The sequence below is a fragment of the Micromonospora sp. LOL_014 genome, assembly GCF_048060245.1.
In the GTDB taxonomy this organism is placed as follows: domain Bacteria; phylum Actinomycetota; class Actinomycetes; order Mycobacteriales; family Micromonosporaceae; genus Micromonospora_E.
Window position 1 is genome coordinate 1 of sequence record NZ_JBHMIP010000001.1, and the last position, 57517, is coordinate 57517.

At 70.2% G+C, this 57517-nt stretch carries 51 protein-coding genes (1 of these 51 cut by a window edge); 28 read left to right on the plus strand and 23 right to left on the minus strand.

Annotation, left to right across the window (positions count from 1 at the left end):
- On the plus strand, positions 1 to 947 hold a 947-nt coding region (locus tag ACFHW1_RS00005; RefSeq protein WP_416614586.1), incomplete at its 5' end, for a polymorphic toxin-type HINT domain-containing protein.
- A gap of 1662 nt (positions 948 to 2609) precedes the next feature.
- A complete protein-coding gene (locus ACFHW1_RS00010; protein ID WP_416589933.1) occupies positions 2610 to 4478 on the plus strand; it encodes a LamG-like jellyroll fold domain-containing protein in 1869 nt (622 codons plus the stop codon).
- A 53-nt stretch (positions 4479 to 4531) separates the two neighbouring features.
- Here the strand turns inward: ACFHW1_RS00010 and ACFHW1_RS00015 are convergent, their stop codons facing one another.
- Positions 4532 to 5017: a MarR family winged helix-turn-helix transcriptional regulator gene (locus ACFHW1_RS00015; RefSeq protein ID WP_416551112.1), complete on the minus strand. Its 486-nt coding sequence runs from the start codon at positions 5015 to 5017 to the stop codon at positions 4532 to 4534.
- A gap of 117 nt (positions 5018 to 5134) precedes the next feature.
- Between ACFHW1_RS00015 and ACFHW1_RS00020 the strand changes: the two genes are divergently transcribed.
- On the plus strand, positions 5135 to 5509 hold the full coding sequence (locus ACFHW1_RS00020) for a DoxX family protein (RefSeq protein WP_416567860.1): 375 nt from the start codon (positions 5135 to 5137) through the stop codon (positions 5507 to 5509).
- A gap of 48 nt (positions 5510 to 5557) precedes the next feature.
- Positions 5558 to 6655: an alkene reductase gene (locus ACFHW1_RS00025; RefSeq protein WP_416614588.1), complete on the plus strand. Its 1098-nt coding sequence runs from the start codon at positions 5558 to 5560 to the stop codon at positions 6653 to 6655.
- Between the two features lie 43 nt (positions 6656 to 6698).
- Here the strand turns inward: ACFHW1_RS00025 and ACFHW1_RS00030 are convergent, their stop codons facing one another.
- From ACFHW1_RS00030 to ACFHW1_RS00060, 7 genes are all read right to left on the minus strand, one after another.
- A complete protein-coding gene (locus tag ACFHW1_RS00030) occupies positions 6699 to 7859 on the minus strand; it encodes a cellulose binding domain-containing protein (protein ID WP_416614590.1) in 1161 nt (386 codons plus the stop codon).
- Between the two features lie 513 nt (positions 7860 to 8372).
- Positions 8373 to 8810, minus strand: coding sequence for a hypothetical protein (locus tag ACFHW1_RS00035; RefSeq protein ID WP_416614591.1), 438 nt, complete (start codon positions 8808 to 8810; stop codon positions 8373 to 8375).
- Between the two features lie 28 nt (positions 8811 to 8838).
- Positions 8839 to 9282, minus strand: coding sequence for a hypothetical protein (locus ACFHW1_RS00040; protein ID WP_416589931.1), 444 nt, complete (start codon positions 9280 to 9282; stop codon positions 8839 to 8841).
- Positions 9272 to 9886: a hypothetical protein gene (locus ACFHW1_RS00045; RefSeq protein ID WP_416567857.1), complete on the minus strand. Its 615-nt coding sequence runs from the start codon at positions 9884 to 9886 to the stop codon at positions 9272 to 9274. Before ACFHW1_RS00045 ends, ACFHW1_RS00040 begins: the two co-directional genes overlap by 11 nt.
- A complete protein-coding gene (locus ACFHW1_RS00050) occupies positions 9883 to 10143 on the minus strand; it encodes a hypothetical protein (RefSeq protein WP_416551116.1) in 261 nt (86 codons plus the stop codon). Before ACFHW1_RS00050 ends, ACFHW1_RS00045 begins: the two co-directional genes overlap by 4 nt.
- A 413-nt stretch (positions 10144 to 10556) precedes the next feature.
- Positions 10557 to 10787 carry a GntR family transcriptional regulator gene (locus ACFHW1_RS00055; RefSeq protein WP_416551117.1) on the minus strand — a complete coding sequence of 77 codons (231 nt, stop codon included), beginning with the start codon at positions 10785 to 10787 and terminating at the stop codon, positions 10557 to 10559.
- Positions 10788 to 11143: 356 nt separating this feature from the next.
- Positions 11144 to 11383 carry a winged helix-turn-helix domain-containing protein gene (locus ACFHW1_RS00060; protein ID WP_416551118.1) on the minus strand — a complete coding sequence of 80 codons (240 nt, stop codon included), beginning with the start codon at positions 11381 to 11383 and terminating at the stop codon, positions 11144 to 11146.
- Positions 11384 to 11867: 484 nt separating this feature from the next.
- Here ACFHW1_RS00060 and ACFHW1_RS00065 point away from each other — a divergent pair, with 484 nt between their 5' ends.
- A complete protein-coding gene (locus ACFHW1_RS00065) occupies positions 11868 to 12197 on the plus strand; it encodes a DivIVA domain-containing protein (protein WP_416614593.1) in 330 nt (109 codons plus the stop codon).
- Positions 12194 to 14011 carry a hypothetical protein gene (locus ACFHW1_RS00070; protein ID WP_416551120.1) on the plus strand — a complete coding sequence of 606 codons (1818 nt, stop codon included), beginning with the start codon at positions 12194 to 12196 and terminating at the stop codon, positions 14009 to 14011. Before ACFHW1_RS00065 ends, ACFHW1_RS00070 begins: the two co-directional genes overlap by 4 nt.
- Before the next feature lie 86 nt (positions 14012 to 14097).
- On the opposite strand, the gene ACFHW1_RS00075 is transcribed toward ACFHW1_RS00070, so the two are convergent.
- Positions 14098 to 15204, minus strand: a complete 1107-nt coding sequence (locus ACFHW1_RS00075; RefSeq protein WP_416551121.1) for a Ku protein — start codon at positions 15202 to 15204, stop codon at positions 14098 to 14100.
- Between the two features lie 147 nt (positions 15205 to 15351).
- On the opposite strand from ACFHW1_RS00075, the gene ligD (ACFHW1_RS00080) reads away from it, so the two are divergent.
- Positions 15352 to 16323 (plus strand): non-homologous end-joining DNA ligase, encoded by a 972-nt coding sequence (gene ligD, locus ACFHW1_RS00080; RefSeq protein ID WP_416551122.1) that lies wholly within the window; start codon positions 15352 to 15354, stop codon positions 16321 to 16323.
- Complete coding sequence (ligD, locus tag ACFHW1_RS00085; protein ID WP_416551123.1) at positions 16313 to 17266, plus strand: non-homologous end-joining DNA ligase; 954 nt, start codon at positions 16313 to 16315, stop codon at positions 17264 to 17266. The genes ligD (ACFHW1_RS00080) and ligD (ACFHW1_RS00085) overlap by 11 nt, the downstream gene beginning before the upstream one ends.
- Here the strand turns inward: ligD (ACFHW1_RS00085) and ACFHW1_RS00090 are convergent.
- A complete protein-coding gene (locus tag ACFHW1_RS00090) occupies positions 17258 to 18928 on the minus strand; it encodes a DNA repair helicase XPB (RefSeq protein ID WP_416551124.1) in 1671 nt (556 codons plus the stop codon). The two genes, ligD (ACFHW1_RS00085) and ACFHW1_RS00090, sit on opposite strands and share 9 nt — an antisense overlap.
- A gap of 790 nt (positions 18929 to 19718) precedes the next feature.
- Between ACFHW1_RS00090 and ACFHW1_RS00095 the strand changes: the two genes are divergently transcribed.
- From ACFHW1_RS00095 to ACFHW1_RS00105, 3 genes are all read left to right on the plus strand, one after another.
- On the plus strand, positions 19719 to 21104 hold the full coding sequence (locus ACFHW1_RS00095) for an endo-1,4-beta-xylanase (protein ID WP_416551125.1): 1386 nt from the start codon (positions 19719 to 19721) through the stop codon (positions 21102 to 21104).
- Between the two features lie 118 nt (positions 21105 to 21222).
- Positions 21223 to 22971, plus strand: coding sequence for a cellulose binding domain-containing protein (locus ACFHW1_RS00100; protein WP_416551126.1), 1749 nt, complete (start codon positions 21223 to 21225; stop codon positions 22969 to 22971).
- Between the two features lie 133 nt (positions 22972 to 23104).
- On the plus strand, positions 23105 to 23365 hold the full coding sequence (locus tag ACFHW1_RS00105) for a hypothetical protein (RefSeq protein WP_416551127.1): 261 nt from the start codon (positions 23105 to 23107) through the stop codon (positions 23363 to 23365).
- A 49-nt stretch (positions 23366 to 23414) separates the two neighbouring features.
- On the opposite strand, the gene ACFHW1_RS00110 is transcribed toward ACFHW1_RS00105, so the two are convergent.
- Positions 23415 to 25949 carry a helicase-associated domain-containing protein gene (locus ACFHW1_RS00110; protein ID WP_416551128.1) on the minus strand — a complete coding sequence of 845 codons (2535 nt, stop codon included), beginning with the start codon at positions 25947 to 25949 and terminating at the stop codon, positions 23415 to 23417.
- 170 nt (positions 25950 to 26119) lie between these two features.
- Here ACFHW1_RS00110 and ACFHW1_RS00115 point away from each other — a divergent pair, with 170 nt between their 5' ends.
- Both ACFHW1_RS00115 and ACFHW1_RS00120 read left to right on the plus strand, forming a co-directional pair.
- Complete coding sequence (locus ACFHW1_RS00115) at positions 26120 to 26734, plus strand: HAD family hydrolase (RefSeq protein WP_416551129.1); 615 nt, start codon at positions 26120 to 26122, stop codon at positions 26732 to 26734.
- A 32-nt stretch (positions 26735 to 26766) separates the two neighbouring features.
- Positions 26767 to 27153 (plus strand): cold-shock protein, encoded by a 387-nt coding sequence (locus ACFHW1_RS00120; protein ID WP_416551130.1) that lies wholly within the window; start codon positions 26767 to 26769, stop codon positions 27151 to 27153.
- Between the two features lie 38 nt (positions 27154 to 27191).
- On the opposite strand, the gene ACFHW1_RS00125 is transcribed toward ACFHW1_RS00120, so the two are convergent.
- The 3 genes from ACFHW1_RS00125 to ACFHW1_RS00135 form a co-directional block, all read right to left on the minus strand.
- Positions 27192 to 28067 carry a 1,4-dihydroxy-6-naphthoate synthase gene (locus ACFHW1_RS00125; protein ID WP_416551131.1) on the minus strand — a complete coding sequence of 292 codons (876 nt, stop codon included), beginning with the start codon at positions 28065 to 28067 and terminating at the stop codon, positions 27192 to 27194.
- A complete protein-coding gene (locus ACFHW1_RS00130) occupies positions 28060 to 28800 on the minus strand; it encodes a futalosine hydrolase (RefSeq protein ID WP_416551392.1) in 741 nt (246 codons plus the stop codon). Before ACFHW1_RS00130 ends, ACFHW1_RS00125 begins: the two co-directional genes overlap by 8 nt.
- 77 nt (positions 28801 to 28877) lie before the next feature.
- Positions 28878 to 30662: an MFS transporter gene (locus ACFHW1_RS00135; RefSeq protein WP_416551132.1), complete on the minus strand. Its 1785-nt coding sequence runs from the start codon at positions 30660 to 30662 to the stop codon at positions 28878 to 28880.
- An 85-nt stretch (positions 30663 to 30747) separates the two neighbouring features.
- On the opposite strand from ACFHW1_RS00135, the gene ACFHW1_RS00140 reads away from it, so the two are divergent.
- A complete protein-coding gene (locus ACFHW1_RS00140; RefSeq protein ID WP_416551393.1) occupies positions 30748 to 31605 on the plus strand; it encodes a DUF3027 domain-containing protein in 858 nt (285 codons plus the stop codon).
- Here the strand turns inward: ACFHW1_RS00140 and ACFHW1_RS00145 are convergent.
- A complete protein-coding gene (locus tag ACFHW1_RS00145; protein ID WP_416551394.1) occupies positions 31574 to 31879 on the minus strand; it encodes a DUF2530 domain-containing protein in 306 nt (101 codons plus the stop codon). The two genes, ACFHW1_RS00140 and ACFHW1_RS00145, sit on opposite strands and share 32 nt — an antisense overlap.
- A 192-nt stretch (positions 31880 to 32071) precedes the next feature.
- Here ACFHW1_RS00145 and ACFHW1_RS00150 point away from each other — a divergent pair, with 192 nt between their 5' ends.
- The 3 genes from ACFHW1_RS00150 to ACFHW1_RS00160 all read left to right on the plus strand — a co-directional run bounded on the left by ACFHW1_RS00150 (position 32072) and on the right by ACFHW1_RS00160 (position 35484).
- A complete protein-coding gene (locus ACFHW1_RS00150) occupies positions 32072 to 33535 on the plus strand; it encodes an NCS2 family permease (protein ID WP_416551133.1) in 1464 nt (487 codons plus the stop codon).
- 129 nt (positions 33536 to 33664) lie between these two features.
- Positions 33665 to 34099 carry a MarR family transcriptional regulator gene (locus tag ACFHW1_RS00155; protein ID WP_416551395.1) on the plus strand — a complete coding sequence of 145 codons (435 nt, stop codon included), beginning with the start codon at positions 33665 to 33667 and terminating at the stop codon, positions 34097 to 34099.
- A gap of 71 nt (positions 34100 to 34170) precedes the next feature.
- Complete coding sequence (locus ACFHW1_RS00160; protein ID WP_416551134.1) at positions 34171 to 35484, plus strand: MFS transporter; 1314 nt, start codon at positions 34171 to 34173, stop codon at positions 35482 to 35484.
- 61 nt (positions 35485 to 35545) lie between these two features.
- Here ACFHW1_RS00160 and sepH read toward each other — a convergent pair whose 3' ends face one another.
- The 3 genes from sepH to ACFHW1_RS00175 all read right to left on the minus strand — a co-directional run bounded on the left by sepH (position 35546) and on the right by ACFHW1_RS00175 (position 39285).
- Positions 35546 to 36613: a septation protein SepH gene (sepH, locus tag ACFHW1_RS00165; protein ID WP_416551135.1), complete on the minus strand. Its 1068-nt coding sequence runs from the start codon at positions 36611 to 36613 to the stop codon at positions 35546 to 35548.
- Between the two features lie 279 nt (positions 36614 to 36892).
- Positions 36893 to 38020 (minus strand): phosphoserine transaminase, encoded by a 1128-nt coding sequence (gene serC / locus ACFHW1_RS00170; protein ID WP_416551136.1) that lies wholly within the window; start codon positions 38018 to 38020, stop codon positions 36893 to 36895.
- 158 nt (positions 38021 to 38178) lie between these two features.
- Positions 38179 to 39285: a citrate synthase 2 gene (locus ACFHW1_RS00175; protein WP_123606312.1), complete on the minus strand. Its 1107-nt coding sequence runs from the start codon at positions 39283 to 39285 to the stop codon at positions 38179 to 38181.
- 199 nt (positions 39286 to 39484) lie between these two features.
- Here ACFHW1_RS00175 and pdxH point away from each other — a divergent pair, with 199 nt between their 5' ends.
- The 7 genes from pdxH to ACFHW1_RS00210 all read left to right on the plus strand — a co-directional run bounded on the left by pdxH (position 39485) and on the right by ACFHW1_RS00210 (position 46708).
- The gene (gene pdxH, locus ACFHW1_RS00180; RefSeq protein WP_416551137.1) at positions 39485 to 40144 is read left to right on the plus strand and encodes a pyridoxamine 5'-phosphate oxidase; all 660 of its coding nucleotides are present in this window, start codon (positions 39485 to 39487) and stop codon (positions 40142 to 40144) included.
- A gap of 85 nt (positions 40145 to 40229) precedes the next feature.
- Positions 40230 to 41195: an aldose 1-epimerase family protein gene (locus ACFHW1_RS00185; RefSeq protein ID WP_416614594.1), complete on the plus strand. Its 966-nt coding sequence runs from the start codon at positions 40230 to 40232 to the stop codon at positions 41193 to 41195.
- Entirely contained in the window at positions 41195 to 41815 is a 621-nt protein-coding gene (locus tag ACFHW1_RS00190) for a nitroreductase family protein (RefSeq protein ID WP_416551396.1), read from the plus strand. The genes ACFHW1_RS00185 and ACFHW1_RS00190 overlap by 1 nt, the downstream gene beginning before the upstream one ends.
- Before the next feature lie 171 nt (positions 41816 to 41986).
- Entirely contained in the window at positions 41987 to 42298 is a 312-nt protein-coding gene (locus ACFHW1_RS00195; RefSeq protein ID WP_416551139.1) for a type II toxin-antitoxin system VapB family antitoxin, read from the plus strand.
- A 138-nt stretch (positions 42299 to 42436) separates the two neighbouring features.
- The gene (locus ACFHW1_RS00200; RefSeq protein ID WP_416567848.1) at positions 42437 to 43189 is read left to right on the plus strand and encodes a DUF4230 domain-containing protein; all 753 of its coding nucleotides are present in this window, start codon (positions 42437 to 42439) and stop codon (positions 43187 to 43189) included.
- Between the two features lie 225 nt (positions 43190 to 43414).
- Entirely contained in the window at positions 43415 to 44641 is a 1227-nt protein-coding gene (locus ACFHW1_RS00205) for a glycosyltransferase family 2 protein (RefSeq protein ID WP_416551141.1), read from the plus strand.
- 180 nt (positions 44642 to 44821) lie between these two features.
- Positions 44822 to 46708, plus strand: coding sequence for an arabinofuranosyltransferase (locus tag ACFHW1_RS00210; protein WP_416551142.1), 1887 nt, complete (start codon positions 44822 to 44824; stop codon positions 46706 to 46708).
- A 49-nt stretch (positions 46709 to 46757) separates the two neighbouring features.
- Here ACFHW1_RS00210 and ACFHW1_RS00215 read toward each other — a convergent pair whose 3' ends face one another.
- The gene (locus ACFHW1_RS00215; RefSeq protein ID WP_123607371.1) at positions 46758 to 46964 is read right to left on the minus strand and encodes a PspC domain-containing protein; all 207 of its coding nucleotides are present in this window, start codon (positions 46962 to 46964) and stop codon (positions 46758 to 46760) included.
- Positions 46965 to 47403: 439 nt separating this feature from the next.
- Between ACFHW1_RS00215 and ACFHW1_RS00220 the strand changes: the two genes are divergently transcribed.
- Entirely contained in the window at positions 47404 to 49449 is a 2046-nt protein-coding gene (locus ACFHW1_RS00220) for a DUF5941 domain-containing protein (RefSeq protein ID WP_416551143.1), read from the plus strand.
- Positions 49446 to 51659 carry a bifunctional glycosyltransferase/CDP-glycerol:glycerophosphate glycerophosphotransferase gene (locus tag ACFHW1_RS00225; protein WP_416551144.1) on the plus strand — a complete coding sequence of 738 codons (2214 nt, stop codon included), beginning with the start codon at positions 49446 to 49448 and terminating at the stop codon, positions 51657 to 51659. The genes ACFHW1_RS00220 and ACFHW1_RS00225 overlap by 4 nt, the downstream gene beginning before the upstream one ends.
- Before the next feature lie 33 nt (positions 51660 to 51692).
- Here the strand turns inward: ACFHW1_RS00225 and ACFHW1_RS00230 are convergent, their stop codons facing one another.
- A complete protein-coding gene (locus ACFHW1_RS00230; protein ID WP_416551145.1) occupies positions 51693 to 53291 on the minus strand; it encodes a glycosyltransferase family 2 protein in 1599 nt (532 codons plus the stop codon).
- A 65-nt stretch (positions 53292 to 53356) separates the two neighbouring features.
- Here ACFHW1_RS00230 and ACFHW1_RS00235 point away from each other — a divergent pair, with 65 nt between their 5' ends.
- Positions 53357 to 53899 carry a hypothetical protein gene (locus tag ACFHW1_RS00235; protein WP_416551146.1) on the plus strand — a complete coding sequence of 181 codons (543 nt, stop codon included), beginning with the start codon at positions 53357 to 53359 and terminating at the stop codon, positions 53897 to 53899.
- Positions 53896 to 55074, plus strand: coding sequence for a glycosyltransferase (locus tag ACFHW1_RS00240; protein ID WP_416551147.1), 1179 nt, complete (start codon positions 53896 to 53898; stop codon positions 55072 to 55074). The genes ACFHW1_RS00235 and ACFHW1_RS00240 overlap by 4 nt, the downstream gene beginning before the upstream one ends.
- A gap of 49 nt (positions 55075 to 55123) precedes the next feature.
- Here the strand turns inward: ACFHW1_RS00240 and ACFHW1_RS00245 are convergent, their stop codons facing one another.
- The 3 genes in view from ACFHW1_RS00245 to ACFHW1_RS00255 are tightly spaced (at most 2 nt apart) and all read right to left on the minus strand, a layout consistent with a single transcriptional unit that may run on beyond the window.
- Positions 55124 to 56731 (minus strand): hypothetical protein, encoded by a 1608-nt coding sequence (locus tag ACFHW1_RS00245; RefSeq protein ID WP_416551148.1) that lies wholly within the window; start codon positions 56729 to 56731, stop codon positions 55124 to 55126.
- A 2-nt stretch (positions 56732 to 56733) separates the two neighbouring features.
- On the minus strand, positions 56734 to 57030 hold the full coding sequence (locus tag ACFHW1_RS00250) for a YciI family protein (protein WP_416551149.1): 297 nt from the start codon (positions 57028 to 57030) through the stop codon (positions 56734 to 56736).
- Positions 57027 to 57517: the final stretch of a hypothetical protein gene (locus tag ACFHW1_RS00255; protein WP_416551150.1), read on the minus strand. It continues 832 nt past the right edge of the window; only the last 491 of its 1323 coding nucleotides appear in the window; its start codon lies off the right edge, out of view; the stop codon is at positions 57027 to 57029. The genes ACFHW1_RS00250 and ACFHW1_RS00255 overlap by 4 nt, the downstream gene beginning before the upstream one ends.

A 57517-nucleotide genomic window follows, 5' to 3' on the forward strand; every position in this document is an offset into this window, starting at 1 on the left:
CCGCGGGGAAGTTGTTGGCCCGTTACGGGTTGAAGCCGATGAGGTTGAAGGCGCTCGGGGACCGGTTGTGGAACCTGGGCGGCAAGTTGAAGGACGCGGTCGGTACGTGGATGCGGAGTCGTAAGACTCTGGACAAGGCTGAGGCGGCGGCGCCTGGTTGCAACAGTTTCGTACCGGGAACGTTGGTGCTGTTGGCGGATGGTTCGTCGAAGCCGATCGAGGATCTCGACGTGGGTGATCTGGTGGTGGCGTCTGATCCGGAATCCGGTGAGACGGCTGTCAAGCCGGTGGTCGCCACGATCGTCGGGCACGGGGTCAAGGATCTGGTCGAGATCACGGTCGACACCGACGGTGGCCGGGGTGACGCCGAAGGTGTTGTGGTCGCGACCGAAGATCACCCGTTCTGGGTGCCGGAGGTGGGCGAGTGGCTCGACGCTGCCGAGCTTGAGGCCGGGCAGTGGCTGCGAACCTCCGCTGGTACGTGGGTCCAGGTCACCGCCGTGCGTCAGTGGTCCGAGACCCGTACGGTCCACAACCTCACCATCGACGACATCCACACGTACTATGTACTCGCAGGCAAAACGCCGGTCCTCGTACACAACACCAACGATCTGGAGCTTTGTCGAGTTTCGCCGCCAAGTAGGGGTGATAGAGAGCGTATGCAGGGCCTAGATCCCAGTGACTTTCCAGATTTCGATGAGAACGGCGAGGCTGCCACCGGTGCTGCCCATTTCGGAAATAGTGCTAGGACGACCGACTTTGCCGTTAATAATCCACATCGAGCGGGTGATGGATTTAAGGTTCGGGTACCGTCAAAATGGGTCGATGAGAACAACATAGAAATATGGGAGGGAATGGATGATGCTCAGCTTGAGTACTTGATTCCGCGTGATCTTATATCGGAGTTCAATCAATTTCCGCGCAGTAGATGGGTGCCGGGGAGATGAGCCTGAAGGGATTGAATTGGTTAGGTATGACTTGGTTTCAGGTGTAGTGAAGAGTCATGCTTCGTATGGGCTTATCCTTCAGTTGGAGGGTGGCGATGAGGGAATGGTTGACTCTTTGGATATTGCAGACTCCCCGGACTTTCGTGCTACTTGGCCATCGGTGGGTGATCGGGTAGAAGGTGTCGTACTTGGACACGCCCGTATGGGGCGAGTCCGATTGAGCACTCGCGGCAGCGACATTCGGCTTGTGAATGCAGTGGGTGACCCAGGCGTCATATTCGAGAAATGGAATTACCTCAAGGAGAGTGGGATCGAAGATGTGGCGGCGCGTGACGCCTTCTTCGCATCGTCGCATGCGGTTCCGTTGCTTCGCTGGGCTCTTGCTCGCACGAAGGGTTCGCTGGACGGGAGGCTGGCCATCGAAATCATTCGGTTGGCGCCGGAAGGAGTCCGAGCAGAGTTCGATGGCGTTGAGGGGCGGGTCCAATAACGGGGATTGATGAGGTCGATCTGCGACCCGGCCCGCTCTGATTTGGCGCTGGTCGTTCTGTGACGAATTCATCGTCGGGTCGACTTGTGATCCGACCCGACGATGTGCCGCTGGACAGTGCGTGAACTGGCGTCGGAGCTATCCAGGCGTTATCGATAAAAGAGCATGGAAGTTGTGCGGAGCTCATGTGTGGCAAGTGGATGCAGCGGTGCCGAGTGACGTCAGCGCACCTTGGCTGTCGAGGTAGAAACTGGTGGGCAGTATTTTCCGATCGGTGAATGGCTCAGCTACTCGAGCGTGTTCTTAGAGTCGAAAGGGAGAGTGGTTGCTGCTGGGATGGGGTGGTTCTGGGAGATGGGGTGAAGTTTCGAAGAGTCTTCGGAGCTGGCAATTTGAGAAAACCGTCCGCTGTTGTGTCTGCACTCTGATTCCGGGCGTCGCTCCTTGGCTGCCTGAATAGGTGTCGCGCACAACATTCTATCGGAATGGTGAAAAGGTAGCGAATCCATTTGGCTAGCGAATTGGCTCGCTATGCGGAACTTCCTGTTGTGTTGGATGGTAAGTTTCGACCGTGGCGATATAGCGTCAGTCATTCTGAGTTGGAGATTAGAGGAGAGGGTAGTGGTGTAACGACGCGCGCACTCTTCTATGGTGTAGTGGGGGTGAAACTAAAGTCAGTGTACTCGTCGTTGACCCTGAGTTGTGCCAATAATGATGATCGACAAATTATCCTAGATTTTTTGAGGATCGATGATCGTGCCGGTAGAGTAATTCCGGTGCTCTTGTCGTCCGACCTTGGAGAAGGCTTCGTTGCCTGTCTGTCATTTGTTGTCCGAATGCATCGTTCGAGTGAATCATCTGGCTTGGAAGTTCCAGGTGGAGAAAGTGAGCTCATTGTTGCTGGTTGAGGTCAGGATGTGGACATTGGTTGGTCTGTCTGGTCGCCTTGGTCAAGACCGCAGACTGTCGTTGCTGCCTCGTCGCGGGATGATTCTATTCGCTTGTGGGCGTTTGGGCTGTCCGTGGAAATTTGGGTAGTGCGATGGCTCTCGTGCCGCTGTATGCGGAAGATGCAAGTCGATTAGCCTTGGTGCCACGCATTGACAATGATCATCGTGTGTGAAAGCGATGGTTATCGCGCGTATTCAGTGCCTGGCAAGGGGGAGTAGTAGATGACAGTGGATAATCGTGGATCCGTGCGCGGGCTGCGGCGGGTGGCAGTGCTGATCGCGTTGGTGCTCGGCGTACACACCGTGGCCGCCGCTCCGGCGGTGGCCGGACCGACCGGGCACGAAACTGCGACGTCGAGCAACGTCGTCGCGCCGATCGCGCCGGACATCGACTCGCCGGAGTACCTGCCGCTCGACGCCGACGAACACACCAGCGCCTGCGCCGAGGACAACCAGCACCGTGGGTCGATCGGTGTGTACGGCACCTTCACCTTCCACTCGCCGTCCCCCCAGGTCGTCAAGTACCTGTACGGCTTCAACACCAACCCCTTGCCGGACAACGTCCTAGTGCCCGCGAGCATCGGTGCGCCGGTGTCGCTGCGCTGGATGCCGGTGCAGGACGGGACGACCTCAGTCACCGTGCAGGCGGTCGACGCCGACGGAGGACGTTCGCCGATCGCATACTGCCTTTTCTCCGTACCGACCCGGCTCGCTGCTGGCGAGTGGCCGCTCGACGACGCGGCCGGTGCCACGTCGGCGGCGGACGCGCGCGGCAACCACCCGGCGGCCGCCGGCAGCGGCGTCACGTTCGGCGTTCCTGGGTCGGAGTGCGCTGACCTGGGCGCGCAGTGCCAACTCGGCCGGGCGGCCCGACTCACCGGCGACGCGGCTACCAGCTACCTGGCTACCAGCACTTCCGGCCTGATCGACACGTCGACCGGGTTCGGTGCCAGCGCCTGGGTGCGGTTGACCGACGACTCGGTCGACCGGGTCGCGGTCAGCCAGGACGGCATCGACGCGCCCGGCTTCACCCTCGGCTTCGACGCGGACAGTGGCCGTTGGGCGTTCGAGATCGCCGCATCGGACTCGCCTTCACCGGCTGTGTGGTCGGTGACCAGCACCGCGCCGGTCATGCTCGGCGAGTGGACCCACCTGGCGGCCGCGTACGACCCGGAGCTGACCACGATGACCCTGTACGTCCACGGCGACGAACAGCCGGTGGCGCTGCGTCAGTCGGTGTGGGCGTCGCAGGGTGCGGTGCAGATCGGTCGCGCGGTCAGCGGCAGCGGCTACACCGAGGGCTGGGCCGGAGACCTCGCCGACGTCGCGGTCTTCGACCGCGTACTGGTGTCGCACGAGGTGCGAGACCTGTCGGCTCGGCCGCCGACCTCGTTCGGCTACTGGCCGCTGGACGAGGCCACCAACGGCAACAGCCCGGAGTACGGCGGCGGTGCGGACCTGCGGTTGCACGGCGATTCGCACCTGTACGCCCCGGATATGGACGAGGACCCGTTCGCTGAGCCGCCGCTGGTAGCTGATGGGCATCTGGTGCTCGACGGCGTCGACGACTGGGCGCAGACCGACGGACCGATCGCGGTTACCGACCGCAGCTTCACCGTCGGCGTACGGGTGCGGTTGCCGGGCCCGACCTGCGGAGACACCGACCAGGCGGTGCTGTCCCAGGCCGGCGTCACCGCCAGTGGCTTCGTCATCCGCTGCAACGCCGCGTCGAATCGCTGGGAGCTGGTCCTGCCACACCAGGACACCACCGACCCGGCGTCGACGGTCATACAGGACAACTTGACGTACCCGGAATGGGATTACTTCGGCCAGCACCTGGCGGTGGTCTACGACTCGGCGCGCCAGGAGGTGAGACTCTACGTCGACGGCTACCTTTCTGCGACCGGCACTGCCGCGTACACGGCCGGCTGGCGGGCGGACGGCGGCCTGCAGGTGGGCCGGGCGTTGCACAACGGGAGCTTCGGCCAGTACCTCACCGGCGTCGTCGACGAGGTCCGGGTGTACGCGGGAGCCGCCGACGAGACCATGATCGCCCGGATGTCAGGAATGGCGGGTGGCCCGATCGGGTGACCGTTCGTTGAGCGTGGCCTGCGTGCCGGCACAGGGTGCGCAGGCCGCCGCGTTCAGCGTAGGCAGGAGTCGTCGGGGTCGATGGTGGTGGTGATCCGGCGGCCGATGTCGCGTAGTTGTCGGCATTGGCCCTTGGTCATCGGGTCGAAGACGAGCCGGCGCACCTCGGCGACGTGTCCAGGTGCCGTCTCGACCAGCTTGTCCCAGCCGGCGTCGGTCAGCGTGGCAAGCGTGTAGCGGCCGTCGGTCGGGTCCGGCGCGCGGCTGACCCAACCCCGTTTCTCCAGCCGGGTGACGACCTGTGACAGCCGCGACAACGACCCGTCGGCGATCATGGCGAGCCGGCTCATCCGCATGGTGCGCTCGGGCGTCTCGGACAGTGCGGCCATGACCTGGTACTCGAAGTGGCTGATCCCGGCGTCGCGCTGCAGCTGCCGGTCGAGCGCCGCCGGCAGCCTGGTCAGCACGCTGACGAGGGCGAACCAGGTCTCCAGCTCGTCCTCGTCAAGCCAGTGCGGCTGCTCGGTCGGGGTGGCCATGTTGTCGAGTCTAGCTTCAAGCGTCAAGTGATCACGAGAGCTGCGTCACTTGACGCTTGAAGTCATCGCGGACTAGCCTCGCTTCAAGCTTAAAGCGATCCGACATCGGAGACAGATATGAACATCGTTCTTTGGGTGCTCGCCGGACTGCTCGCCGCAGCGTTCCTCGGCGCGGGGCTGATGAAGGTCAGCCAGCCGAGAGAGAAGCTCGTCGAGAAGGGCATGGGCTTCGCCGCCGACTTCCCCATGGGCCTGGTACGGACCATCGGCGCGCTGGAGATCCTTGCCGCGATCGGCCTGATCCTGCCCGGAGCCACCGGCATCGCCCCGATCTTCGTACCGCTGGCCGCCCTCGGTCTGGTCCTGATGATGATCGGCGCCGCGATCGTGCACGCCCAGCGCAAGGAGTACCCGGCGATCGTTCCCAACCTGGCACTCCTGGCGATGGCCGCCGTCGTCGCCTGGGGCCGATTCGGCCCGTACGCCTTCTGACGCCCGTACGCCTTCTGACCATTCACCACCTCCTGGGGAGACCTGACCATGCCTGAGCTGTTCGAGCCGGTGATCATCGGCAAGTGGAACCTGCCCAACCGGGTGTTCATGGCACCCATGACCCGCAACCGGGCGCAGCCCGACGGGGTACCCAACGAGCACGCCGCCACCTACTACCAGCAGCGGGCCACCGCGGGCCTGATCATCACCGAGGGGGTGCAGCCGAGCGCCGTCGGGCAGGGCTACCCGAACACCCCCGGCCTGCACACGCCCGCGCAGGTCGACGGCTGGCGGCGGATCGCCGAGGCGGTGCACGCCGCCGACGGCCGGATCGTCGCCCAGCTGATGCACGCCGGTCGGATCGCCCACCCGGACAACAAGCACGGGCAGGAGACCGTCGCGCCGAGCGCCGTCACCGCCGACGGCACGATGATCACGGCCACCGGCATGCAGCCGTACCCGACGCCGCGCGCCCTGACCACCGACGAGCTGCCGCAGGTGGTCGACGAGTTCCGGCAGGCGGCGCGTTCGGCCGTCGACGCCGGCCTCGACGGCGTCGAGCTGCACGGCGCCAACGGCTACCTGCTGCACCAGTTTCTCGCCCCGCCGACCAATCAGCGCACCGACGGGTACGGCGGTTCGCCGGCCGCCCGTGCCCGGTTCGTCGCCGAGACGGTCACCGCCGTCGCCCAGGAGATCGGCCCGGAACGGGTCGGGCTGCGGCTCTCCCCGGCCAACGGCGCCAACGGGCTGGTCGAGGACGATCCGGCCGAGACCGCCGCCACCTACCGGGCGCTGGTCGACGCGATCGCCCCGCTCGGCCTGGCCTTCCTGCACCTGTCGATCGACCCGGCCGATCCGCTGCTCGCGGACCTGTCGGCCCGGTTCGGCGGCCCGGTCGTGGTCAACACCGGGTTCGCGTCGGTCACCGACCGGGAAACCGCGCAGACCCTGGTACGTAGCGGCAAGGCGACCGCGGTCGCGGTCGGTCGACCGTTCATCGCCAACCCCGACCTGGTACGCCGCTGGCGTGAGCAGGCTCCGCTCAACGAGGTCGACCAGGCGACGGTGTACGGCGGTGACGCCCACGGCTACACCGACTACCCGTCCTTGGACGGTGCCGGCACTCCGGCCAGCGCCGGATAGGCGGCCCGGCGGTACCGCCGGCTCAGCGGGCTGAGCCGTTTCGTCAGTCGGGTGGGCCGACGGTGACCGTTGCTGTGGCCGGCAGACACGAGCCGGTGTCGGCCGTCGCCCTGACTTGGGCTACGGCTCCGGCGCTGCCGGGTGCGGCGGTGATGGTGACCGGGTGTTCCGTGCTGCCGGGCCGGGTGACCGTCGGGGTGACGCTGACTCCGGGGTCGCCGGTCACCGTCAGGTGCAGCGCCGGGGCGGCAGCGCAGACGGTCACGAACGTCATGGTCGCTGAGCCACCGGCCGACACCTCCACCTGCGACGGACAGGCGATCACCATCAGCGCCGGTGGCGGCGCGGCCTGGCTGAAGGTGATCGTCGCCGAGTCGGCGGTGTCCGCCGGTGAGACGGTGACGACCCGAGCGAAGGCGGTGTGCCGTGGGAAGCCGTCACTGGTGTCGCCGTCGCGCAGCGCCGGGTGGTCGGGTGGAACGTCGATGCCGTACGGGGCCGTCGTGTTGCTGCCGACGAGCTGGTCGTTGATGTGGAACTCGACCCGTTCGATCGTCCCGGTCTTGGTGCTGGCGTCGGCGGTCATCCGGATGGCGCAGACTGACACCAGGTAGCTGTTGTCGACCGGGCTGGTCAGCGTCACCTCGGGTGCCGGCCCCGGCCCGGGTTGGTTGCCGTCGCACGGGTCGCCGTTGATGGTGCAGCCCGGATCCTGCGGTCGGTCGCCGGTCCAGGCGCCGACGTATCCGATCTCGACCGATCTGCCGGCGGCGATGATGTTGTTCCACGTCGTCGGAGTGGCGGTGAGGGTTTCGCCGTCCAGGGTCCAGTTGGCGTTCCAGCCCTGCTGGACCGTTTCGCCGGCCGGCAGCGTCAGGACCAGTTTCCAGCCGGTGACCGCCGTGGCGCAGGTGTTGGTGATGGTGATGTCGCGGAAGACGCCACCGCTGTCCGGGCCGTTGTTCCAGTAGCTGCTCTCGATTGTCACCGTCAGGCATCTGGCACTGGTGGCGGCCCCGGCGGTCGTGCCGGCCGCGTGTGCCGGGGCGCTGGCCGCCGTCGTACCGCTGGTGGCGAGAAGCATCGCGGCGGCGACGCCGGCCGTGGCCCGCCACCACGAGGTCCGCCACCACGAGGTCCGCCGGCGGCTGCGGGGCACTTCATCGGTACGGTGACGCGTCGGTGGGGTGGACGACAACGACATGGGGGCTGGTCTCCTTTGATCCCAGGAACCCGTGCCGACCTAGCTGGGCCGGCAGGACGGACGGTCCCACAGTTGTCCGCCGGCCCAGGCCACTGTAGGCGCCCTCATCGTTACATCAGTGACTGTCACTGTACAACGGGTGTGACGACGCGCTGGGTATGGCCGCCCGGTGCCTGCTCCGAGCGTCGGGAACGTGGCTTACGCGGTATTTGCTCCCTATCTGACGGGACTCCACGTCACTGACCGTCAACGGTGCAGAGTGGTGCCCACTCCGCTGTGGTGCCCACTCCGCTTATGTCGAGGTGAGGCTGACGCACGTCAAACCGCGGAATGACGTGCGTCAGCCTCACCTCGACGCGAAGGTCCGATGTTGACCGCCCGTCCTGGCATTGGTGGTCACTGAGAGTGAAAGTAAAGCCGGGTAGGTAAGCCTGAGTTCGGCGTGCGGGTCTGACGAGGGCGGCGGTCTCGGTCGTAGTCCGAGCGCGGTGATCGGAAGCGCCTGATGTTGGATCAGGGCTGGCTCCCGTAGGACTCTTCCACTCGCAGCTGAGCGTCGAGGCCGTGCTCCTCGGCGTACGCGATGGCCCGCGCAAAGACTGCTTCCAGCTCGTCCATGCCGATTTTGGCTGGGTCGAGAAGGTACTGGATGACCTCCATCACCGACTCCGCCGCCACATCCGGCGGAATCTCCTCCCGGCGCTTTGCGTCCACCACGGAGGTGATCGTCCCCTCGGTCGCCCGCGCATCGACCGACGTGCTCGCAGGAAGGGCGGCGCGAAGCTCCGCGACGAAGCGGATGATCTCGCCGCGGCTGGCACCCTCCGGGTACTGCCGTTGCACGGCGAGGACGAACAAGGAGGTGAAGAGTGCTGCCACCCCGAGCTGGTCCTTGGGCGGAACATCTTCCTGGGCGGTCGGCCCGTCTGTGTCGTCGTCGAGGGCGAGCAACGCCCGTACCAGGGCAACCGCCCCTGGACTAATCTTCTTCACTCCACTCCTCCGCGAGCTGGTCGACCTCAGCGAGGAAGCGGTCCAACTTGTCTGCTGGTGCGTCCGAGAGTAGATGCCACAGCACGACGAGTTCGGTTTCAAGTAGTGCGCCCTGCTCAGCACCCTCAACGTCGCCGGTCTCGCCGGTCAGGGCCGAGATCAGCATTTTCTCGGCCAGCTCCGGATCAAGATTCAGCGTGGTGTCCGCGAACTTGCTGCGAACCTCGGCGACCAGGCGAATAATCTCGCCCCTGGTTGTCCTGTCCCCGAGCCGCTCGCGTGCAGCGAGGAAAAACGCTGCTCCGAGCACAAGCCCGAGCTCCTGCCACCCTGCTTCGTCAAGCTGCCGGCAGCGCTCCCGATAGGCAGCTGGGTCGCCGTGGGTGAGCTCCCGGAGGAGTTCCAGGTACGGCTCGCGGTCAGTCGTCAATGTTCCGCCTCCGAGACTTCCTATCGTCGAGCTTTTTCAGGATAAGGGCAAGCGTTGCCGCGAGTACAATTGCGGCGGACTCGGCGGATTCAGCGTAACCGGGGCTTTGGTTGGAGGGCCCGGGGGTCGAGGGATGTTGCACCGTAGATGTGGTTCCCTTCGGTCCAAGCTGGGTTATCGCATCCGTTATCTTTCCGGTCACGTCGCCGGCGGTCTCGGCATTCTCAACACTCTTCTTGGCGATTCGTCGGTGCCAGCTCTTCGGGCGTGCGGTGCTGGCGACGATCTCCTCGCCGGAGGGCAGGCTGGTATCCGGGTTGGCCCGGCCGACGGGCATCGAGCCGGGCATGATGTGGTTGCCGTACCTGGAGAACGCCTCTGCCGACTTGGCGAGCAGGTTGCCGAGTCGGCCGGCCTTGGCCGCCGCGATCGCGGCATCGTCGACGGCACCCCGCGTCTCACTGTGGTCGGACCCGGCGCCGGCTTCGTCGAGGTGCCGGTGCGCCTGGGCCAGGTCCGCTTGGGCGCGAGTAGCTCCGGCTGCGGCCTGGTCCAGTCGCTCGACGGCGGTACGGAGCTGGGCGACCACGTCGGCCAGGGTCACCCGAGTTTTCTCCGGTACACCCGGGCGTGCTCGACACACGCATCGATCCGACGGATGGTCAGCTCAACCTCCTTGATCGCAGCCTTGAAGTGCTCCCGGCCTTCGTTGACGCAGTCGTGCTGGCTGTCGTGCACGGTGCGCAGCGCCAGGTCACCCGCTTCTGCCGCGACTTCCGCAAGCTGCTCGATGAGCTTCCTGGCCTCCTCGGCGGCTTCGATGGCCAGCCCGATACGCACCTTGACATCGTTGACCGACATGTAGGCATCCGTCCAGACGGGGGCGACGCAATCCGCGACGTGCTGCGCCTTCCGGTGATGTGGAGGCTACCGTCTGTCCGCTACGGGGACGGTCTACTGGTAGACACAGTGGATCAGTGGCGGTGCATGGTCGGCTGCTTGGTGAGATGTCTGGACTGCGGCATATGTGTGCCGCGTTGCCGGGACGCTCTTCGCCGACGGTGACGGGCGGTCGGTCGTTGTCCACTCCGCTCGCCGCGAGTTGAAGCTGATGTACGTCAACCCGGCGGGACAACGTGCGTCAGCTTCAGCTCGAGACCGAGGGGGTGGTATTTGGCCGTCCGTGTCGGCGTTGGTGGTCACTGAGGGCGAGAGTGGAGTCGGGTGGGCGAGCCTGACCAGGGCGGTTCGCCCTGGCCGGGGTCGGCGTCGGGCTAGCCGGTCGAGTGGTCGGCAACGTAGGTGCCTCGTCCCTGCTGACCGATGATCAGGTTGCGGTCGTGGAGCAGCGAGAGCGCACGGTAGACCGTACCGGTGCTGACGTCGTAGGCATCGGCAAGCTCGCTGGTCGACGGCAGCTTCTCGCCGGGAGCCAGCTCGCCACTGTTGATCTTGGCGGCGATGTCATCGACGATCTCTCGGAACGACGGTTTGGCAGTTGGCATGGGGTGTCTCCAGTTGGTTCGGCACCCCTGATCGTGCCGCACCTGGATGACTTGCTGCAATAACTAAGCCAAGTTGGTCCCGCAAAGGTGGGGTAGACATGCTGTAGTAAGTGCAGTAAGTTGGGCCGTGGTCGTCTCCGGTTGGTTCGGCAAAACGGATCGGGTGGCGGCTGAGCAGGTGGTATCGCCTCGCCGGGTGGCCGACAGGCGCGGACGGTTGACTAGTCAGGGAGGGGGTGTGCGTATGTGCCGGCTACCCGGGACGGCTTGACGGCCGGGCTTCGTGCTCCAGGGCGTGGTGATCGGATGCGCGGGGTCTGACGAGACGGCAGGGGTCGCCGGTGGCCGGCGAGGCCCTACGGCTTGCGCATCCACGTCGCCGGATCGGTGGCGAAGATGCCCTTGCCTTGGCGGCGGTCGATCACCTCAAGGGCTTCGAGTCGCACGTTCACCAGCTGCATGGTGGACGAGCTGACCGTGTACATCTTGCAGAACTCGGCGATCGACGGCAGCTTGCTGCCGGGCGCGTACTTTCCTGTGCGGATGTCGGCCATGATCTTGTCGGCTACCCGCAGATAGTCAGGCTTGGCAGGCATGACGCTCCTGCTTGTCGAGGGCTCCTCGCGTGGCGACTCCAATTTGATCACAAGGAACGTGTATGAACAATGGGACTTAAGTTACTTGGCTTCCTCATTCAAGTTGCTCCCACGAGCGCTCCTCGCGTGGCAACGATGGGGTGTTCGTGCACTGGTCGGGGCGGGGTGGTGGCGCGCGGCCTGCCCGCCCCGACCGCCCTACCCGAGCGAATCCCCGCGAAACCCGTAAGCCCGTGAGCAGCAGAGATCCAGCATGAGCCGCTCCGGGGTCGTACTCGCCGAACGAGGCTGCGACCGCCGGAGCTGGGGCGACCCGTCGGCTGCGAGTCCTCCCGCTTCGGCCTTCCCGGTCGGCGGGTCGCCCTGTCCAAGCACACAGATACGCAGCACCAGCACCGGGAGCAGATCAGGCACAGCAACAGCGCGGCATCGCGTCGGCGGCATCGGCTGCCGGCGTACTCCTGACCGAAGGGGAACCCCGACGATGCGCAACCTTCTCCACCGGATCTTCAACCGACCAGGCCGGCGAGCAAACCGGGTGGTCGAGCCACCACAGCACCTGCGGCCCCGCAACGCCGGAGTGTTCCGCCGGCCGCCGTTGCGGCCCCGGATCCACCCCGGCCAGGTCCGCGACCGCCGGTTCCGCGAAGTGCGGCGCGGCCTCGACCCTGCCGAGGTGTACGCCTTCCTGCACTACGTCGCGGAGGACCTGACCGCCCTGCGCGACGACCTGCGGCGCACCGACGACGAGAACCTGCGGATCAAGCGGGCGCTGCGCGAATGGCAGTCCACCCAGACCCGGATGTACGCATGACCACCGGGCCGCGTACCCAACTGGTGCTGACCGTCGCGAACCTGGACACCGGCGCGGTCGCCTCCACCAGCGTGATGCCCGGCGACATCGAGCCGGAGCCGGCCCTGCACGGCGGCTGGGATATACCACTGTGGCCGGTGCGTGACGAGTTGGCGGCGCAGGTCAAGGTCGACCGGTCGACGCTGCGTGACCTGCGCTACCTGGACCACACCGCTGCCCTGGGAGCCGATCCGGTGCTGACCCTGCCGTCGACCTGGCGGCCGGATCTGCCGGACGCCGAACGGGTCGCCGGGCTCGCGGCGGCGCACGCCGGTCCCGGCCACCCGGCCTGGTCGATCCACTTCGGGCGTACGGTGGCTGAGCAGCCGGTCAGCGTCGACGAGTCGCTGGGCCGGCTGTGCGCGCTGGCCGACCTGCTCTGCCTCGACCTGGTCGTCGAGGCCCGGTGGGGGGTGTTCGCGGCCGATCTCAACTGGGACATCAGGTTCGAGACGCCCGGCGCGGCCGTGCCCCGTGACCAGCGCGGGTACGCCGCGAGCCTGCCCGCTGCCGTCGACGGTACCGCCGTGGCGGACGCGTTGGCCGGGCTGGCCGAGCGGTCGTTGACCGCACCGGCGCACTTCCTGCTGCCGGCGCTGCGGTCGGCGGCGCCGCCCGACGAGATCGACGTCGATCGGCTGGAGCGCCGCATCGTCCAGGACTGCGGTACGCCGCCGCCGGCCCCGGCCAGCGCGGGGGAGTGGACCGCCGGGGCGCAGGCCATCTGGCGGGACCGCCGCTGGCATCACACGTCGCTGTGCCGAATCCCAGGCCCCCGGCCGGCGATCCCCGAACGGGCACCGGTGCTGCGCCGGACCTGGCAGCCGCCGCTGCCGCCGTGGCTCGGCGAGCCGATCCCCAGCGAGCCGTGCCCGGACTGTCACGCCACCGGGTGGCGGCACCCGGTGCTGACCTGTCGGCGGTGCGGTGGCCACGGCCGGCAGTTCGACGCTGCCGTCGTCACCGTCACCAATCTTCGGGACCGGGCGACGCACGTCGAGTGGCGGCCGAGCCGCACCACGAGCCCGGCCACCGGTGCGCCCGTCATCGCAACGGGTGGGCTGCCGGTGGCGCGGCTGCCGGAACGGTTCCGGCTGGGCCGGCTGGCCGGGGTGTTCGGCGTACGGCCGGTGGACCTGCTCGACCTGACCGGCGAGCGGGTGGTCCCGCAGGAGCTGCGCGACGGGGTGGTGCCGGTGCTCGGCGACGGGCCGGACCCGATCCGGCGGTACCTGCGGGCTGCCGCCGCCGGTCGACCCGGCGCCCGCCTGCTGGTGCACGCCACCGACTGGGCCGAACTGCCGGCGTTCGACGCGTTCGCCGCGCTGGTGGTCGGGCTCGGTCTGGCGCTGCGGGTGACCGCGCGGGACATGCGGCCGTACGTCGACGATCCGATGGTGGTGCACGACCTGCTCTGGGGCGTCGAGGCGTTGCCGGTGACCAGCACTGCGGCCGGCGGGACGAACCCGGCCGGTGGGAAGGGGCCGGTGGATGAGCTGGAGCCGGTGGATGAGCTGGAGCCGGTGGACGAGCCGTTGAGCCGCAGCGTGCCGCAGGCGATCGGCTGCTGCCTGCACTACCTGGAGTTGGCGGTGGTCGAGTCGCTGCCGGCCGACCCGGCGCAGCCGATCCCGGTGCCGCAGCAGTTGGCGCCGCCGGCCGTGCCGGACATCGTCGGGCAGCTCACCGAGCTGGCCACCGCGCACGCCGGGCAGGTGGTGGCCGCGCATCTGGACCAGGCCGGCTGCCGATTCTGGGTCGCCCCGAGCCGCTGACGCTGATGCCACAGGTGCATCAAGATGCACCTGTGGCATCAAGCTGTAACTCGTGTCTGCCCCGGGGAGGGTCCGGAGTAGGCGGTTCAGGCGGATTTGCGGTCAGCGGTCTTCTTCGCGGCGGTCTTGCGGGCACCTGACTTCTGCGTACCGCCGGTTTTCTGACCGGTGCTCTTCGCGGCGGCCTTGCGGGCGTCGGTCTTCTTCTCCGGCTGGGCCTTCTTGGCGGTGGTCTTCTTCTGGTCGGCGGTCGCCGACTTTTTCGCCGGGGCCGTCTTCCTGGCTGGGGCCGCCTTCTTCGCCGCCGGCGCGGCGGCGGCGGCCTTGGCCGACTTGGCCGAGGTGATCGGGGTCGGCTCGGCGGGCTCCCGGTCCTTGCCAGCAGCCTCGTCCGAAGCTTCGCCAGCGGCTTCCCCGCGCGCCACCCGGGCCCGCTCGACCGAGGCGCGCAGCGCGGCCATCAGGTCGACCGCGGCGGCCGGTGCCTCCTCTTCCTCCTCGGGGGCGACGATCTCCCGGCCCTCCACCTTGGCGTCGATGACCTCCTGCAGCGCCGCCCGGTAGTCGTCGGTGTACTCGTCCGGGGCGAACTCGCCGGCCATCGAGTCGATCAGCGAGGCGGCCATCGCCAGCTCCGGCGGGCGGACCTGGATGTCGTCGTCGAGGAAGCCGAACGACGCCTGGCGGATCTCGTCCGGCCAGAGCATCGTGTTGAGTACCAGCACGTTGTCGCGTACCCGCAAGGTGGCGAGCTGTTCACGTTGCCGGATCGCGACCTTGACGATCGCCACCCGGTCCGAGTCGGCCAGGGCGTCGCGCAGCAGCACGTACGGCTTTGTCGCGGTGCCTTCCGGCTCCAGGAAGTAGGCCTTGTTGTAGAGCATCGGGTCGACCTGGTCGGCCGGCACGAACTCCAGTACGTCGATCGCCCGGGAGGTGCTCAACGGCAGGTCGGCGAAGTCCTCGTCGGTGAGAATCACCATCTCGCCGCCGCCGAGGTCGTAGCCCTTGGCGATATCGTCGTAGCTGACCTCCTCGCCGTCGACCGAGCAGACCCGCTTGTACCGGATACGCCCGCCGTCCTCCCGGTGCACCTGGTGGAACCGGATGTCCTTCTCCTCGGTAGCGGAGTACAGGCGTACCCCGATCGACACGAGGCCGAACGACACCGCGCCTTTCCAGATCGCGCGCATGGCTGATCCCTTCGCCACCACCGGCGGCCGCCGACCTGTCCCGCCCTTCCCCAAGGTCAAGATCACCAGGTCGGCCCGGTGTTGATCCAGGATCGCATCCGACAGAACTCAGCGCGACCACTTCGTTGCTGGTTTTACAGTGACAGGATGCCGGGTGGACCGCTGCGGCCGATGCTCGCGACGACCGGGGAGCTGCCCACAGGCCCCGGCTGGTGGTACGAGTTCAAATGGGACGGCGTGCGCGCTCTGGCCGATATCTCCGCCGGCGGGCAGCGGCTGTACGCCCGGTCCGGCGCCGAGATCACCGTCGCCTACCCGGAGCTGTCCGGGCTGCCCCGCGCCCTGGACGACGCCCTGCTCGACGGGGAGATGGTGCTGCTCGACGCCGCCGGCCGACCGTCGTTCACCCTGCTCGCCGAACGGATGCACGTACGGGACCCGGCGCGGGCGGCCCGACTGGCCGCCGGTGCGCCGGCCACGTACATGATCTTCGACCTGCTGCGGCTGCGCGGAGCCGACCTGACCGGCTGGCCGTACCACGACCGGCGGCACGCCCTCGAAGCGCTCGGGCTGGCCGGGCCGGCGTGGGCGGTACCGCCCAGCTTCACCGACGGGCCGGCGACCCGGGCCGCCGCCGCCGAGCACGGGCTGGAAGGCGTGGTCGCCAAGCGACGCGACGCGATCTACCGGCCGGGTGCCCGCAGCCCCGACTGGGTCAAGGTCAAAATCGAGCTGACCCGGGACTTCGTCGTCGGTGGCTGGCGTCCCGGTGCCCGCCGGATCGGTGGGCTGCTGGTCGGCGTACCGGTGCGGGACGCGGCCGGCGTGGCGACCGGCGCACTGCGGCTCACCGGCCGGGTCGGCGGCGGGATCGGCTCGGCTGCCGAGCGGGCCCTGCTGGCCGCGTTGGAGCCGCTGCGCACCGACGTGTCGCCGTTCGACGCTGCGCTGCCCCGGGAGGACGCCCGCGGCGCGATCTGGGTACGCCCAGAGGTGGTGATCGAAGTACGGTACGGCCAGCAGACCCCGGACGGGCGGCTGCGGTTCCCCCGGTTCCTGCGGATCCGCCCGGACGTGCCGGCCACCGACGTCACCGAGGAGGACGCCGATGCGGGCTGACCGCGGTCGTGGCGCGGGCGAGGGCCGGATCCGGGTGGACGTGGCCGGCCGGTCGCTGGAGCTGTCCAACCTGGACAAGGTGCTGTACCCGGCGGCCGGGTTCACCAAGGGCGAGGTGATCGACTACTACACCCGGGTCTCTGGTGCGCTGCTGCCGCACCTCGCCGACCGGGCACTCACCCGGATCCGCTACCCGAACGGCGTCGACGGCCAGTTCTTCTTCGAGAAGAACGCCCCGGCGAGCACGCCGGACTGGGTGCGTACCGAACGGCTGCCCACCCCCGGGTCGTCGCGGGGCCGCGACGAGCTCGACTTCGTGATCGCCGACGACCTGCCCACCCTGGTCTGGCTGGCGAACCTGGCCGCGTTGGAGCTGCACACCCCGCAGTGGCGGGTCGGCGCCGACCCCGACCTGCTGGTCGTCGACCTCGACCCGGGGGCGCCGGCCGGGATCGAGGAGTGCTGCGCGGTCGCGGTGCTGATCCGCGACCGGTTCGCCGACGACGGCATCGCCTGCTTCCCGAAGACCTCCGGCCGCAAGGGTATGCAGCTCGGCGCGCCGGTGTCGGCCGGGCAGCCGGCCGACGTGGTGTCCGGCTACGTGAAGCGGGTCGCCGAGGAGCTGGAACGCCGGTCACCGAAGACGATCACGTCGAAGATGGCCAAGCGGCTGCGCCCCGGCCGGGTCTTCATCGACTGGAGTCAGAACAACGCGGCGAAGACGACGGTGGCGCCGTACTCGCTGCGGGCCGGCCCGGTGCCGGCCGCCTCCGCGCCGCTGACCTGGCCCGAGGTGGAGGCCGCGGCGGCCGGCGAGCCGGGCGTCGTCCGCCGGTTCACCGCCGCCGAGGTGCTGGACCGCCTCGCCGAGTACGGTGACCTGCTCGCCGACCTGCTGACCGTCGGGCCGCCGGTCCCGGACCGCAGCCAAGAGTCAGGGTAGGGCCGGGCCGAGGACGTCGTCGGCGTCGACGATCGTGTACGCGTACCCCTGCTCGGCGAGGAACCGCTGCCGGTGCGCGGCGTACTCGGTGTCGATGGTGTCCCGGGAGACCACGGTGTAGAAGTGCGCCTGCCGGCCGTCGGCCTTGGGCCGCAGCACCCGGCCGAGCCGCTGCGCCTCCTCCTGCCGGGAACCGAAGGTGCCGGACACCTGAATCGCCACCGCCGCCTCCGGCAGGTCGATGGAGAAGTTCCCGACCTTGGAGATGATCAGCGTGGGGATCTCGCCTTGCCGGAACGCGTCGAACAGCCGTTCCCGCTCCTTGTTGGTGGTGGAGCCCTGCACGATCGGCGCGCCGAGGAACTCGCCGAGCTGGTGCAGCTGGTCGATGTACGCCCCGATGACCAGCACCTGCTCGCCGTGGTGCCGGTCGACCAGCGCCTTGACCACCGGCAGTTTGGTACGCGCGGTGGCCGCCGCCCGGTACCGTTCCTCGGTTTCGGTGACCGCGTACCCCATCCGTTCCGCGTCGGTGAGGGTGACCCGCACCTCGACGCATTCGGCCGGGGCGATCCAGCCCTGCGCCTCGATGTCCTTCCACGGCGCGTCGTAGCGTTTCGGCCCGATCAGCGAGAAGACGTCGCCTTCCCGGCCGTCCTCGCGGACCAGGGTGGCGGTCAGGCCGAGCCGGCGGCGGGCCTGCAGGTCGGCGGTGAACCGGAAGATCGGCGCCGGCAGCAGGTGCACCTCGTCGTAGATCACCAGGCCCCAGTCGCGGGCGTTGAACAGGTCGAGGTGGGTGAAGGCGCCCTTGCGGCGCGAGGTCAGCACCTGGTACGTGGCGATGGTGACCGGGCGGATCTCCTTGCGCTCGCCGGAGTACTCGCCGATCTCGTCGGCGGTCAGCGAGGTGCGGGCGACCAGCTCCCGCTTCCACTGCCGGCCGGCGACCGTGTTGGTGACGAGGATCAGGGTGGTCGCCTTGGCCTGGGCCATCGCGGCCGCACCGACCAGCGTTTTGCCGGCGCCGCAGGGCAGCACCACCACGCCGGAGCCGCCGGCCCAGAACTGCTCGACCGCCTCCTGCTGGTAGGACCGCAGCGACCAGCCGGGCTGCCCGTCGACGCCGGCGGTGCCCAGCTCGATCGGGTGCGCCTCGCCGTCGACGTAGCCGGCCAGGTCCTCGGCCGGCCAGCCCAGCTTGAGCAGGCCCTGCTTGAGCCGGCCCCGCTCGGACGGGTGCACCGCCACCGTGTCGTCGTCGATCTTGTCGCCGAACATGCCGGCGAGCTTCTTGCTCTTGGTCACCTCGGTCAGTACGGCCCGGTCGGTGGTCCGCAGCACCAGCCCGTACGCGGGGTCGTTGGCCAGCTGCAGCCGGCCGTACCGGTCCATGGTGTCGGCGACGTCGACCAGCAGCGCGTGCGGCACCGGGTAACGGGAGAACTTCAGCAGCGCGTCGACGACGCTCTCGGCGTCGTGCCCGGCGGCGCGGGCGTTCCACAGGCCGAGCGGGGTGAGCCGGTACGTGTGCACGTGCTCGGGCGAGCGCTCCAGCTCGGCGAACGGGGCGATCGCCATCCGGCACGCGGTGGCGTCCGGGTGGTCGATCTCCAGCAGCAAGGTCTTGTCCGACTGGACGATCAGTGGTCCGTTGTTCACTGTCGGTATCCCCCTTCTGGCCGACCCACCAGTCTCGCACACGATCGCCCGGCACCGGGCGGCCCCGGTGACCGACGCCACTGTCGGAGCGGCGATGTTGCGGACCGTGTGAATATCGCAACCTCAGCGGCGGCTGCGGCGTCTTACACCACGACGGCTGTCCCGCTCAGGGCAGCGTCACACTGGCCGGCGCCGACGGATGCGTTCGATCTGCACCGTGACCCGTCCGGGCGGAGAGGCAGCTCGGGTAGCGGCGACGCGGGCGGAGCAACGGGGGCGAGCGGTCCGCACCCGTGCGGCGGCCGGGTGGTGGCCGGGTGGTGGCCACCGGCTGCTGGCGACTCTCCAGCGAGCAGCCGGCGGCCGCCACCGGCGATTAAATCTAAATGTCTCTATGTCTTGAACGCTTCGTCGGTAGCACCTATGCTCCTGCTGTGGGGCTCAGGGCACGCCCCAGCCGCATCCATCGGTCTTGTCGGGAGCCGGCCGGGGTGGTCGTCGGCAGCGTCGCCACCTTCCGAGCCGGGCCTCCGGCGTCGAGCGCTGCGGGCAGGCCTCGTCTACCTCGGTCAAGCGTCCCGGGTCACGCTGCATGACGCGATCTCCCAGCGGTTTCCGGGCACCGCCCAATCCCACTACGACTCCGCTGGATGCTTGCTGACCGGATAGCGGCGTATCGGCATCGGTGCCTGGAAAGAGCTCGATCGGTGGTTCCTCAGCTCTGTCGCCGTCCGACGGTTCGACCTCAGTGGGCCATAGGCGCCGGTCGCGCAGTCAGGAAGGAAAGGTAATGAAAACGGTCAGAAGTGTACGCACGATGGTCGCGTTCGCCGCGACGATCGTGCTTTCCACCGCAATGGCGGTAGCGGTCGCCAACTCGGCCAGCGCGGCGTCGACGCTGGGCGCGGCGGCGGCCGAAAGCGGGCGTTACTTCGGCGCTGCCACGAACTCGTTCATGCTGAACCGCCAACCCCACGCCACGGTCCTCAACCGCGAGTTCAACTCCATCGTCGCCGAGAACGAAATGAAGTGGTATCACACCGAACCGAACCAGAACCAGTTCAACTTCACCGCCGGCGACCAACTCATTGCCCACGCCCGCGCCCGCGGCATGACCGTCCGCGGCCACACCCTCGTCTGGCACTCCCAGCAACCCCAGTGGGCGCGGAACATGTCCGGCACCGCCCTGCGCAACGCCATGATCAACCACATCAACCGGGTCGCCGGCCACTGGCGCGGCCAGATTCACTCCTGGGACGTCGTCAACGAAGCTTTCGCCGACGGCGGCAGCGGTGCCCGCCGCGACTCCAACCTGCAACGCACCGGCAACGACTGGATCGAAGTCGCCTTCCGCACGGCCCGCGCCGCCGACCCGAATGCCAAACTCTGCTACAACGACTACAACACCGACGGCATCAACGCCAAGTCCACCGCCATCTACAACATGGTCCGCGACTTCAAGTCCCGCGGTGTGCCCATCGACTGCGTCGGCCTGCAGTCCCACCTCGGCACCAGCCTCGACCCCACCTACCAGCAGAACATCCAACGCTTCGCCGACCTCGGCGTCGACGTCCAGATCACCGAACTCGACATTCTGCAGGGCTCCAACCAGGCGAACATGTACGGCCAGGTCACCCGCGCCTGCCTCGCCGTCGCCCGGTGCACCGGCATCACCGTCTGGGGCGTGCTCGACCCCGATTCCTGGCGTACCGGCGCCAACCCGCTGCTGTTCGACGGCAACGGCAACAAGAAACCCGCCTACGACGCCGTACTCAACGCCCTCAACGCCGGTGGTAACCCCACGCCGCCGACCAGCGCACCGCCGGCAACCACCGCACCGCCGGCAACCACCGCACCGCCGGCGACCACTCCGCCCCCGCCCGGCGGCGGATGCTCCGCCACCGTCTCGATGAACTCCTGGAACGGCGGATTCGTGGCCACCGTCCGGGTCACCGCCGGACCGGCGTCCATCAACGGTTGGCGGGTGCGGCTCACCGTGCCGTCCGGAGCCAGTGTGACCAACGCGTGGAACGCCGACCGCAGTGGCAACACCGGTGCCGTCGACTTCACCAATGTCAGCTACAACGGCCAGGTCGGTGCCGGGCAGTCCACCGAGTTCGGTTTCCAGGCCAGTGGAAACGGTTCGATTCCGACGCCCGGCTGCACGGCCAGCTGAGCCCGCTGGGCCGGTGAGGGGACCGTCCTGCCCCACCGGACCAGCTGAACCAGCTCTTCTCGGTAGGCATCGCGGCCAGCCCACTGCGGATGGCCACTCAGTAGATCGGGGAAAGTGAATGAGAAAGTGGAGAATCAACGCCGCCGTGGCGTCCGTCGGGGCCGTGCTGCTCGCGTCGGCCGCGGTGGCCGCCGCGACCCCGGCCGCTGCGGCCGCCGGATGCTCGGTCAACTACGCGGTGTCGTCGCAGTGGCCGGGTGGGTTCGGCGCCAACGTGACCATCACCAACCTCGGTGACCCACTCACCGGCTGGAGCCTCACCTGGTCATTCGGTGCCGGCCAGACGGTGACGCAGGCATGGAACACGACGTTGACCCAGAGTGGGGCGGCGGTGACCGCCAGGAACGTCAGCTACAACGGTGCCATCCCGACAAACGGTACGACCTCGTTCGGCTTCAACGGGTCGTGGAACGGCAGCAACCCCGCTCCCACCAGCTTCGCGTTGAACGGAGTGGCCTGCACTGGCGGTACGGTGCCCACCACCGCACCTCCGCCGACCACCGCACCGCCGACCACCGCACCGCCCAGCACCGCACCGCCGACCACCGCACCGCCGACCACGCGGCCGCCGACCGGGCCGGCCGACATCACGGTGAACAGCTCCACCAGGTACCAGACCGTCGACGGTTTCGGAGCCGCCACCTGGATCTGGGGCAGCAGCACCTGGTCGACGGCCGAGACCCAGACCCTGGTCGGGCTGGGCCCCGATCAACTGGGATTGTCGATCATCCGGACCGGCATCTCACCTGAGTCCGGCGAATGGTCGAACCAGGTCAACGCCCTGCGCACGGCGAAGTCGTACGGCTCCGACGTGAAGATCCTGGCGTCACCGTGGACGGCACCGGCGGCCTGGAAGACCAACAACAGTCGGATCAACGGCGGCAAGCTGCGTACCGACTACTACGACGACTACGCCAACCATCTGAACAGCTACGTCCAGTACATGCGCAACCAGGGCGTGACGGTCGACGTCACCTCGGTGCAGAATGAGCCGGACTGGCACCCGAGCTACGACTCGATGGACTGGAGCGGAACCGAGCTGCGCAACTTTGTCCGCGACCACGGGTGGCGGGTGCAGAACACCGAGCTGATGGTCGCCGAGGCGGTCAACCTGAACTACAGCTACACCGATCCGACCCTCAACGACGCAGGCGCGCGCAACAACATCGGCTACATCGGTGGGCACCTGTACGGCCTCGAGTCCTCGGGCCGATTGAAGCCGTACAACCTGGCCAATCAGCACGGCAAACCGGTGTGGATGACCGAGTGGAACCATCACGAGGCCGACGGCAGCGGCTCCAACATCTGGGGCGACCCGAGCAACCAGGCCGTCTGGGACGAGACGCTCGACGACATCATGCGTACCGTGCACCGGACGATGGAGGCCAACTGGACCGCCTACATCTGGTGGTACGGCAAGCGGTTCTACTCGTTCATCGGTGACGGTGAATCGGCCTACGGCACCACGGCCGGGGAACCGCTCAAGCGCGGATACGCGTTCTCCCAGTACGCCAAGTACGTGCGCCCCGGCTACCAGCGGGTCGCCCTGACGAAGAGTTCCAAGGCGTCACCGCTGGAGGTGACCGCCTACACCGGGGACGGGAAGACCACCCTGGTGGTCCTCAACCGCTCGAACAGCGCGGTGAACGGTGCGGTGGTCCAGGCCCCGCAGAACGTGACACGGGCGGAGCACTACCTCACCTCGCGGTACTCGAATGCGGCCAGCCAGTCGGTCGGGGTGAACGGCCAGCAGGTCACCGTCAACGTGGGCGCACGCAGCATCTCCACCGTCGTGCTCACCCACTGAAACCTCCGGCGCCGGTGCGGGTTCCTAGCCGCACCGGCGCCGGACACGTCGGCCGCTGCCGGCTACTGTCCGATCCGGCCCCGACCTGCCAGTCTGGAAGAGCGAAAGGCAGCATTCGGGCCGGGAGGCGGTCATGGCGGTCAACGACAGAGCGGATCGACAAGACCCGACCGACCGGGGCTACCCGTCGTCGGTGTCGCGGACCACGTTGTTCTGGTACGCGTTCGCGTCGTCCTCGCTGGTCGGTTGGTTCCTGTTCGGCTGGCTGGTGCTGCGTCAGGGCTTCGTCGACTCGGTGGGCGAGGCGCTCGGCACTGGATTCGCCCTGCTGCTCGCAGTATCGGTGATCGAGGCGGCCCGCCGGCACCGGCACGACGGTCGGCCCACGGGCTGAGCCCCGGGTCGCCGGGCGTACCGATCGGGAGCACATGCTGCGCGGTCAGTCAGTCGTGCACCACCGCAGCGGTCACCCGTTGTAGCGCGAAGGTGTGCAGCGTCTCGGTGCGCTCGTCCTCGGCCCGCAGGAAACCCCCGCCGATCGACACCGGACGGACCAGCCGGGAAGCGGCGGCGCCGTGCGCGTCCACATAGCCCACCCAGACCAGCGCCTTGTCCCGTACCGCCTGCTGCAACACGGCCAGCGCCTGCGAGTGCGCCTGTACCGCAGCCAATCCGTCGACCGTCTGCCCGGTGGCCGCCCGGATCGGGCCGGGTGTACGCCGTACCGCCCGGGCCGCCGCCTCCCCGCGACGCAGCTGCTCGACCAGACCGCTGATCCGGGGCGCGGTCAGCTTCGGCGCGGCCAGCGGATCGACCGACCGTAACGTCACCGGATGCCGCACCGGTGCCCGCCGGGCTCGGGGCCGGCCAGTACGCAGCGCGGCCCCGGTGCCGTCCTCCGGCACCGGGGCGTAGCCAGCCTGTCGTAGTGCCTCCAGCATCCGGCCGGCGGGCACCACACAGACCAGCACCGTCGGCGCCAGCCGGCGCAGTGACAGGGCGGCCAGCCGGCGGTCGGCCAGCACGGTGGCCAGCAACGCCTCGTCGTCGCTGCGCAGATAGCCGCCGGCTGATCCGGCGCGCAATCCGCCATGGGTACGGGCTGAGTCGTCGATCAGGTAGGTGAGGCCCTGCGGCACCGGGGTGCGGGACCGCCGGGCGAACAGCTCATGCAGCTCGGCCGCCTGGTAGCCGGCGTCCAACGCCCGACGCACACTTGCCGGCGTGACCCGGTGAACGCTGGCCGCCCCGGTCGACTCCGGCTCGGCGACCAGCTCCAACTCGGCAGCCAGGGCCGGCTCCGGTGGGCCGGGCACCACCACGGTCAGGTCGGCCTGCACCAGGACGTGGTCCACCGGGGACGGCAGCAGGTCGGCCAGCGCGCGTTCCGCCGCCGAAGCCGCACCTCGGTGCTCTCGTTCGGTGGCCCGTACGCCGAGCGGATCGTCGTCGGCCGAGATGTCCCGACCGTCCCGGCCCTCTCCGGCGAGCAGCGAGCGGCCGTACCCGGTCAACACGCCCAGCCCGGTGACGCCCAGTTGAGCAGCCTCGTCGAGGACCTCGCGGTGCAGGTCGTCGCGGCCCCGGCTGCGCCGTGGCGCCTGCCAGGCGAGCAGCGAGAGCACTTCGTCGGCGGTCGGCGCGGCTCCCGGCGGCAACCCGGCCAGCACCCCCAGCACGGTACGGCGTACCGGCGGCGCGCCGGCCCGCTCCACGTCGGTGGACAGCGCGGTGATCGGCCGGTCCCGGTCGTCCCGTCGGCCGATCAACCCGGCCCGCCGGGTCATCGCCAGCCACGCCCCGACCAGCCGCTCCCACCGCCGGGCCACCGGCTCGTTGATCCACTGGTCGTAGCTGCCGGTCGGCAGGATCTGCTGGTCGACGGCGGTGCGGCTGGCCGAGGCGGGCAGTTCGGCGGCACCGACCAGCCCGGCGGCGTACCCGATCTCGATCAGCAGCCCGGCCAGCGACTCGCTGACCCCACCGGCGCGGGCCAGTCGGCGCAGCTCCCGTACCCCGATCCCGCCGGTACGCAGCAGCGGCGCCGGCTCGGCAGCCAACGCCTCCAGCAGCGCGCCGGCCTGCCGGACCACCTCCATCGCCTGCCCGGCACCGGTCGAGTCCACCACCTTCGGATCGCGCTCGGCGGAACCGGCCGCAGGCGGGTCGGGGCGCAGCGCGCCGAGCGGCCCGGTGTCCCGGCGCAGCAGCAGCCCGACCTCGCGGGGCAACTCCACGGCCTGGCTGCCGGCCGTGGCCGGCGCGTCGGTGACCACCGCCAGCAGACCGGCCTCGACCAGCCAGCGCACCGGACTCACCCCGTCGCCCGGACCGCCGCCGGCTGGTGTGTCGGCGGCTTGAGCGCTGGTGGCCGGGGTGGCGGTAGCGGTAGTCACCGTGCCGAGCGGCGGGCCGGCGGCGAGTCGGTCGAGCACTGCCCGGGCCGATGGTGGGGCGCTGAGCAGTGTCCGGCGCAACGCGGCCGGGTCGGCGCACCGTCGCGCGACCCGGTCGTCCAGGTCGGCGGCGGGCCGGCCCAGCCCTGCCGGGTACGGCGAACTCGCCTCGTCCACCCCACCGGCGACCCGGAACCGGCCGGCCGACCCGTACAGCAGGCAGCGGGCCAGCAGCCGGCCCACCGCCGCGCGGACCTGAGCCGCGGTCGCCCCGCTGCCCGGCACAGTGGCCATCGCCAGCACCGCGTCCAACTCGACGGCGGCGTCGGCGGCGTCGGTCGAACCGGCCGAGCCGTCCCGGGCCGACGGCTCCCGACACAGTCGCGCGGCGTCCAGGATTCGCAGGGTGAACTCGTCCAGGTCGTCGAGCGCACGGGCGGAGGAGACCCGGGACTGGGCCCGGGCGGCCAGCGTGGTGATGTCGGTCGGCGCCGGCACCACCAGGTCCGGACGCAGGCGCAACAGGTCACCCAGCTCGGCGTCGGAGCGGGAACGCAGGTGGTCGGCGAGTGTGTTGGCCATGGTTGTTCCACGCTAGCCCGCCGGACGCCTCAGGTGGCCTCGGCCGTCCGGAGCAGATGCGCCGGCTCGGGAGTCGCCCGCATAGGCTCACCCTCCGGCCGCCACCCGACCGGCCATCCGCCGGCCGGATCCACCCGTTGTGGCGGGCGCGACGAGGAAGGGACGTACACATGTCGCCGGTGGTCGGATTCGACCTGGACATGACATTGATCGACTCACGGCCAGGGGTCGCCGCCACCTACCGGGCATTGACCGAGCTCACCGGGGTGCAGGTGGACGCCGAGGTCGCGGTGTCGCGGCTCGGCCCGCCGCTGCGCCAGGAGATCAGCCAGTGGTTTCCGGCCGACCAGGTCGATTCCGCGGTCGAGCAGTTCCGGTCGCTCTACCCCCGTTACGCGGTCGGTCCGACCCTGCCGATGCCCGGGGCGGTCGCCGCGCTCGAACTGGTCCGGGAGCAGGGCGGGCGGGTGGTGGTGGTCACCTCGAAGCTCGGCCGGCTGGCTCGCCTGCACCTGGATCACCTGAGGCTGCCGGCGGACGAGGTCGCCGGGGACCTGTTCGCCGAGGGCAAGGCGGTCGCCCTGCGCGAGTACGCCGTACAGCTGTATGTGGGTGACCACACGGCGGACATGGTGGCCGCGCGGACCGCCGGGATACCGGGTCTCGGGGTGGCCTCCGGCCCCTGTTCGGCGGCTGAGCTGCGGTCCACCGCAGCGGCTGCGGTGATCGACGACCTGACCGGATTCCCGGCGGCGGCCGGCGCACTGCTCCGGCTAGCCTGGTGAGGTCAATCCTGCGAGTGAAGTCGAGGTCAGTGGTGCCGACGGGTCGAGTGAAATGGTACGACGCGGGTAAGGGGTACGGGTTCGTCACCAGTGACGAGGGTGGCGACGTGTTCCTGCCCAAGGGTGCGTTGCCGGCTGGCGTCACCGACCTCAAGTCCGGGCAACGGGTGGAGTTCGGGGTGGTGGACAGCCGGCGCGGCGCGCAGGCGCTCGGCGTACAGCTGCTGGAGCCCCCGCCGTCCGTCGCCGAGCTGCGTCGGCGACCGCCGGAGGAGCTGCACGGACTGGTCGAAGACATGATCAAGGTGCTGGAGGCCAAGGTCCAGCCGGACCTGCGGCGGGGCCGGTTCCCGGACCGCAAGACGGCGCAGACCGTGGCCCAGCTGGTGCACGCGGTCGCCCGCGAACTGGAGGTCTGACCCGCGGTCGCGGTCCCCGGACCGCAGTGGCCGACTGTCTACCGCCGCCGTGACTGGTCGTCGGGCGGCGGCGCGAGCAGCCCTGCCGTCGGTGGGGTGAGCCCTTGCGCCGCCGCCCGGTCCAGTAGCGCGGCGACCGCCGCGTACCCGTCGGCACCGAGGTCGGCGGTGAATTCGTTGACGTACAGCCCGATGTGCCGGTCCACCACGTCCGGCTCCATCTCCTGGGCGTGGGCCAGCACGTAGTCCCGGGAGGCGCCCGGATCGGTCCAGGCCAGTCGGACCGACTCGCGTACCCAGCCGGTCGCCTGCGCCGGGTCGACGACGCCCCGTCGGGCCAGGATCGCGCCCAACGGGATCGGCAGCCCGGTGTCCGACTCCCACCACGCTCCGAGGTCGACCAGCGCGGTGAGCCCGTACCGCTGGTAGGTGAACCGCGCCTCGTGGATCACCAGGCCGGCGTCGTACCGGCCGGCGGCGACGCCGGGCATGATCTCGTGGAACGGCACGACCTCGATCCGGGCCGGCGGCCGACCCGCCGACCAGAGCCGGAACAGCAGGTACGCGGTGGTCCGCTCACCGGGTACGGCGACAGTTGCCCCGGTCAGGTCGCCGGCCGCCCAGCGGCCCTCTCCGGCCGTACCTCCGGTCAGCAGCAGCGGGCCGCAGCCCCGGCCCAACGCACCCCCGCAGGGCAGCAGATGGTAGTCCGGCAGCAGCCAGGGCAACGCAGCGAAACTGACCTTGACCAGGTCGAACTCGCCGCGTTCGGCGGCGGAGTTGGTGACGTCCACGTCGGCGTACCGGACGGTGACCGGCGGGGCGTCCGACACCAGCCCGTGCACCAGGGCGTGAAAGACGAACGTGTCGTTGGGGCAGGGGGAGAAAGCCAGCCGCAGGGTCACGTCAGCCACGGTAACTGGCGCTCCGGCTGGTCAGCGCGCTGGCCGCCGTGGTCAGCGCGGCCAGCGCCGACGGGATCCGCCAGCCGGCCCGGTCGCGCGGGCCGACCGGGTTGGAGATGGTACGCAGCTCTGCGAAGGGCAGCCCGGCCAGCTCGGCGGCGCAGGCCACCCCGTACCCCTCCATGGCCTCGGCCACCGCGTCGGGGTAGCGGCAGGTGAGCGTCCCGGCGGTCGTCGCGGTGCCGGTCACGGTGTTCACCGTCAGCACCGCGCCGGGTACGGCGTCCGGCAGCACCGCCCGCAGCCAGCCGGTGAGCGCGCCGTCGGCGGGGGCGACCGCGGTGCCGAAGCCGAGTTCGTCGATCGTCAGGAACCCGTCCGGTGACTCGGCGCCGAGGTCGGCCGCGACGCTGCGGGTGGCGACGGCGATCTGCCCGACGGCGATCCGGTCGGGGAATCCGCCGCCGATCCCCGCGCTGACCACCGCGTCGTACGGGCGTCCGCTGCTCGCCGCGAGTGCCAGCTGCCGGCTGGTCCCGGCGGCGGCGGCCGCCGAACCGACCCCGACCACCGCGATGTCGACCGCTCGGTCGGCTGTGTCGCCCGTCGTGCCGCCGCCCGCTGCCGTGCTGCTACCGGCTGTGCTGCTGCCCGCTGTGCCGCCGCCCGGGGCGATTCCGCGCCGGAGGGCGACCGCCTCGGCCTCGACCGCGGTCACGATCAGAATCCGCACCTGCCGCACCCTACCCACCGCGCCTTCCTGGACCTACCGGTCGCCGGGCAGGGTCGTTGCCCGGCGACTCGTCACCTGCCCGTGGGTCAGCTTCCGCTGTCCGGCCCGTCGGGTCGATCGTCCTCGGCCGCGCGGCGCAGCGTCGACGACGGGCGGTAGATGTGGAATCCGGGTGGCGTCGGATCGTCGTCGTCGGCTTGGCCGTCGGCCCGGTCGTCGTCGCGGTGACCGGCGGGTGCGCCGGCGGCCGGGACGCCGACCGGCTCGGCACCGACCGGGCCGGTGCCGCCCTGCCCAGCGCCGACCGGTGCCGGCGGTGCCGGCGTCGGCGGGGCGGGTCGCGGACGTGGTCGGATCCGGGCCGGGACGATCGACCGGCGGGCGCGTGGCGGAACAACCGTGCCGCCGTCGTCGGGTGAGCCGGCTTCGGGCGTACCGGGATCGGCGGTGCCTGATTCGGCGGTGCCAGGTTCGGGCGGGTCCGGGACGTCGTCGGCTGCGTCGACCGGTCGGCCGTTGAGCCGGTCCTTGCGCTGCCGGCCGGCGACGGTCATCGCGCGGGCGGCGGCGAGTATGCCGAAGCCGGCCGCCGCGATGACACCGACCCGGCCGTCCACCGGGATCAGCCCGAACGCGCCACCGGCGACGAACGACAGCATCAGAATGGTCTCGGAGTGGGCGAATGCGCTGGCCCGCAGCCGTTCCGGCAGCCGCTCCTGGATGGTGGCGTCCACCGCGAGCTTCGCGATGCCGCTGATGATCGCGGTGACGAAACAGAACAGCGCCACCATCAGCAGCGAGAACTGCAGGGTGGCGAGTACGCCGACACCGGCCACGATCACCAGCCCGCTGGACTGCAGGGCGAGTGGACGGTTGATCCGCATCCGGCTGCCGATAGCGGTGGCGGCGAAGCTGCCGGCGGCCAGTGCCGCTCCGACCAACCCCAGCGCGCCCTCGTCGCCGAGCTGCTGACCGACGATCACAGTGGTCAGGTCGCCCGCCTTGATCGCGAAGGCGAGGAAGAGCAGCAGGAAGCCGTAGAGGCAGCGCAACGTGCCGCTGCCGACCAGGGTGGCGATCACCAGCCGGCTCCCGGTGAGGATCCGCTGCCGGTCAATGCCCCGCCGTATCCCGAACACCCGGAACGCCCGTGGCACCCGCTCGGCGGGCTCGGAGTCGGCCCGAGGCGGTAGCCGCAGCGCGATCACCATGCCGACCAAAAAGATCACCGACGCGACACGCAGCGGCCACTGCGGCCCGAACCAGAACGCAGCCAGCCCCAGTGGTGCGACCAGCGCTCCGGCGATCGTGCCGTAGACGCTGGCCCTGGCCCCGGCCTGGGACAGCCCAAGCCCGGCTGGCAACAGCCGGGGCACGGCGGCGGAGCGGCCGACGCCGTACGCCCGGGACAGGGCGAGCACCCCGAACGCCGCCGGATACAGCCCGAACCCGTTCAGGTGGTCGGCGATCAACCAGGCCAGGAAGGCCCGGCCGAGCATGGTGGTGGCCAGCGCGTACCGCCGGCCGTGCCGGAAGTGGTCGAGCACCGGGCCGACCACCGGGGCCAGCAGCGCGAACGGGACCATCGTCACCAGCAGGTAGAGCGCCACGCTGCTGCGGGCCTCGCCGAGCGGCGCGCTGAAGAAGATGGTCCCGGCGAGTCCGATCGTGATCAGGGTGTCCCCGGCGCAGGAGGCGGCGTGCAGGTCGAACAGGCGCGACATGCCCGGTTCACCGCCCGCCCCGCGGTGGCGTACCTGCAGAACCTTGTGTCCGGCCCAGCGACCGCTGTGCGCCGTGCCGCGCAGCACCGCGCGGGTGCCGCGGAAGGCGGTCCCGGCCGTGTGCCCGAGCGAGCGAAACAGCCCCATGCGCCCATCCTCACCTATCCGCAGCTGTCCCGTCTCGGGCTGTGCCGGTTTTCGCGGTCGCGGGTCCGGGTCGGCAGGGGAGTGCCTGGCGACAACGAGTCGCTGTCGGCGGGGGAGTGCCTGTCGGCGGTGCCGGCCGGTAGGCAACAATGGGACGGTGACCAGGAGCACCGCTCGTGCCGCCCGCCTCGACTCGGTCTGTGCCAAAGCCGTCGACGTGGCGTACGCCGCGCTGACCGACGCGGTGGATCCCGCCGAGGTCGGCGAGCACCTGCAGGCAGTCGCCGAAGGCGACCGGCTGGTGACCCACCTCTTCGACTGCCATCTTGCCGGGTACCAGGGCTGGCGGTGGGCCGTCACCGTGACCCGGGTGTCTCGCAGCCGGCAGGTGACCGTCTGTGAGACGGTGCTGCTGCCCGGTCCGGACGCGTTGCTGGCACCGGGTTGGCTGCCCTGGCACGACCGGCTGCAGCCCGGTGACCTGGGCGTCGGTGACCTGCTGCCGACCTCGTTCGACGACGACCGGCTCGCGCCCGGTTACCTGCAGTCGGACGACCCGGCCGTCGAGGAGGTCTCCTGGGAGCTCGGGCTCGGCCGGAGCCGGGTGATGTCTCGCGAGGGCCGCGCCGACACCGCGCAGCGCTGGTACGACGGCGAACACGGCCCGCAGGCACCGATCTCGGTCGCCGCGCCGGACACGGCCCGCTGCGGCGCCTGCGGGTTCTACCTGATGCTGGCTGGGGCGCTGCGGCAGGCGTTCGGGGTGTGCGGCAACGTGTACGCACCGGACGACGGCCGGGTGGTGAGCGTGGACCACGGCTGCGGCGCGCACTCGGAGACGCTGACCGGCCCGGCGGTGACTCCGGTGGACGAGCTGCCCACGGTTTACGACGACGGCGAGGTCGAGACGGTCACGGTGCGTTCGGGTCCGGCCGGCGACTGACCTGGTCGGCGTGGCGCCGTCGCCGGTTGGCGTCGTGCCGCAGCATCACCGCGAGCCCGGGCAGCCCGAGCAGGAGACCGGCCAGGCAGGTCCAGAGCCAGTCGGTACGCCCGGTGTCGGCCAGCCAGTCTCGGGCGAGCAGGCAGACCAGCCCGGCGACGGCCCAGGCGATCATCCCGCCGACGGCGAACGGCACCATCGGTGGGTCCAGTGGCGCCGGTCGGGGCGCCCTCGGCAGCCGCACCGGGCCGGTCGGGGCGTCCGGCGGGGTCATCAGCGGCGAGTCGGGCACCTCACCAGGGTACGTCCCGGTTGATCGGGACCGCCGCGACGGGCCGGTCGACCCGGACGGCGGGCTGAGTCGGCCGTCGATGTCGCGGACGTAACCGGATGGACCTTCGCCGGTAACAGCTGATCTGAGACGATGCGCGCAACCTATCGACCTTATGATCAGCTGTGAGGATCCATGGCGACAGTGCCGGCAGAGACAACCGGGCCGACCCCGGACCCCAGCCCACGTAACGCGTTCGACCGCTTCTTCGAAATCACCGCCCGCGGCTCCACCCCCGGCCGCGAGGTACGTGGCGGACTGGCCACCTTCTTCACGATGGCGTACATCGTGGTGCTCAATCCGTTGATCCTGGGCAGCGCGGTCGACGGCGAGGGCGCCGCGCTGGCGATCCCGGCGATCGCCGCCGCGACCGCCCTGATCGCCGGGCTGATGACGCTGCTGATGGGGGTGGTCGCCCGGTTCCCGCTGGCGCTGGCCGCCGGTCTCGGGGTGAACGCCCTCGTCGCCTTCGAGATCGCACCGCAGATGACCTGGGCCGACGCGATGGGCCTGGTGGTCATCGAAGGCGTGATCATCCTGGTCCTGGTGCTGACCGGGCTGCGTACCGCCGTCTTCCGGGCCGTGCCCACCCAGCTGAAGACCGCCATCGGAGTCGGCATCGGGCTGTTCCTTGCGTTGATCGGCTTCGTCAACGCCGGGTTCGTCACCGGCGGCACCGCGTCACCGCCGCTCGGCCTGGGCATTAACGGCATGATCGCCACTTGGCCGGCGTTCGTCTTCGTACTCGGTCTGCTGCTCACCCTGGTGCTGGTGGTCCGGAAGGTACGGGGTGCGATTCTGATCGGCATCCTGGGCTCCACCGTGCTGGCCATCGTCGTCGAGGCGATCGGCGGGTTCGGGCCGGCCGGCGGTCCGGACGGCCGAGCGGGCGGTTGGGCGTTGACCGTGCCGAGCCTGCCCGACCAGGTCTTCGGCATGCCGGACCTGTCGCTGCTCGGCAACTTCTCCGTGCTGGGCGCGTGGGACTCGGCGACCTGGCTGATCGCCCTGATGTTCGTCTTCACCCTGCTGCTGACCGACTTCTTCGACACGATGGGCACCATGGTCGCGGTCGGCCAGGAGGGCGGCATGCTCGACGCCGAGGGGATGCCGCCGAGGACCCGGGAGATCCTGGTCGTCGACTCGATCGCGGCGGCGGCAGGCGGCATGGCGAGTACGTCGAGCAACACCTCGTACATCGAAAGCGCCGCCGGGGTGGCGGAGGGTGCCCGGACCGGGGCGGCGAACCTGGTCACCGGCGGGTTGTTCCTACTGGCCGTCTTCCTGTCCCCGCTGGTCGAGGTGGTGCCGTTCGAGGCGGCGTCGACCGCGCTGGTGGTGGTCGGCTTCCTGATGCTGACCGCGGTGCGCACCATCGACTGGACCGACTACGAGATCGCCATCCCGGCCTTCCTCACCATCGTGCTGATGCCGTTCACCTACTCGATCTCCAACGGGATCGGCGCGGGAGTGATCACCTTCGTGCTGATCAAGCTCGTGAAGGGCCGTGCGGCGCAGGTGCATCCGCTGCTGTACGGGGTGGCCGCGCTGTTCACCCTCTACTTCCTGCGGCATCCGCTGGAGTTGCTGATCGGCTGAGCCGACCGCCTCGTCGCTTCGCCTGCCGTCACCGGCGGTACCCTGGTGCCGCCGGTGACGGTGGTCATAACGGCTGGTCGATCGGTGTGTTCGTTAGTTAGGCTAACGAACGTGACGGAGTGGGCGGTGATGGGAGAGCGACAGGTCACGGCCGCGCAACTGGCGACGTCCCTGCGCGATGCCATCACCCGACTCAACCGGCGGGTCCGACGGGCCCGGCCGGTCGGCGATCTGACGGTCACCCAGCTGTCCGCGCTCACCAGCCTGGAGCTGGCCGGTGCGATGACGCCGCGGGAGCTGGCCGACATCGAGCGGGTCCAACCGCCGACGATGACCAGGATCGTCGCCAAGCTCGAGGAGCGCGGACTGGTGCAACGCACCCCGCACCCGACCGACGGCCGCCAGGTGATCCTGTCAGCCACCGAGTCAGGCCGCGAGGTGATCGCCGGGTTTGAGCGGATACGTGACGAGTGGCTCGCCACCCGGCTCGCCGCGCTGAGCCCTGCCGAACGGGACACGTTACGGCAGGCGGCGGAGATCCTGCAGCAGGTCGCCCGCGGCTGACGCGACAGTCGCCATCGGGTCCGCTTCGTCCCGTGTGGATGACGCGTACGATCCGAGGAGGCGCACCCCGAGTGCGGGCGACACTGAACACCACCTTTCAGTCCCTACAGGTCCGTAACTACCGGATCTTCGCAACCGGGCAGCTGATCAAGCTGATCGGTGTGTGGATGATGTTCATCGCGCAGGACTGGCTTGTCCTGCAGCTGTCGGACGACTCCGCCACCGCGCTCGGCGTGGTTGTCGCCCTCCAGTTCACCCCGGTGCTGCTGTTCACCCTGATCTTCGGCCGGCTCGCCGACCGCTACGACAAGCGGCTGCTGCTGTTCGTCGCCAACGCCATCTGGTGCGTGCTGGCCCTGGTGATGAGCGTGCTGGTGCTGACCGGCGTGGTGGCGCTCTGGCACGTCTTCGTCTTCGCCGGCCTGCTCGGCGTCGGTAACGCCCTGGAGACCCCGGTCCGGCAGGCGTTCGTCTCCGAACTGGTCGGGACCCCGCTGCTGCCCAACGCCCTCGCGCTGTCCTCGGCGACGTTCAACACCGCCCGGATCGTCGGCCCGGCCGTGGCCGGGCTGGCCATCGCGGCGTTCGACGTCGGGCCGGTCTTCCTGATCAGCGCGCTCGCGTCGACGGCCCCGCTGGTCGGACTGATCCGGATGCGCTCCGGCGAACTGCACCGAGTCGGCCTGCCGGTCGGAGCGCAGCGGGACGCCGCCAAGGTGGTCGACGGGTTGCGCTACGTCGCCCGCCGCCCCGACCTGATGCTGCCGATGGCCCTGATGGCCGTGCTCGGCCTACTGCTGTTCAATTTCCAGCTGACCCTCGCCGCGTTGGCGAAGACGGTCTTCGAGACCGGTGCGGCGTCGTTCGGCCTGTTCACCACGGCGCTCGCGGTCGGCGCGCTGGCCGGTGCCCTGGCCGCCAGCGGCCGGCGCGACCGGCCGTCGGTCTACGTCGTGCTGGGCAGCGCGTTGACCTTCGCCGGCCTCGGCACCCTGGTCGGGCTGGCCCCGACGTACTGGCTGGTGGTGCTCCTGCTGCTGCCGACCGGGTTCTTCATGGTCTACTTCGCGCAGGCATCCAACCAGCGGGTGCAGCTCGGTGTCGACCCGGCGTTCCGGGGCCGGGTGATGGCGCTGTGGGTGCTGGTCTTCCTGGGCACCAACCCGGTCGGCGCACCGATCATCGGCTGGGTCGCTGAGCGTTTCGGAGCCGGGGCCAGCATCTGGCTGGGCGGCCTGCTGTCCTTCCTGACCGCCGCCGCCGCACTGGCCTGGCAGTTGCGGCGCACCGGCGGCCGGCTGCGGCTGAGGTGGGCACCGATGCCCCGGCTCTACGTACTGCCGGCCCGACCCGCGCCGGCCCATGCCGGAGCAGTCCGAGCCTGACCTCCTGGACCGGTACTGCCCGGGTCGGATCGGTCCCAGGCCGCCGGCGGCCGCCGACGGGTCAGGAACTCGCGCGGTCGGCCGGGCCGCTACCGAACAGGACGTCGTCCCAGCTCGGCAGTCGCTTGCGGGACTTGCCGGAGCTGTCGGCCGGGGTCTCGGTGGCACCGGACGCGGCGCGCCGGGGCCGCAGCACCGCCAGGGACGGCACCGCCGGGACCTCCTTGGGCGCGTCGGCGTCGTCGTCGAAGGCGGAACCCGTGCCGCCCCCGAGCAGGGCGGCGGCGCCGCCGGCCACCGGCCGCTGCCGGGGCATCTCGGCGTTGGCCGCCGGTTCCAGGCCGCGACCGGCCGCCGAACCGAGTGGTCGGTCCAGCGAGGCGAGCAGCGCGTCCCGCCCGGCCCGGATCGGGTCCCGGCTGGGTCGTGGCTGGTCACTCGGGGCAGCCGGGAGGCCGTGCCCGCCGCCCCGGCCCGGCTCGGCCCGCGACGGACCGGGCAGCGCGTGCCCGCCCCGCTCCGGCGCCGGCTCCTGACCGAGGATCTGGGTGGGCCGCTCAGTGCAGAGGTACTGCGCCATGTCGTCGTGCGGCGAGATCACCTGGCGGCTCTTGTCAAGCTCCCAGATGGCCTGGGCGGTGGCCTTGCCGGACGGCCAGGTGGCGATGATCCGCCAGGTGCCGTCGTCGCGCCGGTACGCGTCCCAGGAGATCTTCTCCGCGTCGATGCCGTGCTGGGCCAGCCGGCCGTCGACGACCTCGGCGAGCGGTGCACCCTTTTCGGAGTTCTTCAGCCTGGTACGCCGAGCGTGCTGGGCGAGCATGGCCCGCTCCTGCAGCACCGGTCCGGCGTAGCGCAGCACCCGGTCGACCGGCACCCCGGCGATCCGCGCGACGTCGTCGGCCGACTCGCCGGACCGGATCCGGGCCTGGATGTCCCGGGGGGACAGCGACGGCTGGGGATCGCCGGGCTGGCTGGCCACCGTCAACGTGGTCGAGCTGTCCGGGTCGGCCTGCACGGCGGTGGAGACGCGGTCGTCGATCGGTAGGGCGAGCAGTCGACCGACCTCGTCAGCGAGGACCAGGGCCTGACCGTCCTCGGAGAGGGCGACGAAGCGTACCGGGCGCATCGCGTTGCCTCCGTCCCGCTGAGCTGCCCCACGCCGCAAGGTCGACCCGCCCGCGACGTCCTCCGCACACGGTACGCCGATAAGTCACCTGATGGGAGTAGGCCACGCCGGGCATGTCGAGTGAGCTGCCCCGATCCGTCCACTGAGCGGGTCGGGTGGCGGACGGTGATCGAGCGTCGGCGATCACGGATGGTCGGTCGGCGGTTGATCGTCATCCTAGAGCAAACCGGCCGGTTCGGCGACAATCCACGCCGAACCGGCCTTATCGCCCGATATGCCTCAGAGTCGCTCGATCACAAAGTCGACGCAGGCGGTCAACGCCTCGACGTCGGCCGGGTCGATCGCGGGGAACAGCGCCATCCGTAGCTGGTTGCGGCCGAGCTTGCGGTACGGCTCGGTGTCCATGATGCCGTTGGCCCGAAGTACCTTGGCGATCTGGGCGGCGTCCACTCCGTCGACGAAGTCGATGGTCGCCACCACGTTCGACCGCAGTGCCGGATCGGTGACGAACGGGGTGGCCACTGCGGACCGCTGAGCCCAGCCGTAGATCGCCGCCGCGCTCTCCGCCGTCCGCTTCGCCGCCCAGGCCAGCCCACCCTGGGCGTTCATCCAGTCGGTCTGCTCGGCGGCGAGGAAGATCGTCGCCAGTGCCGGGGTGTTGTAGGTCTGCTCCAACCGCGAGTTGTCGATCGCGGTAACCAGGTCCAGGAACGCCGGGATGTACCGACCGGACGCCTTTACCTGGGCGGCCCGGTCCAGGGCAGCCGGCGACATCAGGGCCAGCCAGATGCCGCCGTCCGAACCGAAGCACTTCTGTGGGGCGAAGTAGTAGACGTCGGTCTCGGTCGGGTCGACCTCCAGGCCGCCGGCGCCGGATGTGGCGTCGACCAGCATCAGCGCACCGTCGTCGGCCCCGGCGACCCGCCGGATCGGCACCGCGACCCCGGTGGAGGTCTCGTTGTGCGGCGTCGCGTAGACGTCGACGCCCGCCTCGGCGACTAGGGTCGGGGCGCCGCCCGGCTCGGCCTTGTGCACCGTCGGCTCGCCGAGGAACGGCGCATCGCGTACCGCCTTGGCGAACTTGGCCCCGAACTCACCGAAGCTGGCGAACTGCGCCCGGTCGCGGACCAGACCGAACGTGGCGACCTCCCAGAACGCCGTGGTACCGCCGTTGCCGAGAACCACCTCGTAGCCATCGGGCAGCGCGAAGAACTCGGCGATGCCGCGCCGCAGCCGGGCCACCTCGTCGCGGACGGTGCGCTGCCGGTGGGAGGTGCCCAGGTAGCTGGTGGCGACCTCGGACAGCGCCTCGACGGCTGCCGGGCGGACCTTCGACGGGCCGCAGCCGAATCTGCCGTCGGCGGGCTTGATCTCGTCTGGGATGCGGATGGTCGCAACGTCAGCCACGGTGGTCAGCAGTCCTTCCAGAGGCGCTACGGGTCGACCAATCCTTGCACCCGACCGGCTGGCCCCGGGGTGTGGTCCCACGTCTGTGACTGAGGCGTGCCCCACATCCCCCGGGCCGGTGCCGGTGGGATCCGTACCGGATCAGGACCGATGCCGGATCAAACGTCGTGCGGGACCGCGTCCCAGCCGGCGACCTGCTGCGGCTTGCGCGGCTGCGGGCCGACGTACCGGGCGGACGGGCGGACCAGCCGCTTGAGCCGCTTCTGCTCCAGGATGTGGGCGCTCCAGCCGCCCATCCGGGCGCAGGTGAACATCGAGGTGAACATGTGCGCCGGCACCTCGGCGAAGTCGAGCACCACCGCCGACCAGAACTCGACGTTGGTCGCCAGCACCCGGTCCGGCTTGCGGTTGTGCAACTCCTCCAGAGCGGCCTTCTCCAGCGCCTCGGCAACCTCGTAGCGGGGCGCGCCAAGCTCCTTGGCGGTGCGGCGCAGCACCCGGGCGCGCGGGTCCTCGGCCCGGTACACCCGGTGACCGAACCCCATCAGCCGTTCGCCGCGGTCGAGCACGCCCTTGACGTACGACTCGGCGTCGCCGCTGCGCTCGACGCCCTCGATCATGTGCAGCACCCGGGACGGGGCACCACCGTGCAGCGGTCCGGAGAGCGCGCCGATGCCCGACGAGATGCAGGCGGCGGCGTCGGCTCCGGTGGAGGCGACCACCCGGGCGGTGAAGGTGGAGGCGTTCATGCCGTGTTCGGCGGCGGAGATGAAGTACGCGTCGACCGCCTTGACGTGCCGCGGGTCGGGCTCGCCACGCCACCGGCGCATGAACCGCTCGACGATGGTCTGCGCCTTGTCGATCTCCTTCTGCGGCACGGCCGGCAGACCGAGCCCCCGGGCCGACTGGGCGACGAACGACAACGCGGTGACCGACACCCGGGCCAGGTCCGCGCGGGCCTGCTCGTCGGAGATGTCGAGCAGCTGGGACAGCCCCCAGTACGGGGCGAGCATGGCGACCGCCGACTGCACGTCCACCCGGATGTCGCCGGAGTGCACCGGCACCGGGAACGGCTCGGCGGGCGGCAGACCCGGCCCGAACCGGCCGTCGACCAGCAGTGCCCAGACGTTGCCGAAGGAGACCTGTCCGATCAGATCCTCGATGTCGACGCCGCGGTACCGTAGGGCACCGCCCTCCTTGTCAGGCTCGGCGATTTCGGTCTCGAATGCGATCACACCTTCGAGACCCGGTTTGAAGTCGGACATATGGCTCTCCTGGTGGGGATTTGGCGGTGCTGCCCGAGCGCCCGGTAGAACTGCTGCAGGCTGCCCTGAACGGCTTTCACTGACGTCCGTGTGCTGCGGTGACTGGTCGTTCGTACCCGGTGGGTGACCGGTTGTTCGTGCCTGGTGGGTACCCAGCGTAAGTTCGGTGCCAGGGGTAGCCCTAGTTCAGGAGAGCGACGTGACGGGAGACACACCACGACCGAGTCTGCCGCGTCGTGACTATCGCGGTGCCCCGGAACTGCGTCGCCGCGGCCTCGCCGTCGACTGGCACACCCAGTTCGCCCGGTGGTTCGCCGACGCGGTGGCGGCCGGGTTGCCGGAGCCGAATGCGATGGTGCTGGCCACGGCCGACGTCGATGGGCGACCGAGTACCCGGACGGTGCTGATGAAAGGGTACGACGAGACGGGGATCGTCTTCTTCACCAACTACCGGTCCCGCAAGGGCACCGAGGCCACCGACAATCCCTCGGTCAGCCTGCTCTTTCCATGGTTCGCGATGTCCCGGCAGGTGGAGGTACGTGGGGTGGTGGCACCGATCCCCCGGGCGCAGACCGAGGCGTACTTCGCCACCCGGCCGCGCGGCTCCCAGCTCGGCGCCTGGGCCAGCCCGCAGTCGCGGGTGGTGCCGGACCGCGCGGCGGTCGACGCCGGTCTGGCCGCCGCCCGGCGGCGGTTCCCGGAGCCGACCGCGGTGCCACCGCCGCCGCACTGGGGCGGCCTGCGGGTGACGCCGTGGACCGTCGAGTTCTGGCAGGGTCGGGCCGACCGGCTGCACGACCGGTTGCGGTACCGCCGGGATGCCGGCGGTGGCTGGTCGATCGAGCGGATCGCACCGTAGCGCAACCTTTAATTTACTCTTAGCTATTGTGGATCATTGGCCGGCGGGTGACCCGCGAGCTGGATCGAACCGTTATCGTCGCCGCATGGACAACGTCGATGCACGTCCGGGCCCGCCGTCCGGAGCGCAGTGGACGATCGCGGCGGACGGGCACGAGGCCGTCGTGGTCGAGGTAGGTGGCGGGCTGCGGGCGTACCGCGCCGGTGGGGTCGACTACGTCGACGGGTACGCCGAGGACGAGCTCTGTGTCGGCGGTGCCGGCCAGGTCCTGGCTCCGTGGCCGAACCGGATCCGCGACGGCCGCTACACCTTCGCCGAGATCACCCGGCAGCTGCACCTGTCCGAGCCGGACCGGCACACCGCGCTGCACGGGCTGGTCTGCTGGCTGCCCTGGCAACTGATCAGCAAGACAGCCGACGAAGTGGTGGTCGGCTGTACCCTCTTCCCGCACCCAGGCTACCCGTGGTCGCTGGTGCTGCGTACCCGCTGGGCGGTCGGCGCCGACGGACTGCGGGTGACCCATCAGGTGACCAACGCCAGCGCCGAGCCGGCACCGTTCGGGCTCGGGGTCCATCCGTACCTGCGGCTGCCGGACACCGTCGTTGACGACCTGACCCTGCACCTGCCGGCCCGCAGCCGGCTGCTGGTGGACGGCCGGCTGCTGCCGATCGGTGCGGCGAAGGTGGCCGGTGGCGAGTACGACTTCACCAAGCCGCGGCGGATCGGTCCGGTGGTGCTGGACACCGCGTTCGGCGATCTTGACCGGGATTCGTCGGGCGGCTCCGCGGTCCGGTTGTCCAACCAGGATGGATCGGACGGCGTGACGCTCTGGGCCGACGCCGCCTTTGACTGGTGGCAGCTGTTCAGCGGGGACACCCTCGCGGAGCCGCGCTACCGGCGGTCGGTGGCGGTCGAGCCGATGACCTGCCCGCCGGACGCGTTCCGGTCCGGGCGGGACCTGATCGTCCTGGCGCCGGCCGAGACCTGGCAGGCGAGCTGGGGCATCCGGCCGGGGCAGGAGCCGGCGGGACCGGGACCGGAGGGCCGGTGATGGAGTTCCGCGACGCGGTACGTAGGCGGCGGATGGTCCGCAACTACGATCCGGACCGCCCGGTACCGCCCGAGATCGTCGACCGGTTGCTGGAGCACGCCATCCACGCGCCGTCGGCAGGGTTCTCCCAGGGCTGGGGATTCCTGGTGCTGGACCGGCCGGACGACCGGGCGGCGTTCTGGGCGGCGACCACCCCGGTGGCGGCGGACCCGGACACCGAGCGGCGCAGCCGCTGGCTGGCCGGCATGACCCAGGCGCCACTGATCATCGTCCCGCACGCCAACCGGTCGGCGTACCTGGACCGGTACGCCCAGCCGGACAAGGGTTGGACCGACCGCGACGAGGCGCGCTGGCCGGTGCCGTACTGGCACATCGACACCGGGTTCGCGGCGCTGCTGATGCTGCTGACCGCCGTGGACGAAGGGCTGGGAGCCTGCTTCTTCGGCATCCCGCCGGAGCGCACGCCGAATTTCCGGGAGGCGTTCGGCGTGCCGGACGAGTTCGTCCCGATCGGTGCGATCACTGTCGGCTACCGGGCACCCGACTCGCGTTCCCCGTCGCTGCGTCGCGGTCGCCGTCCGGTCGACGAGGTGGTTCACCGTGGCCGATGGAACGGTTGACCGGGGCCGGTTGCGGGCGGTGACGCTGCGGTACGGGCCGCAGGATCGCTCCGACTGGTCGCGGCAGGTCGCTACCCTGGCAGACGCGCTGGCGTACGGTGGCGTCCGGCCGGCGGGTGGCGGTTCGGCAGACAGACGGTCCGGTAGGCGACATGGGAGGAGCGCGCCGTCGTGATCTTCAAAGCGGTGCGGGACGGTCGTCCTTACCCTGAGCACGGTCTGACCTTGAAGCAGTGGGCGGAGATTCCGCCCCGCCCGCTGCGGCTCGATCAACTGATCACCACCAAGCGGGAGCTGGCGCTGGACAAGCTGCTCGCCGAGGACTCGACGTTCTACGGCGACCTCTTCCCGCACGTGGTGCAGTGGGACGGCGGTCTCTACCTGGAGGACGGCCTGCACCGTGCCCTGCGGGCCGCGCTTCAGCAGCGCAACCAGATCCACGCCCGGGTGTACCTGCTCATCCAGCAGCGGGCCGCCGGCTGACCTGCCGGCCCGGCCCGATTCGTCCGCCGGGCGCGATGATCCGCCGGTCGGCTCCGGATGCGGTTGTCGTACCGGGGCCGTACGGTGAATCCAGACGTCCCGGCGGTGGGCCGGCGTCTGGTGAGGACGGTGATGTGGATGTCCCGTAGCGGCGATGTCAACACTCCTACTCAGGAGTTTCCGGAGTATCCCGAGGGTTCGCCGGAGCCGGCCAGGCCGGTCGAGCCGGCTACGCCGCCGGCGGAGTCCGGCGGACGTCGGCGCGGGCTGCTCGGGCTCGCCGCCATCGTCGGCCTGGTCGTGGTGCTGCTGCTGTCCTCCCAGGCCGCCGGGTTGCTACCGAACTGGCGCAACCCCTTCGCCCAACAGGAGACCGATCGCACCCAGCCGCCGGTGCTGCAGTCGATCCAGGATCTCAGCCGGTTCGTCGCGGCGGAGGGCAACTATCAGGTCGTCGTCGACCTTGAGCAGGACCGACGGTACGTGCCCGATTTCCTGCTCAACGAACGAACCCTGTTCGTCGGGGTCGGAACGGTCGAGGCATACGTCGATTTCGGGCAAATTGGCGAGGAAGCCATATCTACCTCTGAGGATGGTCTTTCTGCGCAGATCGAGTTGCCGGCCCCACAGTTGACCGACGCGGATCTCGATCTCGACAACAGTTATGTCTTCGCCGAGGAGCGTGGCCTGCTCAACCGTCTCGGTGAGGTGTTCGGCGGTGACCCGAACCGGCGGCAGCAGGTCTACCAGTTGGCCGAGGACCGAATCACGGCCGCCGCCCGGGAGAGCGGGATCGCCGGGCGGGCCGAGGAGAACACCCGCAAGATGCTGACGGGGCTGCTGCGCTCTCTGGGATACGAGGAAAGCTCAGTCACCTTTGTGGCGCCATAGCTATTTCTGTAGGCTGAAACCGCCCGTGAAGGGTGGTGATCCGCCGGACCGAATCATCCTTCGGCCCAGCGTTTTCTGTCCGGGGGTGGGCACTCGTTCCGCGTGGGTCGCGCTAGAGTGCAGTCGAGGGCCGGATCCGCAGAAGCAGCGGGCCAGAAAATGAAATTGACTCATGACTGGTACGGCGGCCTGGCTGTGGTCAGTCTCTAATTCGGGGGTGCACCCGTGGCGCGTTCGGTGCGCAACGACGAGGTCGAGGTCACTGTCCTTCTGCCGTGTCTGAATGAGGCGGAGACGCTGGAGGTGTGCATCCGCAAGGCCCGCCGGTCCCTCGACGAGCTCGGGGTCCGGGGCGAGGTCCTGGTCAGCGACAACGGCTCCACCGACGGCTCACAGGAAATCGCCGTACGCGCCGGTGCCCGGGTGTCGCACGCCCCCATGCGCGGCTACGGCGGAGCACTGATCAACGGCGTCGAGCAGGCCCGCGGTCGGTACGTCATCATGGCTGACGCCGACGACTCGTACGACCTTTCCGACCTTGGACCTTTCATTCATGAACTGCGGCGCGGTCGGGACGTGGTGATGGGGAACCGGTTCCGTGGCGGTATAGCCGACGGTGCGATGCCGTTTCTGCACCGCCATCTCGGCAACCCGGTGCTCTCCTGGCTGGGTCGTCGGTTGTTCAACCTGAATGTGGGTGATTTTCACTGCGGGATCCGTGGGTTCAACCGGGACCGGGTCCGGCAGTTGCAACTGTGCATGCCGGGCATGGAATTCGCCTCCGAACTGGTCGTCCGGGCCGCGCTCAACGGCTACGACATCACCGAGGTGCCGACCACCCTGCGCCCCGACGGCCGGAGCCGGCCACCCCACCTGCGGACCTGGCGGGACGGCTGGCGTCACCTGCGGTTCCTACTGGTATTCGCCCCCCGGAAGATGCTGATCTGGCCCGGTGCGGTGCTGTTCACGGTCGGCCTGATCGGCACCGTAACGTTGGCCGTCGGCCCGTTGGTCGTCGGCGGGATCGGTTTCGACGTCAGCACCCTCGTCTACACCTGTCTCGCCATGCTCGCCGGCGCACAGTTGTTGCTCTTCGGGGCGTTCGCGCTGATCTACGGCAGATACGAGGGCATCACCGACCTGCGACAGTCCGACCGGTGGAGCCGGTACGTCAGACTGGAGACCTGCACGGCCGGCGGGTTCGCGTTGATCCTGCTGGGTCTGGCCGGCACCATCCTGGCGGTCGCCACCTGGGGTGCGACCGGCTTCGGCGCCCAGGACGCGAGTGAGACCATGCGGGTAGTGCTGCCCTCCTCGACCGCGATCGGCCTAGGCGCGACACTGATCTTCGCCGGGCTCTTCTCCAGCCTGCTCAGCCTGCGGCGGGTCTCCGTCGCCGTGGCCGATCAGCAGATATCGGAGCCCGGCCCGCTGGTCGCCAGCACCCACTGACCGAGACGGCCCGCCGATGCGCGACATAGCCGGCGCGCGTCACGACAACGAACGGTTCCGCGGAGCACCATGACTGTCGAGACATCCCCGGCCGGCGCTGGCGAGCCGTCCGGCCGGGAGGTCGGTTTGCCCGGCCGGGGGTCAGGCTCGCAAGGCCGGACGGCATCGGGCCGGATCCCGGTGCAGGACAATCCGGACGGATCTCGTAGACCGGAGTCAGCGCCAGGGCCGGGGCGGCCCCGGGCCAGCCGGTTGCCGGCACTGGCCGGCCGGCCGGGGCTGCTCGCCGTACTGACCTGGCTGGTGGCCACACCGGTGGCGGTCGTGCTGCCGTCGGTGGCGCGCGCCGACCCCTTCACGGTGGCCGGTCGGGCGCTGCCGGTCGCCAGTGGCCTGCTCCTGGTCTGCCTCGGCGGACTGGCCGCTGCCGCCGTCCAGCGATGGCAGCCCACCGCGATGCCGGCGCTGGCCGGGGTCAGCGCCGGCCTGGCCTCGGCCTGGCTGGCGCTGATCCTGCGGGCCGCGCTGTACGGCACCCCGTTCGGCTTCGGTGGCCTGTCCGGGGACATGCTGCGGATGACCGCCACCGCCACCCGGTACACGGTCACCGTGGCCAGCGCGGACACCACGGTGCCCGGGCTGCCGTCGGAGTACCCGCCGCTGTACGCCTGGTTGGTCGGCCGGGCGGCGGTGCTGCTCGACCAGCCGGCCTGGCGGTTGCTCGGCGCCGCCGAGGTGCTGTTCGTCTCGGCGTCGGTGCTGGTCGGTTTCCTGCTGTGGCGCCGCCAGGTGGGTCCCTGGGCGGCGCTGGCGATCTCCTGCGTGGGGGTGCTGGCCTGGTCCGACCCGCGGAAGGCGTACGAGGTCCTCGCCTTGATGGTCTTCATCCCGTGGGTGCTGGAGACCTTCACCCGTCCGCCTCGCAGCCGGCTGCACTGGCTGGCCTGCGGGCTGCTCGGGGGTCTGCTGGTGGTGCTCTACCAGGCCTGGCTGGTCTACGGGGCGCTCGGCCTCGCGGTGATCGTCGGGTTGGCCTGGCGGGCCGAGCCGGACCGGTGGGCGTACCTGCGGCGGCTGCTGCTGGTCGCCGCGGTCGCCGCCGTCTCGTCGGCGTGGTACGTGCTGCCGTACCTGTGGGCGTTGACCACCGGCGGCGGCGGACAGCTGGTTTCCGACCTGTTCGTGTCGCCGTACTACCTCGACAATCTGCTGCCGTTTCTGGAGCGGGGCGACCTGCCGCTGCGTGGCCTGCAGCTGGCCGGCCTGGTGGGCTCGGTGTGGCTGATCCGGTCGACCTGGTGGGCCCGGCCGCTGCTGCTGATCGCCGCCGGTGCGTTCGCCTACCGGCTGCTGTCGCTGGTGCGGTTCGTGCTGACCGGGCACACCGCCTTCGCGCACTACACGGCCCGGCTGTACGGCGTCGTACTGGCTGTCGCCGGGGTGCTGACCCTGGTGCACGCGGTGCCGCTGCTGCTGCGCCGGCTGCGGATCAGTCCGCCGGTCGGGCTGGCCGGCGTGCCGCTGGCGGTGCTGCTGGCCTGGGCGGTGCCGGTCTACTCCACGAACTGGATGCCGGGCACCGACGGTTCCGGTTCGGGGTACGCGGCGGCGGCGCACGCCGAGCCGCTGCCCGGCGGCGGCTATCCCCGGTACGCGCCCGACACCGGCCGCGCTGACTGGTTCCCGGTCGAGCCGGTTCGTCGAGCGGTTGAGCAGGTCATCGGGCCGGACCCGGACCGAGTCACCCTCAGCGTCGACGAACGGCTTTTCTCGTACCTGCCGTGGCCCGGCTACCTGAGCAACGACCGGACCGCGGCGGGCACCCTGTCCCGGTGGGACGAACGCCGGGCCGAGCTGCGCGATCTGGCCGACCAGGAGGACCCGGCGGCGTTCGCCGCCGAGTCTGCGGCGACCGCGTTCGGGCCGATCGACATCTTCGTCCTGACCCGCGACGGCGACGAGCTGGTCTGGCGGGACCTGCAATTCCATCGCGACCAGTTCGACCCGCGCTACTGGGTGGTCCGCGACGACCTGCCGGGACAGGTCGTGGTCTCGATCCGTCGGTGACGGGTCGTCAGCGGTCCCTGATGGCGGGCGCTAGCCGGGGACGGGGCGGTCAGTACGACGTAGCGAGGTTGCGGTCCTCGTTTGGCATCACGATCCACAGCGCCAGGTAAATGATCACCTGGGTGCCGGGCAGCAGCAGGGAGAGCAGGAAGATCAACCGCACCATTCCCGCTGAGATGCCGAACCGTTGGCCGAGCCCGGCGCAGACGCCGGCAATCATCCTTCCGTTGCGGGGACGTACCAGTTTGCGGCTCATCGGACGCTCCTTCGGGTGTCGTTTGCTGGCCGGTCTGCCACGTTCCACGGTAGGTACGCCGGGAGGCGGCGACCTCGGTCCACGGACCGATTCGCGGCGTGGCCCCCGTACGGCGCTACCCTGACTGATTCAAGATCATTCAGGGAGCCATGCCGAGGTGGCGTCATCTCACGGACGTGCGAGCTACCCGCTTTGTTCACCGACTGCTAATCTTGCCGGCGTTGCCCACGCCGACGGTGCCCCTACTCGCGTCGGTGCGCTCGGGCGACGCCACCCCTCTGAGCGCCTCGCGCGCTCGTCTAGACGGAAGCGCGCGAATGTGACACTGGCGATCCTCATTTCGGCGGACCGGGCTTCTGCTACCCCGGCCAGCGTTGATTCCGGAGAGTTGCGTACGGTAAGTGGATCGTCGCTCAATGGGCATCTCCGGGAGCAGCTCGTGGCTGCCGGCGCCGACGAGGTGTGGCCGACGGAAGCAGCCGGCGTCGCCGACCTTGTTGAGCAGGCCATTGGACCGGTCCTGCTGTGCGCCACCGACGTGGTCGCCCACACCGAGGCGATTCGACTGCTCGCCGTGGCGCCGGCCGAGACGACCCGGGCGATGCTGCTGCCCGCTGTGGACGGCTCCGGCGGTGGTCGGGTCGCCGCAGCCAGCGCGCTGCGTGGTCGTATCGTCGCCGTCACCCCCGATCCGGCCACCACCGACCGGCTTCCGCTCTTCGGCGGCGTACTGCGGGTCGGCGTCGGTGACCTGCCCGCGTTGGCCACGGCGGCCCGGGCCGCCGCCACCCGGCGACTGCCTCCGGGTACCCACCCGCTGGACGCGATCCTCGCCGAGTTCGTTGCCGGCGGCGCCGCCGTCGGGGCGTACCCGCTGCGTCACCTGGTGGCCCGGCGGGTCGCCGATCAGGTCGAGCTGTCCAACGCCGAGGCCCGGATCCGTGCTGTCGACCCCGATCAAGCCCGACTGCGCCTCGCGGTCAAGGAACAGGACGACCTGTTCGCCACCTATTTCGTGAGCAGCTGGTCACCAAGGGTTGTGAAGCTTGCGGCGTGGATCGGGTTGAGCCCGACCGGGGTCACCGCCATCTCGGTCGCGTTCGCCGCCGCCGCCGCGCTGTTGTTCGCCGTCGGTGACCGGCCGCTGCTGCTGCTCGGTGCGGTTCTGCTCTATCTCGGCTTCGTGCTCGACTGCGTCGACGGCCAACTGGCCCGCTACACCGGCCGGTTCAGCGCGTTCGGCGGTTGGCTGGACACCATCGCCGACCGGGGCAAGGAGTACCTGGTCTACGCGGGGCTCGGCGTCGGTGTACACCAGGCGGGACTGGCCGGTGGGTGGGCGGCCGACGGATGGGTGCTGGCCACCGCAGCGATCGTGTTGCAGACCGTCCGGCACATGACCGACGCCTGGTACGGGGCGCTGCACGACGAAGCCGCCCACCGGACGCCGAGCCGACCGGCCACCGGCGCGTCGGCGGGCGGGGTCGGCGGTCGGCTCAGCCAGGTCTCCGATCGCGTGCTCGCCGGGCCGCGCTCGCCGATCTACTGGGCGAAACGGACCATCGTCTTTCCGATCGGCGAGCGGTGGGCACTGATCGCCGTCACCGTGGTGCTGTTCGGCCCGCTGGTCAGCCTGTGGGCCGTACTCGGCTGGGGGATGCTCGCGGCCATCTGGACGGCGGGCCTGCGGACCCTGCGGGCCCGGTCGATGCGGGTCCCGGTACTGGCGGCGGTGGACACCGCGAATCACCGTGACGACGGTTTCCTGGCCGGTCGGATCGCCAATCTGCGGACCGGCCGGTCCCCCGCCGGGCAGTTGCCCCTCGCGGTGGCCGCCGCCGGGACAGCCGCGATCCTGTTGGCCCTGACCACGACCGGTGTGCTGTCCGGTGCCGGCGCTGTCCTCGTCGGCGCGGCGGCCCTGCTGGCGGCCGGCTCGGCCAGCGCGGCCCGGCCGGCCACCGGCGCGCTCGACTGGCTGGTGCCGGCGGCGCTGCGGGCGGCCGAACTTCTCTTCGTCGTCGCGGCCGGCGTGGTCGCCGGCGTACCGGCCGCGGTCACCTACGGACTGCTGCTGATCCTCGCCCTGCACCACTACGATTTGACCGCCCGGCTGGAGAAACGGCTCGACGGACCACCGCTGCGCCGGTGGAGCCTCGGCTGGGACGGCCGAGTACTGCTGCTCGCCGTCGCCGCTGCCGGACCGGCGCTGGTCGCCGCCGGGCTGCCCACGACGGTCACCCCGGTCGCGGTGACCACCGGTGTGGTTGCCGCGTTCGCCGGCTACCTGATGCTGCACTTCCTCGTGACCGCGGTCGTCGACCACCGACCGTCGGCACCGGGTCGAGCAGCGGACCACCGCCCGCCGGGCGCCGTCGCCCGGGTCCCGGCACCCCGCCGGCCGCCGGCCATGCCGGCCGGTCCGGCTCCCTCCCTCCGCCCCGCCGGCCGCTCCGCCGGCACGATCGCAGGTGATGACCGATGACGTTGATCAGTATCGTTGTGCCGGTGTACAAGGTGCAGGGCTACCTGCGGGAGTGCCTTGACTCCATCCTCGGGCAGTCGTTCACCGACGTCGAGGTGATCGCGGTCGACGACTGCTCGCCGGACACCTCCGGGCAGATCCTCGCCGAGTACGCCGCCCGCGACCCCCGGCTGACCGTACTGTCGCTGCCGGCCAACGTCGGTTTGGGCAAGGCCCGAAACGCCGGCCTGGACGCGGCGACCGGCGAGTACGTCTGGTTCCTGGACAGCGACGACTGGCTGACCGACGGCGCGCTGCGGGCGGTCGCCAACCGGCTCCGCGACACCACGCCCGACGTGCTGATCGTCGACCACGTGCGGGTCTTCTGGAACAACTACCAGGCGGGTAGCGCGCTGCGCCAGGCGTTCCCGACCTCGCCCGGTGCCGAGGTGTTCAACGTACGGACCCGGCCAGAGACGCTCAAGGTCCTGCACACCGCCTGGAACAAGGTCACCCGTCGGGAATTCCTGGTCGATCTCGGGCTGCGGTTCGAGGCGGGCTGGTACGAGGACGTGTCGTTCACCTTCCCGCTGCTGGTCGCGGCCGAGCGGGTCACCATACTCGACCGGGCGTGCGTCAACTACCGGCAGCGCCGCACCGGGGCGATCACCCGGACCCGCAGCGCCCGGCACTTCGAGATGTTCGACCACTGGGGCAACACCTTCGACTGGTTGGATGCCCGCGGCCCGCAGGCCGACCCGGTCCGGCCCGAGCTGTTCGGTCTGATGATCTCCCACTATCTGATGGTGCTGGGACACGGCGGTCGGCTGCCCCGCGAGCTGCACCGGGAGTTCTTCGCCCGGGCCCACGCCGACTACCAGCGGCGGCTGCCGGCCGGCGGTTACCCCGAGCCGGACGGCGTGGAAGGGCTGAAGCGGCGGCTGCTGGCCGCCAACCGGTGGCGTACCTTCGCCGCGTTGCGGGCCGGCCAGCAGGTCCGCAAGAAGCTGCCCTCGGTCAGCCGACGGTTCGGCCGGCCGGTCAAACGGCGGCTGATCAACCTGGCCCGGGCCGGCCGGCGGGTGTTGCTGCGTGGCTACTACCGGCTGCAGCTGCGGCTGCCGATGGACCAGTCGCTGGCGCTGTACGCCGCGTACTGGTATCGGGGCTACAGCTGCAACCCGGCGGCGATCCACGCCAAGGCGGCGCAGATCGCCCCGCAGATCAAGAGCGTCTGGGTGGTCCGTCGGGACCGGGCCTCGAGCATGCCGCCCGGGGTGCCGTACGTCATCGCCGGCACCTGGCGCTACTACCGGGCCCTTGCCCGGTCGAAGTGGCTGATCAACAACGTGAACTTTCCCGACTACGTGCGCAAGCGGTCCGGTTCGGTGCACGTGCAGACCCACCACGGCACGCCGGTCAAGGTGATGGGCCTGGACCAGCAGCGGCACCCGATCGGTGCCACCTCGATGAACTTCTCCCTGCTGCTGCGCCGGGTGGACCGGTGGGACTACAGCGTCAGCGCCAACCACTTCTCCACCCAGATGTGGGAGCGCGCCTACCCGGCCGGCTTCGAGTCGCTCGACACCGGCTATCCGCGCAACGACCGGCTGGCACTGGCCACCGACGCGGAGGTGGCCGCGGCCCGGGAGGCGCTCGGCATCGCTCCCGGTGAGCGGGTGGTGCTCTACCTGCCGACCCACCGCGAACACCAGCCCGGCTGGCGGCCCGACTTCGACGCCGACGCGTTCGCCGAGGTCCTCGGCCCGGACGCCTGGTTGCTGATCCGCAGCCACTACTTCCACGACCGGCAGCGGACCGGCCAGGCACCCAACGCGCCGGCCAGCGGTCGGGTCCGGGACGTGTCGGCGCACCCGGTGGTCGAGGACCTGTACCTCGCCGCCGACGTGCTGATCACGGACTACTCGTCGGCGATGTTCGACTACGCGATCCTGGACCGCCCGATTGTGATCTACGCGCCGGACGCCGCGGCGTACGCGATGACGCGGGGCGTCTACTTCGACATCACCGCGGAACCCCCGGGAGCGGTCGCCACCACCTTCGGGCACCTGCTGGACGTGTTCCGTACCGGGGCGGTCGACGACGACGCCGCGGCCAAGGCCCGGACCCAGTTCCGGGGGCGGTTCTGCCACCTCGACGACGGGCACGCCGCCGAGCGGGTGGTCCGCCGCGCGCTGCTCGGCGAACCGGCACCGCCGGCGGCCAGCTGATGCCGGGTGGGGGCGGGCGACCGGCGGTGCCGGTTAACTGTCGGTGCGGCGGGAGGTCAGCCGCCGCTGCCCGGTCCGTGCCGTCTGCCATGCCCGGCGGAGCAGGTTCCGGCTCTGCCGGGCACCCATCTCGGACAGCCACTGCGGGCTGCGGGCCAGGGTGCCGGTGGTTCCGTCGGTGACGACAAGCGTCGGCCCGGCGGCGCCCGGCGTCAGCCAGAGCACCCGGGTGCCGACCCGGGTCGGTCGGGTGCCGAGGGTGCCTCGGCCGCCGCGCTCCGGCCCCGGCGGTACGGCGTACTCGCGGCCGCTGTCCCGGACGACCAGCCGGACCGGGTACCGGCCGGAGGCCAGTTCGCCGACAGTCAGCCGGCAGGACCAGCGCAGGTCGTTGCCCTTGCGGTACTCGACGGTGACCGGTTGGCGGAGCAGCCCGTCCCCGATCTCCAGCAGCAGGTCGGAGCGGACCTGACCGGGTTCGCCGTCGATGCCGGCACAGCGCACCGTGCCCTGAACGGTGACCGTCGGACCGGTACCCGGCCCGCTGCCGCGCAGGCCCTGCACACTGACCGTCATCTCATTGACCCGCAGCAGGTCGCGGTAGGTGTCGAAGTCGGGGTGCCCGAGGTACGGCTGGCCGGCGTGCACCCGCAGCGGTCGGCTGGAACGCGGCCGGCGTACTGTCGCGGCGTCCTGCTCGTAGATCGCGACGGCGCGCAACCCGGCCCCGGCGTTGCCGACGAACTCGCTGGCCACATCGATCGGGAGGTCCTTGAAGAGGCTGTGCATCCGGGCGGTGAACTCGGCGAGCTGATCGTCGTCGCAGCCGGCCGCCGCCCGCCACGCGTAGTGCAGCTGCATGTAGGCGATCCACCGGTACACCGCTTCGCGGTCGTCGGAGCGCAGGTCACGCACCTCGTCGGCGAGCCGCTCGATGATGGTCAGATGCTGCATGATCCGGGCCGGCTGGCTGCGGGAATCCATCAGCGAGGAATTGTCCCCCCGCTGCCGGTAGAGGTAGCTCAGCCGGGGAGTGAGGATCGTCCGGGGCGACCTGGCCAGCAACGGAATGGTGAACAGCACGTCCTCGAACGCGGTGCCCTCGGTGAACTTGACGCCGACCGCGTCGACCAGATCCCGGCGGAAGATCTTGTTGCAGGCCGACGGGTTGCCGACCAGGTCCGGGGCGTGCGCGATGTGCTCGACGACCCGTTCACCGATGAGCAGTTCACGACGCCAGGCGGGGTTCGGCCGGGGCGGCAGCCCTTGCATGTCGCCGACGGCGATCGCCGCCTCGTGGTGGTCGGCGAGCCCGGTCAGGTGACTGAGCGCGCCGTCCGGGTAGATGTCGTCCGAGTCGAGAAATGCCAGGTAGCGGCCGGTGGCGAGGCGCACGCCATGATTGCGGGCCGCGCCGAGCCCGGCGTTGTCCTGCCGGACGTAGCGCACCGCGGTGGCCTGACCGGCGTACCGCTGGGCGATCTCGGCTGATCCGTCAGTCGAGCCGTCGTCGACCACGACGACCTCGATCAGGTCCCGACCAGGCTGGCGTTCGATGGATCCGAGCGCTTCCGCGAGCCATTTCTCTGTGTTGTAGACCGGCACGACGATGCTGACCGTCGGGGATGGCACCGCGTTCACCTCACGTCACGACTGGGTAATCTGGATCGGTGACCCTGATTCGTAGAGTACGTCGCGTGCTGCGCCCGGCACGGCGGATGGTTGGTCGGCTACAGCGCATGGCCGGCCGGCCAGCGGCGCAACTCTACAGCCCGAACGTTACCGCGAGCGACGTTCGTCTTCTCGTCGGCGTCGCCGAGCGCAAGGGTGATCGTCAGGGCGTAACGGCGGCCCTGCTCCGGCTGGTGCAGCGCGGGGCGGCGAACGAGACCGAGCAGCGGCGGGTCCGGTCCGTCGGCGTCGGCGCTGCGGCCCCGGTCGCCGACCCGCCGCCCGCGGGTCGACCGGGCGGCGACGCCGTCCGGCTCACCCTGCACCGACCCGATCCGGCAGCCCCGATCGAGGCCACCGTCACCGGCCGAGCCGCACCGCTTTCGTACTGGCGTCCTGCCTGGGCAGGGCTGCCGTCCGACCTGCGAGACCAGCTCACCGCCAGTGTCCTCACCCGACTCGCCGCGACCGGCGGCGTCACCGAGGTGCGCGCCGACGACCCGGCCAGCACATCCGTCGCCCGAGCGGTCGCCGCCGGCACCGGCGCACGATACGGTGGGCAGCCGTGATCGTTCCCTGGCGCCGTGGCACCTCGGCCGGACACCTGCTTGACGACGCGCTGAGCGCGCTGGCCGCCGCCGACTGGTCCGACACCGACCGCCCCCCGGTCGCCTGGCTGCACTGGCCGGTCGACACGGCCAATCCGTACCAATCGTTGCTGTACAGCCGGTTCTCCCAGCACAACCTGACGCCGATGCGGGTCCGCCGGCTCGACCAGCTGGACAAGCTGCTGCCCGCACTGCCCGACGGCATCGGCCGGGTGCTGCATGTGCACTGGCTCTACGACGTCACCTCCGGTTGCACCACCACCGGCCAGGCCGAAGCTGCGGTCGATGCCTTCGCCAAGCGGCTGGACACCCTGCGCGACCAGGGCGTACGGCTGGTCTGGACGGTGCACAACCTGCTTCCGCACGAGACCGTGCACCGGGCGACCGAAACCCGGCTGCGCCAGGTGATGCTCGCCGCCGCCGACGTGGTGCACCTGATGCACGACAGCCACCTCGACATCCTGCGGGACACTTTCGGAGCCGAGCCCCGACGCGTGGTGTTCGCCCCGCACCCCACCTTCGCCGGCGCCTATCCGGACTGGGTGGACCGGCCCGCCGCCCGCAGCCATCTCGGCATTCCGCTCGGCGCCCGGGTGCTGGTTACCTTCGGGCAGGTCCGGCCGTACAAGGGGCACGGCGACTTCCTTGACGCGCTCGACGTCGCGGTCCGGCACGACCCGCGGCTGCGCTGGCTGGTCGCCGGCAAGGTACGCGAGGAGGCCGGCGGCCCCGAGTTCATGCGCCGGGCCGCCGAGCACCCGGCGGTGATCTTCCATCCCGGCTTCGCGCCCGACACCGACGTGCAGTACTTCCTGCGGGCGGCCGACGCCGCCGTCTACCCGTACCGGTCGTCGCTGAACTCCGGCGCGCTGGCGCTGACCGCCGGATTCGGCCTGCCGGCGTACGTGTCGACCGGCACTACCGTCGGTGGTCTGCTGCCGGACGCCGCGCTGCGCCGGTTCGACCTGTCCGACCCGGACAAGACCGCCGAGACGATCACCGAGTCCGGTGGGGCCTGGGACCGTGCCGAGCCGGTCCGCGCGGCGGTCCGTGACCACGTCGAAGCCCTGTCTCCGGCGAAGGTCAGCGCCCGGTTCGCGGCCGAGTTGCGGCGGCACCTCGACCCGCTGGCGTGACAGGGCGCCCAGTGACCGGCGACCCTGCCGACTGGTCGCGCCGCCGGACTCAGCCGGCGCTGTACGCGTACCGGGCGGCCCGTTCGGCCAACCACAGCCACCGGCGCTGCACCGCCCCGCTGGTAGCGGCGACCATGCCGAGCGCGTCGGTGCGCACCCGGTCCAGCGCGACGGCGTCAGCCGCCGGGGCGTCGAGCAGCCCGGCGCCGTCGCGAAACGCCTCCGCCTCGGCCTCGCCACCGAAGCGGGGAGCGACCTCGTCGCGCCAGAAGTCCGCCCAGTCCAGCTCCGGGTTCCAGCTGAACCGGGCGTACGCCAGATAGCCGATCTCGTTCGTCGGGTGGTAGGCACCCGCCTCGCCGAAGATGGTCAGCCCCCGCATGCCGGCCACGCCGACCCGGGCCGCCATGTCGGCGTACAGCTGCGGCACCCAGGAGTGCCGCTGCCGGTTCCACTGCGATCCGGCGTGGGTACGCAGCACGTTCGTCGAGTGCGGTAGCGCTTCGACGTGCGCGGCGGTCAGCCGGTCCCGGTTGTCGTACCAGAATCCCCGGTTGACGCAGTACTGGTAGGCCACGTCGTCGGGCAGGTCGGCCAGCGGACGCTGTGCCGGCAGGTCGAAGATGTTGTCCCAGTAGACCTCGACCAGGTGCCGCAGCGGCACCCCGGCGGGCCCGGTACGCCGGGCCGTGTCCAGCAGCGTCGGGTAGACCGACCGCATCGCCTCGTACGACCAGGAGGTGCGTTCACCGCCGGTGCGCCGGGTGCACCGAGCGCAGGCGCAACTGCCGTAGTCGCCGGTCTCGAAGTTGATCCCGCCCACCGGGATCGTCTCCAGCAGCCAGTCGACGGCGTCGCGATTCCAGGCCAGATTGTCCGGCTGCGACGGGCAGGCGGCCATCATGTACTCGCTGGCCGGGAAGTGCAGATCGCCGAACTCATCGATGTCAAAGCCAATCTTCTTCGGCAGCTCGGCGGCCAGCTCGGGGCGTTGCCGCAGCCAGGTCGCCAGGTTGTAGCGGTGCCGGCCGTCGAAGTAGATGCCGCCGTAGGCGTTGACCCCGATCCCGGCGATGATCCGCACGCCCCGCTCGTTGGCGTACCCGCACAGGTCGCGGGCCGCGTCGACACCGCCGTGCGCGTCGCGCAGCAGCCCGTACACGACGATCCCGCCGATCCGTTCCCGGCTGCAGAAGTCGACCAGTCGCCGGTAGTCGGCGCCGAACGCGTCGGCTGACTTGGCGTACGGGTTGAGCGCGCCGATCTCCTGTAGGCCGAGCTGGCGCAGATCCCAGTTGGTCGAGTGGTCCCAGGTCCACAGGGTGCGCAGTGCCAGCCCGGGTGCCTGCTCCCGTACCCCCACCGGGACCTGGCGTTCGGTGGCCAGCTCGGTCAGCTCCCGGGCGGCGTAGATCAGGCCGGCGAACGGGTCGCCGGTCAGCCGGACTCCACCGTCACCGGTCGCGTCCGCACCCGGCCCGCCACCGGCCGGAACTTCGATCCGGTAGGTGCCCTCCGGCAGCGCCGGGTCGGCGTCGAGGTGCACCGGCACCCCGTCGGTGGAGCTGCCGAAGGTCTCGGCGAGCAGCCGGGCGGCGTACGGCGCGGATTCGGCACCGCGTACCTGGACTCCGGCGATCCGGCGTAACTGCGACATGTCTACCTCCCGAGGGATTGCGGTGTGGCGGCCAGGTACTCGGCCACCTCGATGGCCGTCCACACCCCGTGCCGCCAGTACGGATCGGCCTCGCACACCGCGCGGGCGGCGTCAGCGTCGGCGGCCCGCACGATGAGCACCGACGCGCTCAGATCGGCGTACGCGCCGGCGACCAGCGCGGTGCCGTCGGCGAGCAGGGTGGCGACCCGGTCCAGGTGGGCGGATCGGTGCGGCCCGCGCCGCTGCGCCGCGTCGGCGGCGTACCTGACGGTGACCAGGTAGGTCGGCTCGAATCTCACGCGTCACCGCCGATCGCTTCGAACAGCCGCTGCATCGCCACCCGGTAGACCGTCTGCGGGCGACCGGCTCCGGTGCTGACGTGCACTCCGACCTCGTCGGCGTAGCCGGCGGCGCGCAGCGAGTTGAGCAGCCGGCGTGCCGAGCGGGCCTCCACCCCGTACGCATCGGCCAGGCTGCGGGCGGTGACCTCGTTGGGGTCCAGCTGATGCAGCGCCTCCAGCAGGCGTCGGGTGGACAGCGGGCCGAGTTTGAGCTGCTCGGAGACGCGCAGGATGCCGGGCGCGGTCTCCCGCAGGCGCTGCTTGACCGGGCTCACCCGGGTGGAGTGGATCTCCCCGTCAGGGAAGACGACGTGGGTGTCGCCGCTGCCCCGGCTCAACGCGAGGGCCTTGCGGGCGTTGTCCTCGGCGGCGGCGATCGTCGTGCCGGCACCGAAGCCGACGGTGTGGCCGCCGTCGACGCCGCGCAGGGTGAGCAGGGAGGCGT

Coding starts and splice junctions, on each gene's coding strand:
- ACFHW1_RS00010 (WP_416589933.1), top strand. CDS start 2,610: ATGACAGTGGATAATCGTGGATCCGTGCGCGGGCTGCGGCGGGTGGCA.
- ACFHW1_RS00015 (WP_416551112.1), bottom strand. CDS start 5,017: ATGGCCACCCCGACCGAGCAGCCGCACTGGCTTGACGAGGACGAGCTG.
- ACFHW1_RS00020 (WP_416567860.1), top strand. CDS start 5,135: ATGAACATCGTTCTTTGGGTGCTCGCCGGACTGCTCGCCGCAGCGTTC.
- ACFHW1_RS00025 (WP_416614588.1), top strand. CDS start 5,558: ATGCCTGAGCTGTTCGAGCCGGTGATCATCGGCAAGTGGAACCTGCCC.
- ACFHW1_RS00030 (WP_416614590.1), bottom strand. CDS start 7,859: ATGTCGTTGTCGTCCACCCCACCGACGCGTCACCGTACCGATGAAGTG.
- ACFHW1_RS00050 (WP_416551116.1), bottom strand. CDS start 10,143: ATGTCGGTCAACGATGTCAAGGTGCGTATCGGGCTGGCCATCGAAGCC.
- ACFHW1_RS00055 (WP_416551117.1), bottom strand. CDS start 10,787: ATGCCAACTGCCAAACCGTCGTTCCGAGAGATCGTCGATGACATCGCC.
- ACFHW1_RS00060 (WP_416551118.1), bottom strand. CDS start 11,383: ATGCCTGCCAAGCCTGACTATCTGCGGGTAGCCGACAAGATCATGGCC.
- ACFHW1_RS00065 (WP_416614593.1), top strand. CDS start 11,868: ATGCGCAACCTTCTCCACCGGATCTTCAACCGACCAGGCCGGCGAGCA.
- ACFHW1_RS00070 (WP_416551120.1), top strand. CDS start 12,194: ATGACCACCGGGCCGCGTACCCAACTGGTGCTGACCGTCGCGAACCTG.
- ACFHW1_RS00075 (WP_416551121.1), bottom strand. CDS start 15,204: ATGCGCGCGATCTGGAAAGGCGCGGTGTCGTTCGGCCTCGTGTCGATC.
- ligD (WP_416551122.1), top strand. CDS start 15,352: ATGCCGGGTGGACCGCTGCGGCCGATGCTCGCGACGACCGGGGAGCTG.
- ligD (WP_416551123.1), top strand. CDS start 16,313: ATGCGGGCTGACCGCGGTCGTGGCGCGGGCGAGGGCCGGATCCGGGTG.
- ACFHW1_RS00095 (WP_416551125.1), top strand. CDS start 19,719: ATGAAAACGGTCAGAAGTGTACGCACGATGGTCGCGTTCGCCGCGACG.
- ACFHW1_RS00100 (WP_416551126.1), top strand. CDS start 21,223: ATGAGAAAGTGGAGAATCAACGCCGCCGTGGCGTCCGTCGGGGCCGTG.
- ACFHW1_RS00105 (WP_416551127.1), top strand. CDS start 23,105: ATGGCGGTCAACGACAGAGCGGATCGACAAGACCCGACCGACCGGGGC.
- ACFHW1_RS00110 (WP_416551128.1), bottom strand. CDS start 25,949: ATGGCCAACACACTCGCCGACCACCTGCGTTCCCGCTCCGACGCCGAG.
- ACFHW1_RS00115 (WP_416551129.1), top strand. CDS start 26,120: ATGTCGCCGGTGGTCGGATTCGACCTGGACATGACATTGATCGACTCA.
- ACFHW1_RS00135 (WP_416551132.1), bottom strand. CDS start 30,662: ATGGGGCTGTTTCGCTCGCTCGGGCACACGGCCGGGACCGCCTTCCGC.
- ACFHW1_RS00145 (WP_416551394.1), bottom strand. CDS start 31,879: ATGACCCCGCCGGACGCCCCGACCGGCCCGGTGCGGCTGCCGAGGGCG.
- ACFHW1_RS00150 (WP_416551133.1), top strand. CDS start 32,072: ATGGCGACAGTGCCGGCAGAGACAACCGGGCCGACCCCGGACCCCAGC.
- ACFHW1_RS00155 (WP_416551395.1), top strand. CDS start 33,665: ATGGGAGAGCGACAGGTCACGGCCGCGCAACTGGCGACGTCCCTGCGC.
- sepH (WP_416551135.1), bottom strand. CDS start 36,613: ATGCGCCCGGTACGCTTCGTCGCCCTCTCCGAGGACGGTCAGGCCCTG.
- ACFHW1_RS00175 (WP_123606312.1), bottom strand. CDS start 39,285: ATGTCCGACTTCAAACCGGGTCTCGAAGGTGTGATCGCATTCGAGACC.
- ACFHW1_RS00185 (WP_416614594.1), top strand. CDS start 40,230: ATGGACAACGTCGATGCACGTCCGGGCCCGCCGTCCGGAGCGCAGTGG.
- ACFHW1_RS00190 (WP_416551396.1), top strand. CDS start 41,195: ATGGAGTTCCGCGACGCGGTACGTAGGCGGCGGATGGTCCGCAACTAC.
- ACFHW1_RS00200 (WP_416567848.1), top strand. CDS start 42,437: ATGTCCCGTAGCGGCGATGTCAACACTCCTACTCAGGAGTTTCCGGAG.
- ACFHW1_RS00215 (WP_123607371.1), bottom strand. CDS start 46,964: ATGAGCCGCAAACTGGTACGTCCCCGCAACGGAAGGATGATTGCCGGC.
- ACFHW1_RS00225 (WP_416551144.1), top strand. CDS start 49,446: ATGACGTTGATCAGTATCGTTGTGCCGGTGTACAAGGTGCAGGGCTAC.
- ACFHW1_RS00245 (WP_416551148.1), bottom strand. CDS start 56,731: ATGTCGCAGTTACGCCGGATCGCCGGAGTCCAGGTACGCGGTGCCGAA.